A 53162-nucleotide genomic window follows, 5' to 3' on the forward strand; every position below is an offset into this window, starting at 1 on the left:
TGGCCTCCGGTCTGCTGGGCGTGGAGATCCGCGAAGAGATCATCGGTATCGCCGAGGTCCGCGACGTCTTCCGCAGCTCCAAGCTGGGTGCCGTCGCCGGCAGCATGGTCATCGAGGGCGTGGTCAAGCGCAACAAGCCGATCCGCGTCCTGCGCGACAGCGTGGTGATCTTCGAAGGCGAGCTGGAATCGCTGCGCCGCTTCAAGGAAAACGTCGAGGAAGTCCGCAACGGTACCGAATGCGGTATCGCGGTGAAGGCCTACAACGACGTCAAGCCGGGTGACCAGATCGAGTGCTTCGAGCGTATCGAAGTGCCGCGCACCCTGTAATGCTGTGCGGTGGCCCGACCAACGGTCGGGCCCTACCATGTACATGTAGCGCCCGACCGTTGGTCGGGCGACAACTCAATCAAGAGTCCCTCGTGCCCAAGACTTTCCATCGAACCGACCGTGTCTCCGCCCAGCTGCGCCGTGAACTCGGCACCCTGGTGCACAACGCCGTGCGTGAGCACGGGTTGCCCTCGGTGAGCGTGTCCGACGTGGAAATCACCCGCGACATGGCCCACGCCAAGGTGTTCGTCACCGCGCTGATGCCGGAACGTTCGGTTGAAGCCGTGAAGGGCCTGAAGGAACTGGCCTGGGGCCTGCGCATGGAACTGGCGCGCGCGATGAAGCTGCGGCATGTGCCGGAGCTGCATTTCCACTACGACGACTCGGTCGATCGTGGCGAGCGCATCGACAACCTGTTGCGCGACCTGCCCGATACCGTGGCCGCCGAAAAGCGTCGCGAAGGCGACGAAGAATAACCGCGCGACGCCGGGCATGCCCGGCGTTGTTGCATTCCGGCTGCGCGATGTCTGATGCAGACCGCGCTGCGCGCTCGCTGGGCATGGCCCGGCGCTACCCGTACCTGTCATGACCCGAATTCAGTTCCGCCGCCTGGATGGCATCCTGCTGCTCGACAAGCCGACCGGCATGAGCTCCAACGCCGCGCTGCAGGTCGCCCGTCGCCTGTTCCGTGCAGAGAAGGGCGGCCACACCGGCAGCCTCGACCCGCTGGCCACCGGCCTGTTGCCGCTGTGCTTTGGCGAGGCGACCAAGATTGCCGGCCTGCTGCTGGGCTCGGCCAAGGCCTACGACGCCGAGATCGTGCTGGGCCAGACCACCGATACCGACGACGCCGAGGGCCAGGTGCTGCTCGAACGGCCGGTGCCCGTGATCAGCGCCGAGGCCCTGCAGGCGGCGATCGCGCCGCTGCTTGGCGACATCCTGCAGCGTGCGCCGATCTATTCCGCGCTCAAGCAGGGCGGGGAGCCGCTGTATGTGAAGGCCCGCCGTGGCGACGCCATCGAGGCCCCCGAGCGCCAGGTCAAGGTCCACGCCATCGAGATTCTGGAGCAGCAGCCCGAGCGGCTGCGGCTGCGGGTCACCTGCGGCTCGGGCACCTATATCCGCAGTCTGGCCCGTGACCTAGGTGAAACGCTGGGCTGTGGCGCGCACATCAGCGCCCTGCGGCGCCTGTGGGTGGAACCGTTCCACGAACCGGCGATGGTCACCCTGGAGCAGCTGAGGGCTCTGGTGGAAGCGCAGGATGAGGCCGCCATGGACGCGCTGCTGCTGCCGCTGGCGGCGGGCCTGTCCGAATACCCCCGGGTTGACCTGGACGCCGAGCAGACCCAGCGCTTCTGCGTGGGCCAGCGCCAGCGCGACCTCTCCTGGCCGCGCGGCCTGGTGGCGGTGTTTGGCCCTGGATCGGTGGTGCAGGGCCTGGGCCAGGTCGACGACAGCGGTCTGCTGGCCCCGCAGCGCCGCTTCAACCTCTGAACGAGGAGGCCCGGTTCAGCCCCGGACCTTGTTCCAAAGCCCCCTGGCCGTTACAATTCCGCGGCCGTTTTACGGCAGCCTGCCGAAGGCGGGTTTCATCCATTGTTGGTTCACGGCGAGCCAGGCGGTGCGCGAAAGCGCGTTCCTGCCGGCCACGCATCACAGAGAAAAAAAGACATGTCGATCGACACCCAGAAGGTCATTGAAGACAACAAGCGCAGCTCGGCTGATACCGGCTCCCCGGAAGTCCAGGTTGCACTGCTGACCGCCCGCATCGAACTGCTGACCGGCCACTTCAAGACCCACAAGAAGGATCACCACAGCCGCCGTGGTCTGCTGCAGATGGTCAACCGCCGCCGCAGCCTGCTCGACTACCTGAAGAAGAAGGACGTCGAGCGTTACAAGGCCCTGATCGAGAAGCTTGGCCTGCGTCGCTAAGCAACGAATCCCCCGCGGCGCAGCGATGCGCCGCGGTTTTGTTTTGTAGCACCGCAATACCTTTTTCAGATCGGAACGACCGGTCATCCGTTGGCGGCAAGGGTCGCCCACGGTCCATTCGCAGACAGCATCCCCAAGGACACCCTCCGTGGCAAAAATCACCAAAACCTTCCAGTACGGCAAGCACACCGTCACGCTTGAGACCGGCGAAATCGCCCGCCAGGCCGGTGGCGCCGTCATCGTCAAGTTCGACGACACCGTGCTGCTGGTCTCCGCCGTTGCCGCCAAGAGCGCGCGTGAGGGCCAGGACTTCTTCCCCCTGACCTGTGACTACCAGGAGAAGTTCTACGCCGGTGGCCGTATCCCGGGTGGCTTCTTCAAGCGCGAAGGCCGCGCGACCGAGAAGGAAACCCTGATCTCGCGTCTGATCGATCGTCCGATCCGTCCGCTGTTCCCGGAAGACTACAAGAACGAAGTCCAGATCATCGCCACCGTGATGTCGCTGAACCCGGACATCGACGGTGACATCCCGGCCCTGATCGGTGCCTCGGCTGCGCTGTCGCTGGCCGGCACCCCGTTCAAGGGTCCGATCGCCGCCGCCAAGGTGGGTTACAAGAACGGTGAGTACATCCTCAACCCGACCGTGACCGAACTGAAGGATTCGGAGCTGGAGCTGGTCGTTGCCGGTACCGCCAACGCTGTGCTGATGGTGGAATCCGAAGCCGCGCTGCTGTCCGAAGACGTGATGCTGGGCGCCGTGACCTTCGGTCACCGCGAAATGCAGAAGGTCATCAACGCGATCAACGAACTGACCGTGGAAGCCGGCACCAAGCCGTCGACCTGGGTGGCCCCGGCCAAGAACGACGTGCTGATCAGCGCCCTGCAGGAAGCCATCGGCCCGCGTCTGGGCGAGGCCTTCCAGGTGCGCGACAAGCTGCAGCGCCGCGACGCCATCTCGGCGATCAAGAAGGACGTGGTCGAGTCGCTGGCCGGCCGCGTTGCCGCTGAAGGCTGGAACCCGGCCGAGCTGTCGAAGGAATTCGGCGAGCTGGAATACAGCACCATGCGCAACTCGGTGCTGGACACCAAGGTCCGCATCGACGGCCGTGCGCTGGACACCGTCCGCCCGATCGCAGTGAAGACCGGCATCCTGCCGCGTACCCACGGTTCCTCGCTGTTCACCCGCGGTGAAACGCAGGCCATCGTGACCATCACCCTGGGCACCGCCCGTGATGGCCAGGTCATCGATGCCGTCTCCGGTGAGTACAAAGAGAACTTCCTGTTCCATTACAACTTCCCCCCCTACTCGGTGGGTGAAACCGGCCGCATGATGGGCCCGAAGCGTCGCGAGATCGGCCACGGCCGTCTGGCCAAGCGCGGCGTGCTGGCAGTGATGCCGTCGCTGGAATCCTTCCCGTACACCATCCGCGTCGTCTCGGAAATCACCGAGTCGAACGGTTCCTCGTCGATGGCGTCGGTCTGCGGTTCGTCGCTGGCCCTGATGGACGCCGGCGTGCCGGTGAAGGCTCCGGTGGCCGGCATCGCCATGGGCCTGGTCAAGGAAGGCGATCGCTTCGTCGTCCTGTCCGACATCCTGGGTGACGAAGATCACCTGGGCGACATGGACTTCAAGGTTGCCGGTACCGCTGAGGGCATCTCCGCCCTGCAGATGGACATCAAGATCGAAGGCATCACCGAAGAGATCATGAAGCAGGCTCTGCAGCAGGCCAAGGCTGGCCGTCTGCACATCCTGGGCGAAATGGCCCACGGCCTGACCGCCCCGCGTGAGGAGCTGTCGGACTACGCGCCGCGCCTGCTGACCATCAAGATCCACCCGGACAAGATCCGCGAAGTGATCGGCAAGGGTGGTTCGACCATCCAGGCCATCACCAAGGAAACCGGCACCCAGATCGACATCCAGGATGACGGCACCATCGTCATCGCTTCGGTCAATGCCATCGCTGCTCAGGCCGCCAAGGCCCGCATCGAGCAGATCACCTCGGACGTCGAGCCGGGCCGCATCTACGAAGGCAAGGTCGCCAAGATCATGGACTTCGGTGCGTTCGTCACCATCCTGCCGGGCAAGGACGGCCTGGTCCACGTGTCGCAGATCTCCAGCGACCGCGTCGAGAAGGTCGGCGACGTGCTGAAGGAAGGCGATGTGGTCAAGGTCAAGGTGCTGGAAGTCGACAAGCAGGGCCGTATCCGCCTGTCGATGAAGGCCGTCGAGGAAGGCGAAGGCGCCACCGCCGAGTAATCGACCGCAGGTCGATGACGGTAGGTGTCAACCTTGGTTGACACGCCAGAATGAAAAAGCGGGCTTCGGCCCGCTTTTTCTTTGCCTGTCGTCCGGCGCTGCCGGCGTCGTACCGCGGCGCTATGCTTCACCCATGGACACCCTGCGCCTGCTTGACCTGCAGATCGACCGCCCCGCGCAGCGGGTCAGCCGCGACGGCGACGTGCTGCCGATCCAAGGGCTGAGTTGGCGCCTGTTCGACGTGCTGCTGGCACACGGCAACGACGTTGTCGACTTCGACACGCTGGCTGCACAGGTGTGGGCACCTGCAGTGGTTGGGGAGGATGCGATCAGCCAGCGGGTCAAGCTGTTGCGGCAGGCGCTGGGTGATGACAGCCGACGCCCGCGCTACATCCGTTCGGTACGCGGGCGCGGCTATCAGTTGTGTGCAGTGCCGACCATCGCACCGCCGGCAGCGGTGGTGCCCCCTACCGCGCACCGGAAGAAATGGCCATGGCTTGCAGCTGCCGGTGTCGTCGTTCTCGCCGCTGCCGCCTCGTTCTGGCCGCGCACGCCGGCGGCCGGTGGCCCGCTGCCGTTGCTGCAGCGCGCCGACTATTACGCCAGCATCGGCCAGGCCAGCAACAACGAGCGCGCCATCGCCCTGTACCGGCAGGCATTGCAGGTGGACCCTGATTCCAGTCCGGCGCGCCGCGGCCTGTCACGAGCGTTGTCCGCGCAGGGCTGTCTGTTCAATGGATCGCCCGAGCAGGTCCGGGAAGGGCTGGCGCTGGCCAACATCGAACGTGAACTCGCGCCGCAGGAGGGTGCGGTGTACGCGCTTCGAGGTTATGCCTACGACTGCCTCGGGCAGATGCCGCAGGCCATTTCCGAATACGAGCGGGCGATCGCGCTGGATCCGGGCGACGAGCGCACCCGTGCCTCGCTCGCCTACCTGCACCAGGAGCGCGGCCACCTTGCCCTGGCCCTGCGTGCCAATCTTGCATTGACGGCGCCCGAGCGCCTGCGCTTCCGTGATGTGCAGGTGGCGCGCGAACTGGAGCTGCTCGGTTTCACTCACGCGGCCGCGCAGCGCCACGCGCGTAATTTCCAGCTGTATCCGGACAACGTCTTCGCCAACATCGCCTGGCCGCGCAGTCTGTTCGCGGCAGGTGACCCGGGCCGGGCGAGGCAGGCGTTGACCGAGGCGCTGGCACGCGGCACGCCACATCCGCAGTTGCTGCGGCTGCAGGGCGAACTGGCGCTGCTGGCGGGCGATCACGCCGGTGCTGCCGATGCCTTCGAGCGCGGGCGGCAGCTGCGTCCACAGCAATCGCTCGGTCAATCGCTGGCGGCCTTGTACGCGCAGCCCGCGGCATCGCCGGAGTGGGTGGCTTCGCGTCTTGCAATGTTGCAGGCGCAGCGCGGCGACGGGTGGTCCGATGCCGCGCTTGAGCGGGCCCTGCTGCTGCAGGCGCAAGGCGACCCGGAGGCTGCCGTCACCGCGCTGCAACAGGCGGTCGATGATGGCTTCCGCGATGCGGCGTGGTTGCGCTCCACGCCGCTGTTTGCGTCCCTGCACGAAGCGCGCGGCTGGGCGCCGCTGCTGGCGCGCATCGATGCCGATATCGGCCGCCAGCGTGCGCAGGTGCTGGCGGCCGACTGGCGTCCCGCCGGGCTGGCCGACCTCAGCGCAGCGCCGGCAGCAGGAATTCGGTGAGAATGCGGCGCGACTGCGGGTGAGCGATGCTGCGGTTGTAGGCTTGGCTGGTCACCACCGCGACAGCGCGCTGTTGCGGCAGCAGGAACACGTAGTTGCCGCCGTTGCCGGACATCGCCCATACGGTCTGTGGCTGGCCACCGACAGTCAGTTTCAGGCCCCACCATTGATAGCCGTAATCGCTGCCGTCGCCGGCCGTTGCCTGCGGTGACAGCATCGCGGCGACGTAGTCGCGTGGAACCAGCTGGCGCCCCTGCCAACGACCGCCATCAAGCACGAGCTGGCCAAGGCGGGCCAGGTCCCGGCTGCGGTAGCGTGTGCCGCCTCCGCCCATGCCGATGCCCTCGGGGGAACGGTTCCACTGGCTGTGGGTGATGCCCAGTGGTCGTTCCAGTGCATGGGCTGCGTAATCGGCCAGCGGTTGTCCGGTCGCACGTTCCAGTACCGCGCCGAGCACGAACGAGTTGGCGGTGCAGTAGGCAAACGCGCGCCCGTGAGGACTGTCCTCCGGGCGCGCCATCCAGGGCGCGAAGCCCTTCACCGGCAGCGCCAGGGCGAAATCGAGCCAGCGCTCGCCGACGTACATGCGCTCCTCGTGGCCGGCCGAGAACGGGTTCTCGTCGTCGCACTCCCACAGCGTGCTCATCGCCAGCAGGTCCTCCACCGTGGTGCCACGCAGGCGGGGGTCCACGTCGTGGTGGGCGACGAAGGCCGGGAAGTAGTCGTACACCTTCGCGCGAACGCCCGGCAGCCGGCCGTCGCCGATCGCTGCGCCGACCAGCAGGGCGGTCACGCTTTTGCTGGCCGAGCGCACGTCGTGCAGGGTCTGCGCATCGGCACCGTTGAAATAGCCCTCGTACACGACCTGTCCATCAACCTGCAGCAGCACGCTGCGGATCTGTTTCAGCTCATCGCTGGCGATGGCCTGCTCCAGCGCGCGCATGCGGCCGGGATCAGGGTGGGCAGGGCCTGCGATGCAGGGGAGGGCGTACAGGCACAGCAGCAGGGTGGACACAGGCAGGGGCGAACGCATGATCGGACTCCATCGAAAGGAGTGCCGATTCGGCCAGAGGGCTGGCTGAAGTGCTGGAAGGACGCCTGAAGAATTCTGAAAGCCTTGTGCTGCAAGGCCTGCAGCGCCCTGCCGTCATGCGTCCGCTTGTTCGTGACCCAGCCACCACACCTGGCCCGGCTGCGGACCCTGCTGCGGGTGCTCACGGTGTTCGATCGCATCGAGCGTGCGCCCGGTGCCTGCCGCGGCCCAGGCCGACATCAGTTTTTCGACCGCAGCGCGGCCTTGTGCGGCAATACCGAGATTGCGCTCGCGCACCCAGCCGCCGTCATCCTCGTGGCTGTCGTCATCGTGCTGGTGAGGTGCCCCATAGCTGCAGCGCAGGCACAGGTGACGTACCGAATGGGTCCAGTCTTCGGCCAGGCCGATGCCGGGCAACGTCATTGCGCGCAGCGCGGCGATGTCGTCCTGCGAACCGCATTGCACGAACACGGCGTAGGTCGCCATGTCCGACTGCTGCAGGCGCTGCATGGCATTGAACACCGGTACTTCGCGCTCGCCGTAGGTCCGGCGCCCGGTGGAGGCGCCGTCGTGCAGCACGATGTCGCCGAAGCGGAACCCGCTCTCCGCAAGCGGCACGTTTTCCAGCCGCGCGCGTACCGGATCGAGCCGGCGCATGTACACGGTCTCGCCGCTGGACCACGGATTCAGGCGAACACAGGCAACGCCGAAATTGCCGTTGATCGGGCCTTCGCCCTCGGGGAGGGTGATGCCGCAGCGGGTCCATTGCCGGCGCGCCTCGGCCCAGTCGCCGGCGCCGGTGGCGGCAATTCCCGCATTCCACGCGGTCGCCTCATCGACTTCATCGCGCAGCTGCTCGGAGCGGAGATTGTCCTGCAGCGACAACGCCCACTCGCGCAGGTACTTGTGTGCCAGCCCGCGCATGTAGTGCAGGTGGGGGATGTCGGGTGTCCATTCGACGAGCTGGCCGAACAGCATTGCTGCGTCAGCCAGGTCGCCCGCATCAAAGGCCGCATAGGCGCGGGCCTCCAGCGCCTGCAGCTTTTCGAGGGTTTCGTCGTCCAGCAGTTCGCCGTCTGCGTCGTGGTCTGCGGTCATGTCCGTGTGCCAGTGAAGATCCAGCGCCACCTTAGCTCAGGCAGGTCGTGTGTTGTCCTGCAGCGAAGTGCTTTCGACGTTGTGCAGCCACGACCGTGTCAGCTTCCAGCGGCACGCCACTGTCCAGCGGACGACATGCACGGACATCCGCACCACGGGCCGATCTGTTTGCTAACGTGGCGGCGCCTTCGACCCGGGAGTTTCCATGTTCCGCCAGACCTTGGCTGTACTTGCAGTGCTGATCGCCGGCACCCTGCCCATTGCCGCGCAGGCGCAACCGGCGCAACCGCCGATCTTCGGTGCGTACTATCCCGGCGGTTCCGCCGAGCGCTATCCGGTATCGAGCATCCCGGCCGAACGACTCACCCATCTGTTCTATGCGTTTTCCACCATCGCGGACGGACGCTGTGCGATCGGTGCCGAGGCGCCAGCCAACTTCGCCGCGTTGGCCGAGCTCAAGCGCAGGCATCCGCATCTGCGCACGTTGATTTCGATCGGGGGCTGGGGCGCGGGCGGATTCTCCGATGCGGCGCTGACCGAGACCAGCCGCAGGCGCCTGGTCGATTCGTGCATGGCGTTGTTCTTCGAGCGCCATGCCGGCAGCTTCGATGGCGTGGACATCGACTGGGAGTTCCCCGTCAGCGGTGGCCCGAAGGAACTGGCGCACCGCCCGCAGGACCGTGCCAACCTGACCAAGCTTGCGCAGGCCTTCCGGCTGGCGCTGGATGCCCGCGGCAGAAAGGCGGGGCAGCCGATGCTGCTGACCGCCGCGCTGGCCGCTGGCCGTCTGCAGACCGATGGGCCATACGACCCCGCCGCCAGCTACGATCTGCCCGCGTTGGCCAAGGTGTTCGATTTCATCAACCTGATGAGCTACGACATGGGCACCGGCTTCTCGGCGGTGTCGACTTTCAATGCACCGCTGCATGAAGTGCCAGCCGACCCGCTGGCGCCGGAGCTGCGGCGCTGGAACAACGTGGCCGGTGCCGTGCAGTACTACCGCGAGCATGGCGTGCCGGCGGCCAAGCTGGTGCTGGGCGTGCCGTTCTACGGGCGCGGCTTCAAGGTCACCGGCGAGTCGGCGGACGGCCTGTACCAGGCCTACAGCGCGCCGGCCGATGCCGGTGACTGGCGGGTGATCAAGGCGCGCTATCTCGACCAGCCGGGTTGGACGAAGCATTGGCAGCCGCAGGCGCAGAGCCCGTGGCTGTACAACCCGGCGCAGAAGATCTTCATCAGTTACGAGGATCCGCGCTCCATCGGCCTGCGTGCGCAGTTCGCGCGCGAGCAGGGCCTGGCCGGTGTCTTCATGTGGGAGCTGACCGGTGACGACGAGCAGGCCAGCCTGCTCAACGCCATGCTCGCTCCGTGGCAGAAGGCCCGCGTCGGCGACTGACCGGTTCGACATCTCCGGACCGGGGCTGGTACGGCGGTGACGGGCAAATGCTGTGGCCTGAAACCGCACATCGGCGCCATGCACGCAGCGCTAAGCTGCGTGCATGATCATCATCGACCGCCTGGACCATCTGGTGCTTACCGTTGCCGACATCGAGCGCAGCTGCGACTTCTACCAGCGCGTGCTGGGCATGCAGGTCGTGCGCTTCGGCGCCGGCCGCGTCGCCCTGCAGTTCGGCCAGCAGAAGATCAACCTGCACCCGGCCAGCGCGCCGTTGCAGCCCCACGCGCTGCTGCCGACCCGTGGCAGCGCCGATCTGTGCCTGATCACCCCGCTGGGCGTACAGGCGGTGCTGGCCCACCTGCAGGCCCAGCAGGTGACGATTGAAGAAGGACCGGTGCCGCGTACCGGAGCGCTTGGGCCGATCGAGTCGGTGTACTTCCGTGATCCGGATGGAAACCTGATCGAGATCGGCCGCTACGCGGACGCCGCGTAACCGCGCTCGCTTCGAACTGGCCCGGTCAGTTCGCCCACACGCTGTTGGGGTCACCGTTGCGGGCCCGCCGCTGGCTCGCATACGCCAAGCGCGCAAAGCCAAACGCCATCGCCAGTGCCATCGCATCGATCCAGAACAACGGCCAGTGGCCGCGTGCGGCGGCCAGCCACAGCCAGTCACCGTTGAGGGCGCCGTGCGCCAGCGGCACCAGCGCGGTGCTGATCGCCGCAGCCCACAGCAGTTCGCGCGCCGCCTGTGCCGGGCGGCGCAGGGCTGCCCACAGCGCACACGCCGCCCAGGTCACGAAGCAGGCCCAGCGGATGCCGTGATCGACCTGGGCAGGCGCTGCCCGCTCCAGCACCAGCGCGGCCACGAAGGCCACCGAGATCGCCACGCACAGGCCGATGCAGACGCCCACCGTGGCCCGCGCCATGTTGACGGCCGCGCGCGACTGCTGCGGCTGACGGCGCTTGCGACGCGACTCGATCCACAGCAGGTTGCCCGAATAGAACAGGAAGGCGCCGCCGAGGCCCAGCAGGAAGTACAGCCAGACCACCACGCCGTTGCCGAACTCGCCGAAATGCAGGGCGTAGGCGGCACTGAGCGTGGCGTGATTGGCATCGCGCTGGCCAGGCAGCTGGCTGGCCAGCACGCGGCCGCTTTCGACATCCAGCGCGACAGCGCCGAGCGGGCCAAGCGTACCGCTGGCCTCGCCGGTGATTTCGATGGTCGCGTTGGCATCACCGCCATTGGCCAGTTTCAGGTAGGCCGGTTCGAAGTTGGCCACGCCCTGCGCGCGGGCCACTTCCAGCGCCCGCGCGTGCAGTTCGCGCAGGCTGCCCGGTGCGGCAGGGATGCCACTGGCTTCGCGCAGCGGCGCGGTATCCATCGCCGTCGGTACCGCCTGCAGCGCCTTGCCGTCGTAGATCAGGGGATCGAGTACCGCCATCTGCATGAACACCAGGCAGAGCAGGGCGCCGGTCACCGCGAACATCAGGTGGAACGGCAGGCTGAGCACGCCGATCACGTTGTGCGCGTCCTGCCACTGCTGCTTGAGATTGCGGCCCGGGCGCAGCGCGAACAGATCGCCCAGCAGCTTGGGCAGATGGATCACCAGCCCGCTGAGCAGGGCCATGCCGTACAGCAGGCTGACGATGCCCATCACGTAGATCCCGGCCACCGGCAGGCCCAGGCTGTAATGCAGTTCGTTGACCAGCTCGGCCAGCCCGGTCTGCGGTGGCGTCGGACTGCCGCCGGTCTGTCCTGGCCATGCATAGCGCCAGCTGCCATCTTCGGCCTGCCAGTAGGCCAGCGGCTGCGGATGATCGGCGCCCGGGAAGGTCATGCCGACGTGGCGACGCGCTTCCGCATGCGTGGCCAGCACGTCGTCGAGCAGGTACTGGGCGTCATCCAGGCCGGCCGGCAATGCGGTTGCCGCGCCAGGCGTCTGCCACAGCGGGAGGTCATGGTGGAACAGGGTCAGTGCGCCGGCATAGAACGCCACGAACAGCCCGAAGCCGGCGACCAGGCCGACCCAGGTGTGCAGGGTGGTGAACGTGCGCAGGGTCTGTGAACTGAATTTCATGCAGTCGATCTCATTGCACTGCGCCGGCCAGGCGCAGCAGGCCGAGTACGGCGAAGCCCAGGGCCGCGCAACCGGCCAGGGTCAGCCAGGCGCGCAACGGGCTGCGGAAACTGAAGGCCCACAGCGCGGCCAGCATCCACAACGGGACGAACGCGATCAGGCTCGGCACCAGGGCCTTCTGCCAGGGGCCCGGCGGCAGCCATGCGACCAGGCCGGTCGCCGCAGCGGCAAGGAAGAAGCCGGCGAAGATGCCGGCCAGTGCGCGCGACCACATCAGCGCGGCTCCACATCGGGGCGGTGCCACGCGGCCAGTGCCGGCAGCAGCATGGCGGCCAGCATCCAGGTGCACAGCATCGCCACCAGGCCGGCGGCAAAGCCCAGTTCGGCCATCCACAGCCACAGCGCAGCGACTGCAGCGACCAGGCCGATCTGCCGGCCCAGGCGCCCGGCACGGCGCAGGCGTGGCCAGCGGCAGTGCGGGGAGGCGGCATAGAAGGCCAGCGCGGAGAACATCGCCGACAGCATGCCGAGGCTGCAGAAGCCCAGGGTCGACAGGCCAACGGTGATCATCGGGGGCTCCGGGCCCGGCATATGGCCGGTGAACGCGGGGCACGGGCGGGACCGGCAGGCGCCGGTCGGGGCGGGTGGCGCATTGCAGGATCCTGGGGGGAAGCGGGCAGGCCGGCACGGGGCGGGCTGCGCGGACATGGTAATCATTGCGTTTTCACGCCGCCAGCCAGCGCCATTCAGGCACCGCTTGGGCTTTGTCCGCCGCTGGTTTAAGATCACGGGCAACCACATCCTGGAACCAAGGTGGCCCGCGCACTGCGCCGGCCGAGCGTGCGACATGAGCACTACCACCGCCCACTGTTGACCTGCCCCGAAGGCCCTGCATTCCAGGCGCCCTCGCGGCGCTTTTTTATTGCCCGGACGACAGCCCGGGAGCGCTTTCCAGCCCGCTACGGCGGGCCCCGCATGAAGCCATTGCAATGATCACGATTACCCTTCCCGACGGCAGCCGCCGCGAATTCGAAAACCCCGTCAGCGTCATGGACGTCGCCCAGTCGATCGGCGCCGGCCTGGCCAAGGCCACCATCGCCGGTTCGGTGGATGGCGTGCTGGTCGATGCCAGTGACGTCATCGACCACGATGCGTCCCTGCGCATCATCACCGCCAAGGACGAGGAGGGCGTGGAAATCATCCGCCACTCCAGCGCCCACCTGGTCGGACACGCGGTCAAGCAGCTCTATCCGGACGTGAAGATGGTGATCGGCCCGGTGATTGCCGAGGGCTTCTACTACGACATCTACTCCGAGCGCCCGTTCACCCCCGAAGACATGGCGGCGATCGAAAAGCGCATGGGCGAGCTGATCGCGCAGGACTACGACGTCATCAAGAAAGTGACGCCGCGCGCGGAAGTCATCGAGATCTTCAAGGCCCGTGGCGAGGACTACAAGCTGCGCCTGATCGAGGACATGTCGCCTGACATCCAGGCGATGGGCATGTACTACCACCAGGAATACGTGGACATGTGCCGTGGTCCGCATGTGCCGAACACGCGCTTCCTGAAGGCCTTCAAGCTGACCCGCATTTCCGGCGCCTATTGGCGCGGCGACGCGCAGAACGAGCAGCTGCAGCGCGTCTACGGCACCGCCTGGGCCGACAAGAAGCAGCTCGATGCGTACATCAAGCGCATCGAAGAAGCGGAGATGCGCGACCACCGTCGCATCGGCAAGCAGCAGGACCTGTTCCACCTGCAGGAAGAGGCCCCGGGCCTGGTGTTCTGGCACCCGAAGGGCTGGGCGCTGTGGCAGGTGGTCGAGCAGTACATGCGCAAGGTGTACCGCAGCACCGGCTACGGCGAAGTGCGCTGCCCGCAGATCCTGGACGTGTCGCTGTGGCAGAAATCGGGCCACTGGGACAACTACCAGGACGCGATGTTCTTCACCGAATCGGAGAAGCGTACCTACGCGCTCAAGCCGATGAACTGCCCGGGTCACGTGCAGGTGTTCAACCAGGGGCTGCACAGCTACCGCGATCTGCCGATCCGCTACGGTGAGTTTGGTGCCTGCCACCGCAACGAGCCCTCCGGCGCGCTGCACGGCATCCTGCGCGTGCGTGGCTTCACCCAGGACGACGGTCACGTGTTCTGCACCGAAGACCAGGTCGAGGCGGAAGTGACCGCGTTCCACCAGCAGGCGCTGGCGGTGTACCAGCATTTCGGCTTCGAGGAGATCCAGGTCAAGATCGCACTGCGCCCCGAATCGCGCCTGGGCGATGACGCCACCTGGGACAAGGCAGAGGGCGCGCTGCGCTCGGCGCTGTCCAGCTGCGGGGTGGAATGGCAGGAGCTGCCGGGCGAGGGCGCCTTCTATGGCCCGAAGATCGAGTACCACCTGAAGGACGCCATCGGCCGCACCTGGCAGCTGGGCACCATGCAGGTCGATTTCATGATGCCTGGCCGTCTGGGCGCTGAATACGTGGACGAAAACAGCCAGAAGAAGCATCCGGTCATGCTGCACCGGGCCATCGTCGGTTCGATGGAGCGTTTCCTGGGCATCCTGATCGAGCACCACGCCGGCCAGTTCCCGGCCTGGCTGGCGCCGACCCAGGTGGTGGTGGCCAATATCACCGATGCGCAGGCTGAATACGTCTCTGCGGTGACCAAAAGCCTTGCGGATCAAGGCTTCCGCGTCAGCGCCGATTTGCGTAACGAGAAGATCGGCTATAAGATTCGCGAGCACACGCTGCAGCGCGTGCCGTACCTGCTGGTCATTGGTGACCGCGAGAAGGAAAACGGCGCTGTGGCGGTGCGTACGCGTTCTGGCGAAGATCTCGGCAGCATGAGCCTCCAGGCTTTCACCGAGCGGCTCCAGGCCGAGGGCGCGTAAACAAAGGTCCGGCCCGTGCGCATTGGCGCCCGGGCCGGGTTCGACACCCTTGGGAGATCGCAATATCAGTACCCCTGACAACAAACAGAACCGCAAGAATCAGGAAATCCGTGTGCCGCGCGTCCGCGTGATCGGCAGTGACGGAGAAATGATCGGCGTGTTGACGCGAGACGAAGCGTTGTCCATGGCCGAAGATGAAGGCCTGGACCTGGTCGAGATCCAGCCGCAGGCCGACCCGCCGGTGTGCAAGATCATGGACTTCGGCAAGTTCAAGTTCGAAGCCCAGAAGAAGGCCAGCGAGGCCAAGAAGAAGACCAAGCAGGTCGAGATCAAGGAAGTGAAGTTCCGTCCGGTCACGGACGAGGGCGACTACCAGATCAAGCTGCGCAAGATGCGCGGTTTCCTTGAAGAAGGCGACAAGATCAAGGTCAACATCCGTTTCCGTGGCCGTGAAATGAGCCACCAGGAACTGGGCCGCGAGATGGCTGGCCGGATCGAAGCCGATCTGGGCGAAGACATCGTCATCGAATCCCGTCCGCGCCTGGAAGGGCGTCAGATGGTGATGATGATCGCGCCGAAGAAGAAGACCTGACGCCTGACGGGCTGCCTCGCGGGGCGCCTGGCGGCTGAATGGATGAAGGTGAAGGGACGCCGCTGGCGTCCTTTTGCTTTTCCGGGGCGGGCAGGGCCGGTCTCGGTGTGAAAACGGTGTGGGGGCTGGTTACAGGGCGGATTTGCCTGTATCATGCCCGGCTCGACCCACCCAGGACGGGTCGTACGCCGATCATGGCAGGACGGAAAGAGCGGCCCAGGCCGCCGCCAGATCAGTCAGAAACCAGGGTCATATCCCATCAAGGACATTGCAATGCCCAAGATCAAGACCAACCGGGCAGCGGCCAAGCGTTTCCGCAAGACCGCCTCGGGCAAGTACAAGTGCGGCCACGCCAACCGTAGCCACATCCTCACGAAGAAAGCGACCAAGCGTAAGCGTAACCTGCGTCAGACGAATCACGTCCGCGCAGAAGACGCAGGCCGTCTGGACCGCATGCTTCCCTACCTCTGAGGACTGATACATGGCACGAGTAAAGCGTGGCGTACAGGCGCGTCGCCGCCACAAGAAAATCCTTGATCTGGCGAAGGGCTACTACAACGCCCGTCGCAAGGTCTTCCGCGTCGCCAAGCAGGCGGTCATCAAGGCACAGCAGTACGCCTACATCGGCCGTAAGCAGAAGAAGCGCAACTTCCGTTCGCTGTGGATCACCCGCATCAACGCGGCTGCCCGCATCAACGGCCTGAGCTACAGCCGTTTCATGAACGGCCTGCTGAAGGCTGGCATCACCCTGGACCGCAAGGTTCTGGCTGACATCGCCGTGCACGACGCAGCTGGCTTTGCTGCACTGGCCGAAAAGGCCAAGGGCGCACTGGCGGCATAAGTCCTTCCCGATGCCGTTGCCGTTCACGGAGAACGGTGTCAGGTAGAGGCAATGCATGGGGAAGGGCGCAAGTCCTTCCCCATTCTTTTTTGTGCCGGGCGCAGCCGTGTAGATGGCGGGCGACCGGCAAGCGGTTGCGACGGCGCGGCCCTTCGCGCATCGCGATGGCAGACCGACTGGAGTTCCGGCTACCCATGAGCGACATCCAATCCCTCACTTCCCAGGCGCTGGCCGATGTGGCCGCCGCGCAGAGCCCGGACGCGCTGGAGCAGCTGCGCGTGGCCCTGCTTGGCAAGAGCGGCAGCATCACCTCGCAGCTCAAGCAGCTCGGTGCGCTGCCGGCCGACGAGCGCAAGGCGGCCGGTGAGGCCATCAACCAGGCCCGCGACGCGCTGAGCAGCGCGCTGGGCGAGCGCAAGGCGGTGCTGGAAGATGCTGCGCTCGATGCGCGGCTGGCTGCCGAGGCGATCGACATCACGCTGCCGGGCCGCAGTGGCGAACGCGCCGGCCTGCACCCGATCACACGCACCCTCGAGCGCATCACCGGCATCTTCGGCCGGCTGGGCTACGAGTTGTCCGAAGGGCCGGAGATCGAGGACGACTGGCACAACTTCGAGGCGCTGAACTTCCCGCCGCACCATCCGGCGCGCGCCATGCATGACACCTTCTACTTCGGTGACGGCCGGCTGCTGCGCACGCATACCTCCGGTGTGCAGGTGCGCTACATGGGCGAACACCAGCCGCCGCTGCGCATGATCGCCGCCGGCAAGGTCTACCGCAGCGACAGCGACCAGACCCATTCGCCGATGTTCCACCAGGTCGAAGGCCTGCTGGTTGACGAGCATTCGACCTTCGCCGACCTGAAGGGCACGTTGTCCGAGTTCGTGCGCGCGTTCTTCGAGCGTGATTTCGAGATGCGCTTCCGCCCCAGCTACTTCCCGTTTGTTGAACCCGGCGCGGAAGTGGACATCGCCTGGCAGCAGCCCGATGGCAGCACCCGCTGGCTGGAAGTGCTCGGCTGCGGCATGGTGCATCCGAACGTGCTGCGCAACGTCGGCATCGATCCGGAACGCTACACCGGCTTTGCCTTCGGCATGGGCGTGGAGCGTTTCGCGATGCTGCGCTACGGCGTCAACGACCTGCGCGCGTTCTTCGAAAATGACGTGCGCTTCCTCAAGCAGTTCGCGTAACGCATCAGGTAGCGCCGGGCCATGCCCGGCGGACTCAACAACGCAGGCCCAGGCGCATGCGCCGGGCCCACCAGGGTGAACCCATGAAATTCTCCGAAAACTGGCTGCGCAGCCACGTCCCGACCACTGCCTCGCGCGATGAGCTCAGCGCGGTGCTGACCGCCATCGGCCTGGAAGTGGAAGACGTGACCGCGCTTGGCGATGGCCTGCAGCACGTGGTCGTCGCGCGTATCGTCGAAGCCGAGCGCCATCCCGAAGCCGACCGCCTGCAGGTGTGCAAGGTTGATGCGGGGCAGGCTGAGCTGCTGCAGATCGTCTGTGGTGCGCCGAATGCACGACCGGGCCTGGTCGCGCCGCTGGCGATGGTCGGTGCGCAGATCGGTGAGTTGAAGATCAAGCCGGCCAAGCTGCGCGGCGTCGAATCCAACGGCATGCTGTGTTCGGCCAAGGAGCTGGGCCTGGACAACGATGCCTCCGGTTTGCTGGAACTGCCGGACGACGCGCCGGTCGGCCAGTCCCTGGTGGAGTACCTCGGCCTGCCGGATGCCAGCATCGAGATCAAGCTGACCCCCAACCGCGCCGACTGCTTCAGCATCCGCGGCATCGCCTATGACGTCGCCGCAGCGACGCGCAGCGAGGTACTGGATTTCATCGCAGCGCCGATCGCTGCCCAGAGCAGCCGCGAGCTGGCAATCCAGCTCGATGCAGGTGCCGAAGCGCCGCGCTATCTGGGTCGTGTCATCGAAGGTGTCAACGCCGCGGCGAAGACCCCGTTGTGGATGGCCGAGCGCCTGCGCCGCAGTGGCGTGCGCCCGGTATCGCTGCTGGTCGACATCACCCAGTACGTCATGCTCGAGCTGGGCCAGCCGATGCATGCCTACGATCTCGGCACCCTCCAGGGCACGATCGGTGTGCGCCGTTCGCGCGCAGGCGAAAGCCTGAAGCTGCTGGATGGCCGTGATGCTGCGCTGGACGACAGCTTCCTGGTGGTCACCGACGCTGATCGCGCGGTCGGCCTGGCCGGCCTGATGGGCGGCTTCGATACGCGCGTCACCGATGCCACCACCGCCGTGTTCCTGGAAGCGGCGCACTTCGCGCCGGCCGCGATCATGGGCCGCGGCCGCAAGCTGGGCCTGCACACCGATGCTGGCCACCGCTTCGAGCGTGGCGTCGACCCGGCGCTGCCGCGTACTGCCATCGAATACGCCACCCGCCTGGTGCTGGACCTGGCCGGCGGTACCCCCGCACCGGTTACCGAAGCGGTACGGGAGGCCGACCTGCCGCAGCCGGCGACGATCCTGCTGCGCCGCGCGCGCATCACCCGCGTGCTGGGCATCACCATCGAAGACGCCGAAGTCGAGCGCATCCTGCGCGCGCTGGGCATGCAGGTGGTGGACGCTGGCGAAGGCTGGCAGGTCACCGCGCCGAGCCGCCGCTTCGACATCGCCATCGAAGAAGACCTGATCGAGGAGCTGGCCCGGATCCACGGTTATGAGCAGATCCCGACCACGCTGCCGGGTGGCGCATCGCGTGTCGCGATGCCGTCCGAGACCCAGCTGGACGCGCTGAGCGTGCGCCGCCAGCTGATCGCACGCGATCTGCAGGAAACCGTCAATTTCGCCTTCGTCGACGATGGCCTGCTGGGCCAGTGGCAGCTGCGCGAGGATCTGGTGCCGCTGGCCAACCCGCTGTCGGCCGAACTGGCGGTGATGCGCCCGTCGCTGCTGCCGGGCCTGGTCGCCACGCTGGGCCGCAACGCCGCCCGCCAGCTCGGCCGGGTGCGCCTGTTCGAGCTTGGCCGGGTGTTCGCGCAGCAGGCCGGAGATGGCCAGCCGGCGCCGCTGGAAACCCCGCGCGTGGCCGCTGCGGTCTGCGGTGAAGCGCAGGCGGTGCAGTGGGGCCTGCCGACCCGCAAGGTTGATTTCCATGACCTGAAGGGCGACCTGGAATCGCTGGCCGCGGCCAGTGGCGCGGTCCTGGAGTTCCGCCCATCCTCGCGTGCCTACGGCCATCCGGTGCGTTCGGCTGAGGTGTTCCGCGACGGCCTGGCCATCGGCTGGATCGGCCAGATCCACCCGCGCCTGGCCAAGGCGATGGATATCGACGTGGACGTGTACGCCTTCGAGCTGGATCTGGAAGCGCTGTCGGCCCGTGCGCTGCCGCGCGCCGGTGAACTGTCGCGCTACCCGGCAGTGCGCCGCGACCTGGCCTTCCTGGTGCCTGAACAGGTGGCCTGGAGTGACCTGGCCGCGACCATCCGTCAGGCTGCCGGTCCGCTGCTGCGCGAGCTGAACCTGTTCGATCGCTATGTCGGCCAGGGCGTCGAGCCGGGATTCAAGAGTCTCGCTATGGGCTTGATTTTGCAGGACAAGTCGCGCACTCTGACGGACCGCGACGTGGAAGCGGTAGTGGCCGAGGCGGTCACTGCCATCGAGCGTGAACACCACGCCCGGATCCGCGGCTGAGCGGGCAGCACTCGGGGGTAGCAGGCAATGGCATTGACCAAGGCGGAGATGGCGGAAAAGCTGTTCGACGAAGTCGGTCTGAACAAGCGGGAAGCCAAGGAATTCGTCGACGCGTTCTTCGATGTGCTGCGTGAAGCATTGGAACAGGGACGTCAGGTGAAGCTGTCGGGCTTTGGCAATTTCGACCTGCGGCGCAAGAACCAGCGCCCGGGTCGCAACCCCAAGACCGGCGAGGAAATTCCGATTTCCGCCCGTACGGTGGTTACCTTCCGTCCGGGCCAGAAGCTCAAGGAGAGGGTGGAAGCTTATGCTGGATCCGGGCAGTAACCGCGAACTTCCGCCGATTCCGGCCAAGCGCTACTTCACCATTGGTGAAGTCAGCGAACTGTGCGACGTCAAGCCGCACGTGCTGCGCTACTGGGAAACCGAGTTTCCCAGTCTCGAGCCGGCCAAGCGCCGTGGCAACCGTCGTTACTACCAGCGCCACGACGTGCTGATGGTGCGGCAGATCCGCAGCCTGCTGTACGAACAGGGCTACACCATCGGTGGCGCGCGCCTGCGCCTGGATGGTCCGGATGCGCGCGAGGAATCGGCCTTGAGCAACCAGATCATCAAGCAGGTGCGGATGGAACTGGAAGAAGTGCTGCAACTGCTGCGTCGCTGACCCATTTCCGCCGTAATCCGCTATACTTCACGGCCCGCCGCACTGGCGGGCACATCGCAGCATCAGTCGGGGCGTAGCGCAGCCTGGTAGCGCATCTGCCTGGGGGGCAGAGGGTCGTCGGTTCGAATCCGGCCGTCCCGACCACTGTGATGTAACAGACAAGCCTGCGCAGCGATGCGTGGGCTTTTTTGTTACGGCGTTGTATCCTGCGCGCACTCGTACTACCGCGGCTGCTGAACCCGGTACTCACGAGAACACGATCATGGAAACGCAAAGGAACCGCGCCTGGAGGCGCTCGCAGTCGCGCCATCACGCTGGCGACCACACGGCAGCACCGTCGATCTTCAAGCCGGAAAAGAACTGGAAGCTGATGTACACGCGCGGCGACAAGCTGCTGCGGGCGCGCCAGCTGGGTTTCACCTATCCAGTCCTCAGCCCGCGGCAACTGCTGGACCAGGAATGTTGAACCTGTTGTTTGTCTGCAGTCGCAACCAGCTGCGCAGCCCCACCGCTGAAGCGATGTGGCAGCGCCGGCCAGGTATCAGTGCGCGCTCGGCAGGCACCAGCCCGCATGCGCGCCGGCCCATCAGCCCAGCGGACATCCGCTGGGCTGATGTCATCTTCGTGATGGAGCCCAAGCACCAGCATCGGCTGCAGGCGAATTTTGCCCGCCTGCTTGAACACACGCCGCTGCACTGCCTGGATATCCCCGACGACTATCGCTGCATGGATCCGGCGCTGATGGCGCTGCTGGAAGCGAAGGTCGCGCCTTACCTCACATCGTCAGCAGCGAAGCGGTAGATCAACTCCGGATCGCCTTCGTCGAGGCCGTGCACGATGCCGCACTGCTGGAAACCAGCGGCTGCCAGCAGCCGCTGCATGTTGGCGTTGGATTGGTTGGTGGAGGTGAAAAGCCTGGCACCTGCGCTGCACGACGTGGCATGCAGAAGCAGCGCGCTGCCGACGCCGTGTCCGCGCAGTGGCGCGGCGACCATCAGCATCTCGATGAAGGCTTCACCGAAGAAGTGCCGGTGCTGGACCCGGTAGCCGGCCAGCGTGTCGTCGAGTTCGGCGACGTGCATGTGGCCATCCGTCAGCCATTGGCCGATCTGCACGGCACGCCGTGGGTCATCGGCCGCAACGCTGTCCAGGGCGATCAGTGCCGGAAGATCCGTGCACACCGCCGCGCGTATCCGAACTGCTGGAGCCCGCACGTTCATCGCCGACGGATGCGCAGCAGCAAACCGCTGCCGCTGACCAGGCAGGCCAGAAGCGTGAGCAGCGACAGGGGCAGGTGGAATTCATCGCGACCGGCCGCAGCGAAGCCTGCATGGATGAGGGCTGTGCCGATACCCAGCGCGCCGCACAGCAGTGCGTAGCGGCGCGCAGAGCCCAGGCCGAGCACGACCTGACGGTAACCGTGCAGCAGTACGCCGATGGCAAGCAGATTGAAAAGCAGGAATCCCTGGATGCCGCCGGGCACCTGGAACATCCGCCACTCCTGCCAGAACGCGGCATCGATCTGATGCAGCAGCAAGGACATCATCGTTGCCAGGTACCAGCGTTCCATGCGGTGTTTCCTGCTGCGGGAGCTTCATTCTAGCGATGATGGGCCCGCAGCCATCGCACTCAGTAGACGCGGAATTCGGCGCGGCAGCCGTCGCTGACCCATACACCGCGTCGGTCCCAGCCCCAGTTGCGGTCCTCGGTGCAGGTGGTGACCGATTTCTGCTTGACCAGCCGCACGTCATGACGGACGCGGATGCGGCACTGTTTCTCCTTGTTTTCGTAGGATTCGCAGACCAGGCGCTCGCCATCGCGATCACGGTCACGCCCACGCCCACGCCCACGCCCGGGCCAGCGGCCACGCCCGCGTTCTTCGGCGACAAATTCGGCGCGGCAGCCGTCGGTAACCCACAGCATGCCGCGGCGCTGTCCCCAGTTGTCATCTTCAACGCATCGCGTCACCGACAGCTGCCGCGCCAGTCGCGCGCGTCCTTCGAACGGGCACTGCTGGGTCTTGTTGAAGTGCGATTCGCAGGTCGTGCGCGGTGACGATTCGCTGTCGTAATCCTGTGCCGAGACGGTCGTTGCGGCCAGCAGCAGGGCAAGTGCAGAGCCGCCCAAGGGCAGTAGCAGGCGAAGGCTCATTGAAACCTCGGTTTGGGGATGGGACGCAAGAATGGCGCACGTATGGCGCTCTGCGACGACTGCGGGCTGCGCTGGCTCAGGACGGATTTATAAGTGTGCGACGGCGCATGCAGGGCGTTACATCCCGTATCATCCCGGGCACATCCGATTGCATCGGTTTACAGTTTTTTACACGTTCCAGCGCTTTCGGACGCGGCCTTCGGGCATCGCCCGTGGCCGCTGGCGCGGGTGCGGACAAGGATGTGCGGACCACGACGACCACAGGGGGTTGCGTTGATCAGCAGTATCGTCATTCATCGGTCGGCCGGCACAGGCGCGGCCGACGTGCAGGTCCTGGACACGACGTTCAAGGGCAAGCGTGTTTTTGTTGCGTGGGGCCTGCGTGGCCTGGAACTGACCCGCGAAGCCGAGCCGGAAGATACGGTTGCGGCCCGCGATGCCTTGCGGCGGGTTTCCCGCCAGGCCGACGGGCCGCGCAGCAGCGAGATTTTCATTGCCAGCCAATCGGGCGTGGCCATCAGTGTCTACCGGATGCTGACCGAAGCCCGCAGCGGCGACGCCGTGTTCTTCCTGTGCGATTCGCCACCGGTGGTGGAATGGCTGGTCACTTCGCTGGAAGTGCAACCCGAATCGCCTGCGTGACCGGACGCCTGACCGTGCAGTCGAGCCTGCTCGACTGCACCCCGCCGTGGGTTACGCCAACGCTGCGTCCACTGCCGCGCGCGCATGCAGGGTCGTGGTGTCGAACAGCGGCACCGGGCTGTCTTCGGCGCGTACCAGCAGCATGATCTCGGTACAGCCGAGGATGATCGCCTGGGCACCGCGGGCAACGAGGCGTTCAATCACTTCGACGTACACCTGCCGTGATCGCTCGTTGACCACCCCGGCGATCAGCTCCTCGTAGATGATCGCGTGCACCTCGCGGCGGTCATCGGCCTCCGGAACCAGTACGTCCAGGCCGAAGCGCTCGCTCAGGCGGCCACGGTAGAAGTCTTCCTCCATGGTGAAGGCGGTGCCGAGCAGGCCGACACGCTGCAGACCGGCCTGCACGATCGCCGTGGCAGTCGGGTCGGCGATATGCAGCAAGGGCAGCGGGCAGGCCGCCTCGATCTCAGCAACGAGCTTGTGCATGGTGTTGGTGCAGATCAGCAGCAGGTCGGCGCCACCGGCCTGCAGCCGCTGTGCGGCATCGACCATCTCGTTGCCCAGGGCATCCCAGTCGCCGTCGTGCTGCAGCTGCTTGATGCGGGCGAAATCCAGCGACCACATCAGCAGCTGCGCCGAATGCGCGCCGCCCAGCCGCGCGCGTACCTCTTCGTTGATGAGGCGGTAGTACTGCGCCGAACTCTCCCAGCTCATGCCACCGATCAGGCCAAGCGTCTTCATGCGTGTCTCCGTGCCGGGGAAGCGCCATTGCAGCACAACAGGGGCCAGGACGTGCAATTGTGGGTGGACCCGTCGCAGCAGCTGCCGACGGGCCTGATCGGCGTGATAATGGGGTACGACAGGCAGAGGGCAGGGCGATGGGCGAATGCTGTGGCTGCGGCAAGACGCTGGATGTGGCAGCCATGCAGGCGCGCCACCGGCGCGTGCTGTGGATCGTCCTGCTGATCAACCTGGCGACCTTCCTGATGATGGTCGGCGCGTCCTGGTACAGCCATTCGTCCTCGTTGCTCTCCGGTGCGCTGGACAACCTGGGCGATGCGGCCACATACCTGCTGAGCCTGCTGGTGGTGGGGGCCGGCGTGGCGGCCAAGGCGCGGGTTGCGTTGTTCAAGGGCGTGCTGATCCTGGCTGCGGCCGTGGCAGTGGCCGTACAGATCGGATGGCGGCTGGCGCATCCGCAGGTCCCCCTGTTCGAAAGCATGGGCCTGGCCGCGCTGTTGAACCTTGCTGCCAACGGTTTCTGCCTGTGGCTGCTGACGCCGTATCGCAATGATGACGTGAACCTGGCATCGGCCTGGGAATGCGCACGCAACGATATCTTCGAGGGCGTTTCGGTGGTGCTGGCGGCGGGGCTGGTGGCGCTGTTCGGTGCCGGTTGGCCGGACCTGCTGGTCGCCATCGCGCTGCTGGTCGTGTTCCTGCGCTCGGCGCTGCGGGTACTGCGCATCGCGATGACCGAGCTGCGCGCATCGCGCATTGCCACCGGCTGAGCCGCAGCAGCTGTAACCGTCGAATCGACCCCGGACTGTACATGGTGGTGACAGCCGCTGCGCACTATCCTTGCAGGGATTATTACGGTGGATGAAGTGATGGCCCTGCATACCTGGTGGTGGTTCCTGGCGACAGTCTTCGTGCTGTGTGGCACGCCGGGCCCGAACATGCTGCACATCCTGGGGCGCAGCGTCGGCCTGGGCTTTCGTCGCAGCGTGCCGGCCATGGCCGGTTGCCTGCTGGCGATGCTGCTGGTGCTTGCGGCGTCCGCGGCCGGCCTGAGCGCGGTGCTGCGATCATCGCCAATGCTGTTCGATGTGCTGCGTTACCTGGGTGTGGCCTACCTGGCCTGGCTGGGCATCAAGGCGTGGCGGGACAGCTACCGGCAGGCGCCGGTGGCGACAGACGTCGATGCAGCAGCGCTGGCGCCGGTGCACGGTGCCTGGGCAGTGTTCCGTGGTGGCCTGCTGGTGGGGTTGAGCAATCCCAAGCTGCTGCTGTTCGCCGCCGCGTTCCTGCCGCAGTTCGTCGACCCCGCGCGTGGCCAGGCCGTGCAGTACACGGTGCTGGTGGCGACCTTCGCCACCTGCGAACTGTTCTGGTACGTGATGTATGCCGCAGGCGGACATGGGCTGCGCCGTTGGCTGGCAAAGCCATTTGCGCAACGCTGGTTCGAACGCCTGGTCGGCAGCGTGTTCCTCGCTTTCGCAGTGGCGCTGCTGCGCTTCCGGCCGCGCTGAGCGGGTTCGTTTCACGCCGCGCCTGCGACCTGTTCACGCGTGTGGCATCGCGGCGTACCTAACCTGATCCCACCTTCAGCATTCCCGCCAGGGAGAGGATCGACATGATCAAGTGGGCCATCATTTTCGCCATCATCGGCCTGATCGCCGGTGCGCTGGGTTTCGGCGGCGTCGCCGGCGCTGCCGTGGGCATCGCCAAGTTCCTGTTCTGGGCCGGCATCATCATTGCCGTTGTGCTGTTCGTGCTTGGCATGACCGTCGCCAAGAAGGTCGCCTAGCCCGGGTGTTCGTGCAGCAGCGCGTTCAATGCGCGCTGCTGTGCGAGAACAGGTTGATGACCAGCACGCCGGCACAGATCAGGCCGATGCCGATCAGCGCCGGAGCATCCAGGCGCTGCTTGAACACCAGCAGTCCGATCAGCGAAATCAGCACGATGCCGACGCCGGACCAGATCGCATAGGCGATGCCGGTGGGGATCGACTTCATCGTCAGCGACAGCAGGTAGAAGCACACGCCGTAACCGGCAAGCGCGCCCAGCGTGGGACCGAGCCGGGTCATGCCTTCGGATGCCTTGAGCAGGGACGTGGCGATCACCTCCAGCACGATCGCACCGGCCAGGTAGAGATATGGGTTCATCGAATCCTCCTGCTCATGCCGGTTCGCACAGCTTCAGTGCCTCCAGGGCCATGGCCTGGGCATTCTGGCGCTCGTTTTCGTCCAGCGGCCGCCCATAGGCGGTGGCCCAGTAACCATCGGCAACGCAACGCGCGGCGTACAGGCGCGGATCGCTGGCTTCATCCGGGAACTCGGCGAGCATGCCGCGCAGCCACGTGCGCCAGTAGACCAGAAGCGCCGGCTCCAGCATGTTGCCCATGGTGAGCCCGATGTCGTTGATCTGCTCCTGCTGCAGCAGATGTTCGAAATTCACCTGCACATAGGCACGGCTGAAGCCGCCATGGCGGCGCGGGGACTGTCGCAGCACCGCACGCACTCTGTCCTCGAAGTCGGCGATGAGCGAGGTCAGCGTCGCCTCGACCAGGTCCTGCTTGCTGCTGAAGTGATGGAACAGCGCGCCCTTGCTGACACCGGCGGCGTCGGCGACGTCCTGCACGGTGAGGGCCGCCAGCCCATTCTTGCCAAGGGTATGGGCGGTCGCGTGCAGCAGTGCCTGGCGCACGCTGTCGGGCGCTTTGCGGCGGGAGCGGGGAGGGGATTCTGTCATGGGGGAACGAAACCGACTGGACGGTATGATTGTAGCGCGGGGGCGATGCGCCCGGCGCGCACGATCAGGTCTTGAGCTCACTGCAGATAGAACGCGATGCCGGTGCCGAGCTGCAGGTCGGGGCTGTTGCGATTGAGGCCCAGGTCGAACGAGGCGTCCAGCTGCACGTTCGGCCGCAGCATCCAGGTCAGGCCTGCGCCGGCGATGGCCTGGTCGGGTTGCTGGTTGGCGTGGGTGAAACCGGCTTCGAGATAGGTGCCCAGCCGCTCGGTCACGCTCAACGAGAGGCTGGGCGACCAGGTGGTGCTGCGCTGGCCGGCGCCACGCTGATGACTGCCATACAGCGCGCCGCTCCAGCGGTCGTTGAAGCTGTGCTCGACGCTGGCGGCCAGCGCGTACTGGCGGCCGTCGCTGAAGGCTGCATCGCCACGCGCGATCACCCCGCTGGCCAGCAGCGCCCACGCCGTGCGTTCGGTACTGCCGGGACCTGCCCATTTCACTCCGACGGTGCTGTCGCCGGCGCCGCGCTGCTGCGTGCGCGGAATGTCGGGGCCACGTTCTCGCTGACGCTGCCATGGCGTGGACGCCAACTGCAGTTCCCAGCCCGGCGCCAGGCCCGTGCGCAGCAGCAGGTCGCTGGACAGCGTCGTCGTGCGCAGGCCGTCGCGATCACGCTCACGTTGATAGCTGGGCAGGCCCAGTTCGACGGCAAGGCCGCCACGCGGCACCGTGTCGGTGCCGAAGCCGATGCCGGGACGATCGAAGCTGGGAGGTTCCGCGCCCAGCACCGGGGTGCTGGCCAGCGACAGGGCGATCAACAGGGTGTGGCGCATGCGGGTTCCGTCTCGCAGGGGGTCTTCAGCATGCCCGGCGGTACCGTGCGCGCGGCGTGAGCCGCACCGCTCAGTCGCTGATGCGGGCGAAACGCGCCTGCGGGCCGTGCTCGCCGGGCACCTGCTCAATGAACATCGCATAGGGCCGCACCCACAGGCCGCCCTCGCCATACAGAGCGCGGTAGAGAACCATCGGCTGCAGCGTCTCACTGCTGCGGACGATGTCGATCACTTCGTACTCGCCACCCTTGAAGTGGCGGTAGCGGCCAGGTGCCAGCGCGGGCAGCGGGGTCAGGTCGGTCATTGGTGGGCCCGTTACCTGCGTGCCGGCGACGCCGGGGTGGCGCAGTAGGCATCGATGGCTTCGGCGGTGTTGGCCAGGCCCTGCGCCTGTGCCAGTTCCCACGGGCGCTCGCAGCGCTGGCTGCGTTCGCACCACTGATAGCCGGCCGAACCGATGCAACCGTGCGCATCGCGATCGCCACCAACCACGGGTGTGGCGGCGTCATGGGTGACTGGTTTTTCCGGGCTGGCACACGCGGCCAGAGCCAGCAGCGGGATCAGCATCAGGACTTTCATGGGCGCGGCTCCGTGCCGTAAACCGACAGTCTGTTCGGTCCCGGCAGCAGCGGCAAGCATCGCTGGCCGATCCTCAACTCAGCGATGCGCGGACCAGTTCCTCGATCAATACCACGTAGCTGGCGGCGAAATAGAACTTCAGCAGCGTCGAACGCTGCAGTGGAAGCGAGGTGCGCATGTGGAAGGGGCCCCTGTTGATGACGATAGTGTGAAGCGCGGCTGACTTCGTGACAAGGGTCACGGAATGGGTTTCCTAAATGGCCTCAGGGATGTGATGGGGGGCGCTTTCTGAGGCGATGGTGGGGAGTTTTCGGATAAATCCGATAGGTCTTCTCCGGGGCGCTGGCTAGGCTGGTCGGGCATCGGAGATCGGCCTTGCGCCGGTCCCCGATTTCCCAGAACCGCAGGAGCCCATCATGGTCATCACTGTCCAATGCACCGCCCAGCGCTGGTCCGTCCTGGATCCGCAGACACGCGCGACCGAAGTGTTCAGCACCGGTGCGGCCGCCTTCGATGCCGCTGCCTCGCGTGCCAGCGAGCATCACTGCCGTACCGGCCAGCACAGCACCGTGCGCGTGGAAGCGCTGGGCACCGCGGTCGACGCGCTGCACTTCGGCCGCTGAGCCACCGCAGCCGCAGTCAGTTGCGGTTGGGTTGGTTGAATGGGGGAAAAACCGCCGTCGCGGCTCCCTCTGTGCGCCACGCCGGGAATCCCTGATGCTTGCCTCCACCGTATTCACCTGGAGACAAGGGATGGGCAAGGGACTCACTTGGCGCACCGTGGCGTGCGCCGTGTTGCCGATGATGGCTGCCGCTGGCGGCGTGCAGGCGCAGAACTATGGCTACGACGATCGCTACGATGATCGTGGTGGCAATGGCATCGTGCGCTGCGAATCGATCAAGAACCGCAGCAACGAGTGCCGGCTGGAAGGGCGTGCGCGCATGATCCGCCAGTTGTCCGGCTCCCCCTGTGTGGAAGGTGAGACCTGGGGCCAGTCCCGTTACGGTGTCTGGGTTACCCAGGGCTGCCGTGCCGAATTCGTCGGTGAATACCGGCGGCCGGGCGGTGGCGGCGGTGGTTGGGGTGGCGGTGGTGGCAACGGCTGGGGCGGAAGCCAGTGGGGTGGTGGGGGCCAGGTGATTGCCTGCCATTCCAATGACCGGCGCCAGCAGTACTGCGATGCGCAGGTTCGTCGCGGCGTGCGTCTGGTACGACAGGAATCGCGCAGTGCCTGCATCGAAGGCCAGACCTGGGGCTGGGACCGCCGTGGCATCTGGGTCAGCAATGGCTGCAGGGCCCAGTTCCAGGTGAATTGAGCGGTTGTCGCAATCGGCTCAAGATCAGAAAAATCTGATAGCGATCACACTTCTTTCCTCGTATTGTCGACTCCCGGGACGCCTTGCGCGTCCCGGTTCGCACTGGCCATTCCTGTCGCGCCTGGTGCGGTCATTCTCTCGTCGTCGATACGCTGTTCAAGGAGTGAGCAACGCATGTTGATCCGACTGCAATGTGAGCAGCGCCAATGGCGCGTGCTGCACCCGGACAAGCCGGAGCCGATCGAGTTCCGCGATGGCGTCCGTGCCTTCGATTTCGCCGAAACCCTGGCCCGCCTGCATTTCACCGATACCGGCCAGCGCGCCTCGGTGCGGGTGGAGTCCAGCGGTGCGTTTGTCGAGGCGATCAGCTACGGCTGAGCACGCCGCGTGTCGGCACGGTCCGCGCCATCCACGCATGGCGTGGATCTGCTTTTGCGCCACCAGCAATCTGGTAGATCCACGCCATGCGTGGATGAGGAACCTGGGGAGCCACGCATGGCCTGGCCCCACCAGACCCCTGCAACGCTCTCAGCCCGCCGCGCTCAACGGCGGGTTGCCGGCGGCCAGCTGCGGCCAGCGCTTGAGCAGGGCCGCACGGATGCCGGCCGCATCGATGCCGGCCTCGGCCAGCAGGTCCTCGCGGCTGGCGTGATGCTGGAAGGCATCGGGCAGGCCCAGGTGCAGGATCGGACGCAGCACGTCCTCGGCATTGAGCAGTTCGGCCACGGCCGAACCTGCGCCGCCCGCCACCACGTTGTCTTCGATCGTTACCAGGGCGTCGTGCTGGTTGGCCATGGCAAGTACCAGTTCGCGATCGAGTGGCTTGATGAAACGCATGTTGACCACGCTCAAACCCAGTTCGCGACCCACCTGTTCGGCGGCGGCGACGGTGCTGCCGAACGCGAGCAGGGCGACGCGGTTGCCTTGCAGGCGCAGCTCGCCCTTGCCGATCGGCAGGGTCGACAGATCGCTGCCGGCATCCACGCCGGTACCGCTGCCGCGCGGGTAGCGCACCGCAGCCGGGCCGGGGTGCTGCAGGCCGGTGCTGAGCATCTGCCGGCACTCGGCTTCGTTGGAGGGTGCCATCACCACCATGTTCGGCACGCAGCGCAGGAAGCTGAGGTCGAGGTTGCCGGCGTGGGTTGCACCATCCGGGCCGACGACGCCGGCGCGATCGATCGCGAACAGCACATCCAGGTCCTGGATGGCCACGTCATGCACCAACTGGTCGTACGCGCGCTGCAGGAAGGTGGAATAGATCGCCACCACCGGCTTGCCGCCCTGGGTGGCCATGCCTGCGGCCAGGGTCACCGCGTGCTGCTCTGCGATGGCTACGTCGAAGTAGCGCTGCGGATATTCCCTGCTGAAGCGCACCAGGCCCGAACCTTCGCGCATTGCCGGAGTGATGCCATACAGACGCGGCTCGGCCGCGGCGGCGTCACACAACCAGTCGCCAAACACATCGGTATAGGTGGGCTTCTTCGCGCCGGTCTTGGCCACCAAGCCCTTGTCCGGATCGAACGGGCCCACCGCGTGGTAACCGATCTGGTCGCCTTCGGCCGGCTCGTAACCCTTGCCCTTGGTGGTCATCACATGCAGCAGCTTCGGGCCCTTGGAGGCACGCAGCGTCTTCAGCGCGGACAGCAGCGCCGGCAGGTCATGGCCATCGATCGGGCCGGTGTAATGGAAGCCCATTTCCTCGAACATCGTGGACGGCACGAACATGCCCTTCCAGTGTTCTTCCCAGCGCTTCACGAAACGCGCGGGATTGTTCTTCTTGTCGCCCAGGATCTTCTTGCCGCCTTCGCGCAGCGCATTGAGCGTGCGGCTGCCGGTGGCGCGGCCGAGCATCTTGGTCAGCCCGCCCACTGCCTCGGAGATCGACATGTTGTTGTCGTTGAGGATCACCAGCAGGTTCGGTTCCGGTTCCATGCCGCCGGCGTGCATCAGCGCTTCGAAGGCCATGCCGGCGGTCATTGCACCGTCGCCGATCACGGCCACGACCTTGCGATCATCACCTTCGGTCTGGCGCGCGATGGCCATGCCCAGTGCCGCCGAGATCGAGGTCGAGGAGTGGCCGACACCGAAGGTGTCGTACTCGCTTTCCTCGCGCTTGGGGAACGGCGCGACGCCATCCTTCTGCTTGACGGTATGGATCTCGTCGCGGCGACCGGTGAGGATCTTGTGTGGATAGGTCTGGTGGCCGACGTCCCAGACCAGCTGGTCGACCGGGGTCTGGTACAGGTAGTGCAGGGCCACGGTGAGCTCGATCACGCCCAGGCCGGCGGCGAAATGGCCACCGCTTTTGCCGACCGATTCGATCAGGTAGGCACGCAGTTCATCGGCGACCGCCGTCAGTTCGGATTCGTCGAACGTGCGCAGGTCATCCGGTGTCTGGATGCGCGCGAGGCGGGGATAGCGGGCAGAGTCGATCATCATGTTCGCACTTGTTCTGAACGCCCATTTTCGCCCTCAAACGGGGGTGGGGCAAGCAAACGCCGCCGCCCGTGACAGGACGGTGAGGGTTGCATTCCCGGATGTTCAGGTGCAGAGCTTGGAACGCTTGGGCAGCTGGGCCCTCAGGAACGCCATCTGGTCGGCCAGGATGTTGCGGTTGGACAGGATCAGGTGCTCGATCCAGCTCGGCCGGTACGGCACCGCCAGCAGCGGCATGCCGGCCTGTTGCGGGGTGCGGTCGCTCTTGCGCGAATTGCAGTGGAAGCAGGCGGTGACTACGTTTTCCCAGGTATCCAGGCCGCCTTTGGACAAGGGCATGACGTGGTCGCGGGTCAGGGTCGGGCGTCCGAACTGCTGTCCACAGTAAAGACAGAGATGGGCATCGCGGGCGAACAGGGCCGGGTTGGTCAGGTTCGGTGTCGGGTCCAGTGCACGCGAGCGGGCATGGCCGCGCGCGGCGATGATCGGGTGCAGGTCCATTCCGCTCTGCATGCCACTGCGACGATTGGTCCCACCGTGGATGTGCAGGCAGGGATCGCCGAGGGTCCAGGCGACGGCATCGCGGGCGTAGAGGCAGGCGGCGTCCTGCCAGGTGATCCAGTCCAGGACCCGGCCATGACCATCCAGTGAGAGCAACCGGACCGTGCCGGGGCGATGCAGCGTCGTGGCGTTGGGCGATGCTTCGGCGCCCGGAGCAGAAAACGGAGCTCCGGCTTCGATCAGACCCAAGCGTGTAGTGTCTGTCTCCATCGGGAAAACAGCTTATACCTGAATCATTGCGATTTGGGTATCGCCCGGAGGGCGAAACCCAAATCGCAAGATTCAGGTCCGCGCATTCTTCCTATTCCCCGCGCCTGTCGGCGCGCCCCCTTTAACAACCCGGCCCGCCGTCGGCGCGCTGGGTTGCCCGCGCATTCTTCCTATTCCCCGCGCCTGCCGGCGCGCCCCCTTTAACAAAAGGGGGCTTTTCTCCAGAGGCATTACGGGTGGTTTCCATCCACGCTTGGTGTGGATCTACCGGGAAATTGTCGAAGGCGGGGTGGGGCCGGTTGCGGGGGCGTGAGCCGCATGGATGCGGCGACCGAGCTGACATGGACGTACTTGCAGCGTCCCCCGCAATTGGACCCACCCCGCCATCCCGCAGGAAACCAGCTGTTGCTGTTGCTCCAGCTGTTGCGGTTGCCGGCCAGCGGCCGGCACTCCCGTGGGTGCCGACCGCGGCCCGGCTCAGGCGCCGAAGCGTTCGTCGTCCATTGCCATCAGCGGTGCGGCGCCCGCCTGGATGGCGGCGGCGTGGCTGAGGGTGCGCGGCAGTACGCGGGCGAAGTAGAAACGTGCGGTCTCGCGCTTGCCCTGGGCGAATGCTGCGCCGTGTGCGCTGGCATCGGCGGCGGCAACGCTGCGGGCCCACCAGTAGGCCAGCACCACATAACCCGAATAGAACAGGTAGTCGTAGCTCGCTGCGCCCAGTTCGTCCGGATTGGCGGCCGAACGCTGCAGCACGTCCATCGTCAGCTTGCCCCATTCGGCTGCCTTGGCGCGCAGCGGGCCGATGAACTCGGCCAGGCTCTCGTTGCCTTCATTCGCCTTGGCGAACGCCTCGATCTCGGCCAGCATCAGTTTCAGGCCAGCGCCCTGGCTGGACGCGGTCTTGCGGCCGATCAGGTCCAGCGCCTGGATGCCGGTGGTGCCTTCATACAAGGTGGTGATGCGGGCATCGCGGGCCAGCTGTTCCATGCCGTGTTCGCGGATGTAGCCGTGGCCGCCGAAGCACTGCAGGGCGTTGTAGGTGTTCTCGATGCCCCATTCGGTCTGGCAGGCCTTCGAGATCGGTGTCAGGAAGCTCACCAGGGTGTCGGCGCGCTCGCGTTCACCGGCATCGTCTGCATGGTGGGCGACGTCGATCAGGGTGGCCGCATGCAGGGCCAGCAGGCGGCTGCCTTCCACCAGCGACTTGATGGTCAGCAGCATGCGACGCACGTCCGGATGCACCAGGATCGGGTCGGCTGGCTTGTCCGGGAACTTGGCGCCGCTGAGCGAACGCGACTGCAGGCGCTCGCGGCTGTACTTCAGCGCGTTCTGGTAGGCGCGCTCGGACAGGCCGATGCCCTGCAGGCCGACACCCAGGCGAGCAGTGTTCATCATGGTGAACATCGCCTGCAGGCCCTTGTGCGGCTGGCCGACCAGGTAGCCCTGGGCGCCATCGAAATTCATCACGCAGGTGACCGAGCCCTTGATGCCCATCTTGTGCTCGATCGAGCCGCAGCGCAGCGCGTTGCGCTCACCGACGTTGCCGTCGCGGTCGACCTTGAACTTCGGGGTGACGAACAGCGAGATGCCCTTGGCGCCCGGGGGAGCATCGGGCAGCTTGGCCAGCACCAGGTGCACGATGTTGCCGGTCAGGTCGTGCTCGCCGGCGGTGATGAAGATCTTGGTGCCGGTGATCGAATAGCTGCCATCGGCGTTCGGCTCGGCCTTGGTCTTGAGCAGGCCCAGGTCGGTGCCGCAATGCGGTTCGGTCAGGCACATGGTGCCGGTCCAGCGGCCCTCGATCAGCGGCTTCAGGAAGGCCTCGTGCTGCCAGGCTTCGCCGTGCTGCTTCAGCGCTTCGATGGCGCCGTGCGACAGCAGCGGGAAGTTGCCCCAGGCCAGGTTGGCGGCGTTGATCATTTCATTGAGCGGCACGCCCAGCGTGTGCGGCAGGCCCTGGCCGCCCAGTTCCGGCGACGCGGTCAGGCCGGTCCAGCCGCCGTCGACGAACTGGTCGTAGGCCTGCTTGAAGCCGGGTGGCGTGGTCACTTCGCCGCTGGCCTGGTCGAGCACGCAGCCGATCTCGTCGCCCACGCTGTTGAGCGGGGCCAGTACGCTGGCGCTGAAGCGGCCGGCTTCTTCCAGCACGGCATCGACGACATCGGCGGTGGCGTCGGTGAAGCCAAGACGGGCGAACAGCGGCTCGACCTTCAGCACATCGTGCAGGCCGAAACGAAGGTCGGAAAGCGGGGCGGTGTAGCTGCTCATCGGTGCGTCTCGATTTGATCAGTAACAGGGGGAGCGGCGCGATGCGTCGCGGCGGAAAGCGGAAATCAGCGCAGCACGCCGGGCAGGCCCGGGGCCTGGTTGAGCGTGCTGCGGCTGTTGATATCGAAGGTGCGCTGCTTCTTTTCCTGCGGCGTGGCCGACACCGTGCCCTTCAGGCTGTAGGCGAGGGTGCGATTGCTGGCCAGTGCGTCGGCGATCACCAGGCGTGCGGCCGGGCTGGGCTTGAAGTTGACGTTGATGACATCGGCAGAGACGCCGCCGATGGAGATGCCCGGCTTGGCCGACAGCGGGCCGGCCTCGGTGTCGCCGATGGTCAGGGCCAGTGCGACGTCGTCGAAACTCATCGGCATCGAACTGTAGTTCTGCAGGCGCAGGGCGACAGTCCAGTCGCCATTGGCCTGCACGGTCAGCTGCTGCAGGCTCGCGGCCGGTTCCGAAACGCGCTTGACGATGCCATCGCCGCAAGCGACCAAGGCCAGGGTGCACAGGACGATCAAGACGGTACGGAAGCGGTGGAACATGGGCGCAGGTCCTCTGAAGGCGGTGCGTGGGATAAGCATACTACGGCGTATGGTGGAAAAGGTCGCCCGCGGCGACCGGCCACAGAGGGTAGCGCGTGAAGATGCACGCGAGGCGTGCGCGATGCTGGATTGCAGACGTTGCGTGCGCCGGTCGGGCGGCGCCTCAGTCGGCGGGCGCGTCGCGCACGGGCGCGTCGTGCACGGGCGCCATCAAACGCAGCGGCGCCAGGTCGTAACCCATCGCTTGCGCCTTCGCCTTGAGCTGGTCGAACAGGGCGCGGTCCATCTCCGGCAGGCGCGCGAGGATCCACAGATACCTGCGGCCGGGTTCACCGACCATCGCCCACTGGTAGTCCGGGTCCAGCGCGATCACCCAGTAGTCGGCCCAGACCAGGGGCACCCAGCTCAGCCAGTCGGGAACGAAGCGTACCTGCAGTTGGCCGGGCTGCCCGGCAACGGGCCGCGCCACACCCTCGGCGACAATCCGCTCGCCATCGGCCTTGCGGCAGGCGTTGGTGACGCTGATCCGGCCATCGCGGCGCAGCCCGTAGTTGGCAGTGATCTCGCCCACGCATTGCTTCTGGAACGACACCGGTAGATGGGCGATCTCGTGCCACTGGCCGGCATAGCGATCGATGTCCAGTTCGCTGACCGCGCGCACGGGCTCGGCAGCGAGTGCCGGTGCGGCGAAAAGCAGCAGGCAGGCGAGCAGGGCAGGGTGCAAGCGCATTGGTCGGCTCCGGGCAGGAGTCTGGAGCGTAGGTTGCGAAGCACGCGGAGGTGTGAATGTTTCGTCAACCCACGTGCCGCATCCGCGCAGGATCGATGCGGCGCGATCCATGTCGTGCGTGGACGGAACGTCACGGACAAAAAAAAGACCTGCATTTCTGCAGGTCTTTGAACATGGTGGCCGAGGACGGAATCGAACCGCCGACACGGGGATTTTCAATCCCCTGCTCTACCAACTGAGCTACTCGGCCATGTAGAAAAAAAAGACCCGCATTTCTGCAGGTCTTCGAAAGTGGTGGCCGAGGACGGAATCGAACCGCCGACACGGGGATTTTCAATCCCCTGCTCTACCAACTGAGCTACTCGGCCACTTGTTTCGTTGCAGCGATGTCGCTGCCGAGGACGCGCATATTACGGACGTAGGACAGGTTCGGCAAGCGTTTTGGAAAAAAACCTTCACATTGGTGTCTGCGGCCAGCGGAAGTACCTGCAAGTGGTTGATCCTGCGTAGAGCCGGCCTGACCGGGAATGCCGGACGCGGAAAACAGCGGCCCGTCGCTGGCGCCAAAGGTGACGGGGCAAGCGATGCAGCGGCGGAGTGGGGAAGGCACCGATGGAACGCTGTTTTCATGGCACCCACGAGGGCAGGGCGCGGCGTACTGTCGCGGTTCCTCTCCCGACGCTGCCCGCAGCAGAGCCATTGGACATGTCCGATTCAACTACCCGCATTGTGCTTGCCTCGCGCCCGCAAGGTGCGCCGGTCGCCGCCAATTTCCGCCTCGAACAGGTGCCGCTGCCGGCATTGGGCCCGGGCCAGGTGCTGCTGCGCAACCGCTACCTGTCGTTGGATCCGTACATGCGCGGACGCATGGACGATGGCCCGTCGTACGCACCGCCGGTGGCAGTGGATGCGGTGATGGAGGGCCAGACCGTGGCCGAGGTGCTGCAGTCGCAGGCGCCTGGCCTGGCGGTGGGCGAGCTGGTGCTGGCCCCCGGCGGCTGGCAGACGCATGCCGTGGTGGCGGGTGATGCGATCAGCCGGCGCCTGGATCCGGCCGGGCTGCCGCTGAGCACAGCGTTGGGCGTGTACGGCATGCCGGGGTTCACCGCGTACTCCAGCCTGATCGAAATCGGCAAGCTGCAACCCGGCGAGACCCTGGTGGTAGCCGCTGCCAGTGGACCGGTCGGCGCCACCGTGGCCCAGTTGGCAAAGCTGCAAGGCGCGCGCGTAGTTGCCATCGCCGGCGGTGAGGCCAAGCGTGCGTATCTGGAAACACTGGGCGTGGACGTGGCGCTGGACCATCGCGCCTCTGGTTTTGCCGAACAGCTGCGCGCTGCCGTGCCGGATGGCATCGACGTGTACTTCGAGAACGTGGGTGGGCATGTGCTCGATGCCGTGCTGCCGCTGCTCAATGATTTCGCGCGCATTCCGGTGTGCGGCACCATCGCCACCTACAACGCCCGCGGCGTCGCGCAGCCCGGACCGGATCGGCTGCCCGCGCTGTTCAGCCAGGTCCTGCGCCAGCGCCTGACCGTGCGTGGCTTCATCGTGCATGACTTCAAGCATCTGTGGCCGGATTTCGAGCGCGACATGCCGCAGTGGCTGCGCGATGGACGCATCCAGTATCGCGAGGACGTCGTGCAGGGCCTGGAAAATGCACCCGAAGCCTTCTTCGGCCTGCTGCAGGGGCGCAACTTCGGCAAGCTGGTGGTGAAGCTGGATTGAGCGATCGCGTCAGCGACGGGTCATCTTTTCCCGCCGCAGCAGTTCGCGCTTGCGTTCCACGCCCCAGGCATAGCCGGACAGATCTCCGTCGCGCCGCACCACGCGGTGGCAGGGCACCGCCACTGCGAGAGGATTGCTGGCACAGGCGCGGGCTACCGCACGACTGGCACGCGGCGCGCCGATCCGCGCTGCGATGTCGGCGTAGGACGCAGTCTGTCCGTGCGGAATGCGCTGCAGTGCCTGCCATACCCGCTGCTGGAAGGCGGTGCCACGGATATCCAGCGGCAGCGCGGTGCCGCGCGCGGGCTCTTCGACCAGGCCGATGACCTGGGCGATGAGGTGTTCGTAGCCCCGATCGGCACCCACCAGTTCAGCTTGCCGAAAGCGCTGCTGCAGGGAGTACAGCAACGCTTCTGGATCATCGCCCAGCAGGATCGCGACCACGCCGGTGCTGCTGCTTGCCACCAGTACGCTGCCCAGCGTGCTCTGTGCAATCGCGAATCGGATGACCTCGCCGCCGCCACCCGCGCGCCAGCGCTTGGGTGTCATCCCCAACAGGCGGGGTGCATTTTCGTAGAAGCGTCCGCTGGAACCGAATCCCGCCTCGTGGAAGGCATCGGTGATCCGGTCCTGGCGTTGCAGCCCTTCGCGCAGGCGGTCGGCGCGCAGGGCAGTGGCGTACTGCTTCGGGGTCACGCCGGTGGCTTGCTTGAACAGGCGATGCAGGCGGGACGGGCTGCAGCCGGCGATGTCGGCCAGTTCCTGCAGCGACGGTTCGTCAACGCTGGTCTGCAGATGACGGCAGACCCGTTCAATACGGGCATCCAGATCGATATCGGCGGTGCTGTCCATGTCGTGATTCTGGCATGCACCAGGGCAGTGGAAACTCCGTTTCCTGCACCCGCCGGCCGGGTCTGGAAACGGAGTGTCGGCGTGGCCGTGCAGGCGCATGGTTGCGGGCATATCCCAACCCGGAGCACATCCATGCGGCTGCACGACAAGATCATCCTCATCACCGGCGCCAGCGCCGGCATTGGCCGCGCCAGCGCGCTGCGTTTCGCTGCTGAGGGCGCGCGACTGGTCCTCAATGCGCGGCGCCCACAGCCGCTTCATGAACTGGCTGCGCAGATCCGCGCAAGCGGCGGCGAAGTGGCCGTGCATGCGGGTGACGTGGCCGATGCTGCCACCGCGCAGGTGCTGGTCGATCTGGCCCAACAGTCATTTGGCGGATTGGATGCCGCCATCAACAACGCCGGCATGCTCGGCCCCAGCCTGCCCACCGCAGAGCTCCCTGCCGATGCCTGGCGCGAGGTGGTGGCCACCAACCTGGATGCCGCTTTCCATGCGGCGCGCGCGCAGTTGCCGGCATTGCTGGCACGCGGCGGTGGCTCGCTGGTGTTCGTCGGCACGTTCGTCGGCCACACCGTGGGATTCCCGGGCATGGCGGCCTATGCAGCGAGCAAGGCCGGGCTGATCGGCCTGAGTCAGGTGATCGCCGCCGAGTACGGTGCGCGCGGCGTACGCAGCAACGTGCTGCTGCCCGGTGGCACCGACACCGAAATGGGCCGGCAGGCCGCGCCCACGGGCGATGCGCGTGATTTCGTGCGCTCGCTGCACGCCCTCAAGCGCATGGCTGAGCCGGAAGAGATCGCCAACGCGGCGTTGTTCCTGGCCAGCGATGAAAGCAGTTTCGTCACTGGCAGCGCGATGCGTGTCGAGGGAGGAGTGTCGATTACCCGCACCTGAGCATGCTCACCGGAGTGGCCGGTAGCGGATGCCGCTGCTGGCCATGAACCCCTTCGGATCGAAACCGGCCCAGGCCTCGCCCCAGTCGAAGCGGGCGTGCCCACCTGCCAGCGTCCGCCCCAGTGCCGCGCCGAGCGTGCGCTTCATGAAGGCGACCTCGGCGTCGATGGTCGCCTGGGTCGGCCAGCCCTCCTGCAGCTCTGCACCAGGCAGTTCGACGCCCATCGTCACCATGTCCAGTTGCTGGCCGCGGAAGCACAGGCTGATGCCTGCGCGGGCGCCGCCCAGGCTCAGCCCCTGTAGGCTCAGCCACAGATAGCCTGTGCCGACGTTGCGTTCGCCTTGGATCCACGCGGCAAACGCGATGCGCGCCTGGTCCAGTGACAGCGCGGGGCCGATCCGGGTCGGCAGGTTGCCGATCTGGATGCGTCCATCGGCGGCGTCGATGGTCATTGGCGCTGCTGGCGAAGCGGACTGCGCACGAGAGGGCATGGCATATTCCGATAAACATGATGCTTTCTGATTCTGGGGGTGAGCCGAGTGCGGTCGCAAGGCCGAGGCTGCACACGGTGTTGGCGCCGGACTGACCTGCGGCTCACGCCCCACGCTCTAGCGTAGCCGGGAGCATCGGTCCCCCGCCGATGACGGAGCTTTCGATGAGCGAGCGCGACAAGGACCAGGCTGACCCCAAGCAGGGCGTGCAGGAGAGTCAGCAGGATCGGCAGCAGGATGAAGTGGCCAAGCAGCGTCCCGGCCAGCAGGACCAGAAGGTGCGCGATGCACATTCGCGTGCACCGGTGCGCAAGGACGGCGGGCAGGACCCGGCCTGAGCGGCTGGCCAGAACAGAAAGCCCCGGCAGTGCCGGGGCTTTCTGTTTTTCATATGGTGGAGCCAAGGAGGATCGAACTCCTGACCTCGTCATTGCGAACGACGCGCTCTCCCAGCTGAGCTATGGCCCCATGGGGGTGTTGCATCCCGTGGGCAGCGGAGCTGGCGCCACGTGACGGCCCTAGCATAGCGCTGGCCGGTGCCGGCTGCAAAGGGGCGGGCCGGACACAGCGGCGCAGGTGCTCTGCGCCGCTGCAGGCCTGGCGCAGGGCAGCAGGGCCGCCGCGCGCTGGATCGCGATGTCGGTCGCCGCCGACACACCATGCAGGTGGATGCAGGCGTGGATCATCCCCGGCAGGCGCTCCAGCGTGCAGTCCACACCCGCTTCCCGCAGGTTGGCGGCGTACTGTTCAGCTTCGTCGCGCAGCGGATCGAGCTCACAGCTCAGCACCGTGGCCGTCGGCAGGCCACGCAGATCGCGGGCGTGCAGTGGCGAAGCCAGCGCCTGTCGGCGGTCACTGTCGCCCAGGTAGGCCTGCCAGCAGCGCTGCATCAGTTCAGCGCTGAGGTAGTAGCCGTCGGCGAACTCGCGGTAGGAGCCGCTGGCCATGGTGGCATCCAGTGCCGGGTACAGCAGCAGTTGATGCGATGGCAACGGCAGTCCCTGATCGCGCAGCAGCAGGCAGCACGCGGCGGCGAGATTGCCGCCGGCGCTGTCGCCGCCGATGACCAGCCGTGCCGGATCAAGACCCAGCGCGGCGGCATGGGCCTGCAGCCACAGCCAGGCATCGGCGACGTCGTGCAGCGGCGTCGGGAACGGATGCTCCGGCGCCAGGCGATAGCCGACGGCAGCGACGACATGGCCGCTGGCATTGGCCAGGGCCCGGCAGGGGCCGTCATAGACCGCCAGCGAGCACTGGAACCAACCACCGCCGTGGGCGAACAACAGGGCAGGGCGCAGCTCGGTGCCGTTGGCTGCGGGCGTATACAGGCGCACGACGAGCGCATGGCCGTCGCGCGCGCTGATGACGTGCTCCACGACATGCGATACCACCTCGGTGGCACCCTGCAGCGTGGGCAGCGCCTGCTCGCTCAGTGCGCGCAGTTCGAGCAGATCGTCTGGCAGTGGTTGCGCCGCCACCGCATCCACGAACGATTGCAACGCAGGTTCAAGCGGCATGGTCAGCCTCCTGCAGGAACGGCAGCAGCTGGGCGAGGAAGGCGTCCGGTGCTTCTTCCATGATGAAGTGGCCACAGCCCGGCACGACGCTGCCGCGCAGGTCATCGGCGTGCGGCTGCAGGGTCAGCATCGGCGCGTTGCCGGTGGCGTGCTCGGCGCCGATGGCCAGCACCGGCATCGTCAGCCGGCGTTGTGCGCGGAGCTGGTTCTGGCGGATGGTTTCCGGAATCGCGCGGTACCAGGCAAACCCTGCACGCAACGCGCCGGGGCGGCTGTAGGCGGCGATGTAGGTTTCGCTGGCCACCGCGTCGCGCCGGTACGACCAGCGGTCGAACATGAAATCCAGGTAGGCACGTTCGCGACCGGTGATGAGGGCCTCGGGCAGATCGGCCACCTGGTTGAACATGAAGTGCCACAGGAAGATGTTATCGGCCGGCGCGGCGAAGATGCCCGGCTCAGGCGCCAACCCGGGAATCACCGCCTCGGTCACGGCCAGGCGCTGCACCGCCTGCGGCTGGTCGCTGGCCAATGCATAGGCGATCCACATGCCGATGTCATGGCCGACCACCTGATAGCGCTCGTGGCCCAGCGCCTGCATGGTCTGGTGCAGTACTGCGGCGGCGCTGCCGGTGTCGTAGCCGTGCGCGGGACGATCGGATTCGCCGATGCCGGGCGGATCGACCGCGATCGCTTCGAAGCCGGCCTCGGCCAGCGCATGCAGCACGTGGCGCCAGGCGTACCAGGTCTGCGGCCAGCCGGGAATCAACAGCACCGGTTGACCGCTGCCGGCGGAGACGCAATGCACGCGCTGGCCGTCGATGCGCAGGTAGTGGTGGCGCAGGGTGTCGTCGCCGGGGGTACCAGCGGTGGAAAAATTCGTCATCGGGATGTTCCTGTGGGGGCTCAGGCGATGCCGAGCATGTGCTGCATCTGGGCGCTGCTGATCGGCGCGCCGGCGAAGTCGTCGAAGATCTTGTCGGTGACCGGGATGATGTGGTCGCGGATGAAGGCGGCACCTTCGCGCGCACCGGCTTCCTGGTCCTTCAGGCAGCACTCCCATTCCAGCGTTGCCCAGCCGGCGTAGTCGTACTGCGCCAACTTGGAGAAGATCGACTTGAAATCGACCTGGCCGTCGCCCAGCGAGCGGAAGCGGCCCGCGCGTTCGGTCCAGTCGGCGTAGCCACCGTAGATGCCCTGGCGACCATTGGGACGGAACTCCGCATCCTTGACGTGGAACATGCGGATCAGCGGATGGTAGATGTCCAGGAACTGCAGGTAATCCAGCTGCTGCAGCACGAAGTGGCTGGGATCGAACAGGATGCGGCAGCGCTCGTGCTGGCCCACACGCTCGAAGAAGCGTTCGAAGCTGGTGCCATCGTGCAGGTCTTCGCTGGGATGGATTTCGTAGCAGAGGTTGATACCGTTGTCCCCGCAGGTATCGAGGATCGGCCGCCAGCGGCGTGCCAGCTCATCGAATGCGGCATCGATCAGGCCCGGCGGACGCTGCGGGAAGGGGAACAGGTAGGGCCAGGCGAACGAGCCGGAGAAGGTGCCCATGTCCTGCAGCCCGAGCCGGCGCGAGGCGCGGGCGGCCAGATGCAGCTGCTGCTGTGCCCATTCGCTGCGTGCCTGCGGATTGCCGCGCAGTGCTTCCGGTGCGAAACCATCGCACAGCTCATCGTAGGCCGGATGCACCGCCACCAGCTGGCCCAGGATGTGGGTGGTCAACTCGCTGACCTGCAGGCCGTGCTCGGCCAGGGTGCCACGCAGGTCATCGCAGTAGTCCTGGCTGTCGGCGGCGGTGGCCAGGTCGAACAGGCGCGCGTCCCATGCCGGAATCTGCAGGGCCTTGAAACCATGACCGGCTGCCCAGGCGGCGATGCCGGACAGGCTGTCGAACGGCGCCTGGTCGCCAGCGAACTGCGCCAGATGCAGGCTGGGGCCTTTGAGGGTTTGCATGTGTTGCTCCAATTGTTTGTCAGTCGGCAAAGAATAGGCGCGTGCATCGGGATGGTCAACACCCGCGTTACACTGCGCGCCTCAGAACGGCAGGCAGGCAGATGGCAGGGCGACCGCGCGAATTCGACAGGGACCAGGCATTGCGCAAGGCGATGCTGCTGTTCTGGCAGCACGGCTATGAGGGCACCTCGATGTCGGCCCTGGTCGAAGCGCTTGGCATTGCCTCGGCGCGCATCTACGCCGCGTTCGGCAGCAAGGAGCAGCTGTTCCGCGAAGCGGTGGCGCTGTACGAGGAAGGCGAGGGCGGCTTCGCGCCGCGCGCGCTGGAGCAGGCGTCACTGCGCGATGCGATCGGCAGCATGCTGCGGGATGCCGTGTTGACCTACACCCGTCGCGGTCGTCCGCATGGCTGCCTGGTAGTGTCCTCGGCCAGCAGCGTGTCACCGGATGGCGAGGGCGTGCGCGACTGGCTGGCCAGCCACCGCCGCCAGCGCACGGCGGCGATCATCGCGCGGCTGCAGCAGGCGCAGGCGGCTGGCGAGCTGGCGGCCGATCTATCCGTGCAGGCGCTGGGCGATCATTTCGCCACGGTGCTGCATGGCATCTCGGTGCAGGCGCGAGACGGCATCAGCCGCGAACGCCTGCTGGCGATGGTCGAGGTCGCGCTGGCGCCGTTACCGCAGCACGGCTGAGGCGGGGACTGTGCCGAAAACGGCCTGATCCCCCTGCTGTCTGCCGGCGCAACGAAATTGTAACAATTTGGAGGATAATGGCCGCTTGCGCAGTTTTCCTCCTATTTGCCGCCCGGCCAGCGCAGGCCGCACGGACGCCTCCTCAGAGCTTTCGATGCCTTCCCATTCCGATTCCCGCCGTTCGTCGGGCATGTCGTCCTCCTTCGTTTCCTTCCGTCGCCATCCGCTGGCCCTGGCCTGTGCAGGCCTGGCGCTGGCTGCCAGCTTCGGTGCTGCCGCGCAGGACAGTGCACCGACCCCGACCGGGCTGGACACCATCACCGTGACCGCCGAGCACCGCGAGCAGAACCTGCAGGAAGTGCCGGTGTCGGTAGGCGTGGTGCAGGGCGAGCGCATGCGCGACTTCACCGCCGGCGGCGACGACACCCTGCTGGCGCTGTCCGGCCGCGTGCCGAGCCTGTATGCGGAAACCACCACCGGCCGCATCTTCCCGCGCTTCTACATCCGCGGCCTGGGCAACATCGATTTCTACCTCGGTGCCTCGCAGCCGGTGTCGATCATCCAGGACGACGTCGTGCTGGAGCACGTGGTGCTGAAGTCCAACCCGGTCTATGACGTGGACCAGGTTGAAGTGCTGCGCGGTCCGCAGGGCTCGCTGTTCGGTCGCAACACCACCGCCGGCATCGTCAAGTTCGACACCCTCAAGCCGACCCAGGACTATAGCGGTCGCGTCAGCGCCAGCTATGCCTCCTACAACAGCGTGTCGATCGACGGTGGCTTCGGCGGCCCGATCAACGACATCGCATCGTTCCGCGTGTCGGCGCTGTACCAGCACCGCGACGACTACGTCGACAACACCTACACCGGCCCCAGCGCCGATGGCACGGTCAGCCCGAAGAAGAACGCCATGGGCGGCTTCGACGACCGCAACGTGCGCGCGCAGCTGCTGCTGACCCCGAGCGACCAGTTCTCGATCCTTGCTTCGGCCCACGCCCGCGACTACGAAGGCACCTCGACCCTGTTCCTGCGCAACGCACTGACCAAGGGCTCGAACAAGACCGACGTGCCGCGTGACCAGGTCGCCTACGACGAGGCCGACAACAACCCGCAGGCGTACAAGACCTACGGCGGTTCGGTGAAGGCGCGTTATGACTTCGGCGCGATCGACTTCACCTCGATCACCGCTTACGAGACCACTTCCGGCTACAGCCGCGGTGACACCGACGGCGGCGCTGCGGTCAACTTCCCGGTCAATGGCGTGCCGAACGGCTACGGCCAGTCGATGGGCCAGATCCGTGACCTGGACCAGTGGACCCAGGAGTTCCGCCTGGCCAGCCATGACGACAGCGCCCTGCAGTGGCAGGCCGGTGCGTTCTACTTCAACGGCAGCGACACCACCGACTTCTACCAGCGCGCCTGGTTCCTGAAGGGCGCTGCGCGCAACCCGAACAACTGGGTGCGCCTGCGCAACAAGAACACCTCCTGGGCCGGTTTCGGCCAGCTGAGCTACGCCTTCACCGACAAGTTCACCGTCACCGCCGGCCTGCGCCAGACCCGCGATGAGAAGCACACCCGCCTGCTGAAGACGGCCGATACCGCTGCCGGCCTGGTCACTTACAAGGGCCGCACCGACGTCAAGATGACCGACACCACCCCGAGCTGGGATCTGAGCGCGATGTATCAGATCACCCCGGACGTGAGCGTCTATGCGAAGGTCGCCCGCGGCTTCCGTGGCCCGACCATCCAGGGCCGTTCGGCGGTGTTCAATGCCGACTTCACCACCGCCGATTCGGAAACGATCCTGTCGTGGGAAGCGGGCGTGAAGAGCAGCCTGTGGGACAACCGCCTGCGCCTGAACGCCACCGCGTTCACCTACACCGTCAACGACATCCAGCTCAACGGCAACGATTCGGACGGCAACGGCGTGCTGTTCAATGCAGACAAGGCCAAGGCCTACGGCTTCGAAGCGGACATGGAGCTGCGCCCGATCCAGAACCTGACCCTGAGCGCCGGCCTGAGCCTGCTGCACAGCGAGATCAAGGACAAGCGCGTCTACGCGCAGGTCTGCGGCCTGAACGGCCAGGTGGTGTGCACGGTGAACGATCCGACCATCAAGGTCGGTGCCAACACCTTCGCGCAGATCGATGGCAACCCGCTGCCGAACGCACCGAAGTACAACATCAACCTGGCAGCGCGCTACGACTTCCCGGTCAGCGACGCGGCCACGATGTTCGTGTCCACCGACTGGAACAAGCAGGGCTACACCAGCTTCGTGCTGTACGACAGCAAGGAGTTCAACTCCAAGGGTGATTTCGAGGGTGGCCTGAAGATCGGCTATTCGGGCAACTACGGTGCCTACGAAGTGGCGCTGTTCGCGCGCAACATCACCAACGAGAAGAACCTCAAGGGTGTGATCGAGAACTACATGGCCGCGGTCTACAACGAACCGCGCACCGTGGGTGTTTCGTTGAACATGAACTGGTAAGCACTACCGGTTGGAGTATCGAAAACGGCGCTCATCGAGCGCCGTTTTTCGTTGTCCGCCCGGTTCCTCAGACTGCGGGCAACAACGCCTGCAACCGCGGCTCCAGTTCCTGCTGGCGCCAGCCGGCCAGTGCAGCCGGCCACTGCTGATGCTCCAGATAGCTTTCCAGATGCTTGCGTGAGGCCAGCACGCCGTCGGCAAGGCCGAGCTCGCGGCTGCGTTCGGCCACCGCATCCTGCAGCTTCTTCAGCAGCTGCTTGCTGGCATCGCTGGCCTGCATCGCCAACGGCGCATCGGCTTCGTCGGCCAGCGGCGTGTCCAGCGCCTGCCATACCGCAGCGGCCAGCTTGCGCGGCGCCTTCGGGAACTGTTCGAACAGCTTGCTCACTGCAGCGGCATCGGCTGGCGGGGTGCGTGCCAGGGTGGCGGCCAGTTCGTTGTCCAGGATCCAGCTGCGCGGGCGGTCGCTGGCGCGCGCCTGCACGTCGCGCCAACGCAGCAGGCGCAGCAGGCGGCGCTGCGCGGGCGCGTCCAGGAACTGCGCCGAGCGCATGCCCAGGTGGGGCCAGCGGTCTTCGTCATTTGCCACGCTGGCCAGCAGGCGCTCGCCATCGTCGTGCAGCCACTGCTGGCGCCCCAGCGTTTCCAGCTTGGCGGAGATGGCGTCGTGCATCGCGAACAGATGCTCGACGTCGTCGGCGGCGTACTTCAGCTGGGAGTCCGACAACGGCCTGCGCATCCAGTCAGAGCGGGTTTCGCCCTTTTCCAGTGCCACGCCGATGATCTCCTGCACCAGCTTCTGGTAGCCCATGCCAGCACCGATGCCAGCCAGCGCGGCGCCGATCTGGGTGTCGAACAACGGACGCGGCAGCACGCCACAGGTCCACTTGAACGCCACCAGGTCTTCGCTGGCACTGTGCATGACCTTGGTGATGGATTCATCGGCCAGCCACGGCGCCAACGCCTCGGGCATGCCGGGAATCAGCGGGTCGATCAGCAGGATGTCCTCGCCGACGGCCATCTGCACCAGCGCCAGCTGTGGCCAGAAGGTGCGTTCACGGATGAATTCGGTATCCAGGCCGATGCGGGTCGGCCGCTGCTGGCGGTATGTGTCCAGCTCGGCGGGGGTGGTGATCCAGGTTGCCACGTGTCAGGGCCTACTACTCGGGTTTGCTCAGGCAGGGGAGAATAGCCTAACGTCGGTCCGCATCCGTGCCGAAGGAGGCCCTGCTTGCGTTTTCTGCTGTCGCCCGCGCTGTTTACCGCCTTGGCCGTGAGCCTGGCCGGTTGCACGCCGTCGCCCCCTGCGCAGACCGCCGGTGCCACCGCAGCCCAGCCGGCCGATCCCGCACCAGAGGCCGGTCCGGCGCGTGGTACCGGGCGGGGCACGGTGACCATTGCCGGTGACGACGCGGCCGAGGACATCCAGCAGTGGACGCCGCCGCGGGTCGATCGCCAGGGACGTACGCTGACACAGCTGCGCCGGGCTGCCGACCAGGCATTCGCGCGGGGGCATCTGTATGAAGATGGCGATGCGGCCGTGCCCCTGTGGCTGGCAGTGCAGGAGGAGGAACCCGACGATCGGCAGGCGCGCCTGGGCCTGCAACGCGCGAAACAGAAGCTGCAGCAGCAGGCCGATGCGTTGCTGCAGCGGCCATTGCAGCAGCGTGAGGCGCTGGCCGAAGCCGGGCGCCAGGCGCTGGTGCTGCTGACCCTGGCGCCGAAGGACGAGAAGGTGCGCGCGCTGCAGGGGCGGGTCGAGACCGCGCAGCGTGTGGTCGCCTACAACCGCGCGGGCGAAGACGATCTGCGTGCCGACCGTATCGGCGAAGCGGGGGATGGTGCGATTGGCAACTTCCGTGAGGCACTTGCGCTGGACCCGGCGAATCGTCGCGCGCGGCAGGGCCTGGCAGCTGCTGAAAGTGGGCTGATCCGGCGTGCCGAGGATGCCGCGCGTATCCGCGATTTCGCCAGTGCCGGCGCGTGGTTGGCAGAAGCCAGCAAGGTGCGGGACTCGTCACCGACCATCGCCGATGCGTTCGAGCGCATCGAGCAGATCCGTGCAGCGGCACTGGTCCAGCTGCGCGATGGCGGCCTGCATGATCTGACCACCCCGCAGGGGCTGAAGCCTGCGCGCGAGAAGTTGGCCGAAGCGCTGCGCATTGCGTTGCCGGGCGACGCGGTGGTGGCGCAGTTGCGCGAACGCATCGAACTGGCCACCCATTACGGCAGCTTCCGGCCGGGGCAGGTGTTCAGCGATGCGCTGCGTGATGGCGGCCGTGGACCGCAGATGATCGTGGTGCCGCATGGCGGGTTCCAGATGGGCGCCAGTGATACCGAACCGGGCGCAACCGACGCAGAGCGGCCATCGCACTATGTGCGTTTCGAGCGTGGGTACGCGATGGCGATCACCGAGATCACCGTGGGTGACTTCGAGCGCTATGTGAAGGCGACCAATGCCCGCCCACGTGCGACCCGGCGTGGACATTCGGTGGTCTATGACGAGCGCAGCGGCAATTTCATCCGTCGCAGCGGCGTGGACTGGCGGTCCGACTATGACGGCGGGCGGGCACTGGGCAATTCGCCGGTGATGCACGTGAGCGTTCGTGATGCCGAGAACTACGCGAACTGGCTCTCCGAGCAGACCGGCCGCAGCTACCGCCTGCCCAGCGAGGCCGAGTTCGAGTACGCGATGCGTGCCGGCAGCAGTGGCCGCTACCCGTGGGGCGATGCCGGTCTGCCACCGGAAGGCAGTGGCAATTACACCGGCAGCAAGGATGTTTCGCCTTCGGGCAGGCATTGGCACAACGCCTTCGTCGGCTATGGCGATGGTTGGTGGGGACCGGCCCCGGTCGCCAGTTTCCAGGCCAACGCCTTCGGGCTGCATGACATGGGCGGCAATCTGAGCGAGTGGGTGGCCGATTGCTGGCATGCCAGCTATCGGCGCGCGCCGGCTGATGGTGTGGCGTGGTTCAACCCGGGCTGCCGTTCACGGGTGATCCGGGGTGGCAACTGGGCCAATGCGCCGGAGCAGACCCGGGCGGCGTGGCGGCAATCGCAGGATTCGGATACCACCAACGCGCGCATCGGCTTCCGACTGGTGCGAGGGATCTGACGGGCACGACTGGATCGGCGCCGGTTTCACCCGCCGCAGGCAGCGCCGCACTAAGATTGCGCCGTACCCGCCGGCCGGCGGGGTCAGCCGGAAGACCAGCCGATGCGCAACGATCCTTTTTCCCGCTCGCCGCAGCAGCGGCGTGGCCTGTTCGGCAACATCCGCTGGTGGGTGCTGCTGCTGGCCGCCGGCTACGCGGCGTTCTACTGGTTCTCCAACCGTGCGGTCGACCCCTATACCGGCGAGAAGGTGCTGATCGACAGCAGCCTGGACGCCAGCCAGGAGAAGGCGCTGGGCCTGCAGGCCTACCAGCAGATCCTGTCGCAGGAGCGCCCTTTGGGCCCGAATGAACAGGTCTCGCGGGATGTCCGGGCGATTGCTGAGCGACTGATCGCCAAGGTGGACGTGGTCGAAACCGCGCTGGCGCAGGAACACGGGCTGCAGCCGGCACACTTCGCACGCGATTTCGAGTGGGAAGTGAACGTGATTCCGTCCGAGCAGGCCAATGCTTTCTGCCTGCCCGGTGGCAAGATGGCGGTCTACACGGGGCTGATTCCGGTGGCGCGTACCCGCGATGCGATGGCGGTGGTGATGGGCCATGAGATCGCCCACGCATTGCTGCGCCATGGTGCACAGCGCATGGCCCAGCAGAAGCTGACCCAGATCGGCCAGGTAGCCGGCGCCGCCAGTGGCATGGATGCGCAGCAGCAGATGATGATGTCGGCGATGGGCTATGGGTATCTGTTGCCGTACGCGCGCAGCCACGAGACGCAGGCCGATGAAGTGGGCCTGATGCTGGCGGCCGCGGCGTGCTTCGACCCGCGCGAGGCGGTGCCGCTGTGGCAGCGCATGGGCCAGGCCGGTGGTGGCCAGTCACCGCCGGAGTTCGCCTCGACCCACCCCAATCCGGGTACCCGTATCCAGAACCTGCAGGCGTTGATGCCAAAGGCACTGGAGTATCGGCAGAAGTTCTGCGAGCAGGCCAGGTAAAGGGTGGTTTGGCAGGGCTGCGCCCTGCACCTGCCGAAGCGGTAGTGCCGGCCGCTGGCCGGCAACCTCAACAGCAAAAGCTGGCTTCCTGTGGGATGGCGGGGTGGGTCCGGTTGCGGGGGACGCCGTGAACCCGTCCATGGGGGCTTGGCAGCCGCATCCATGCGGCTGACACCCCCGCAACCGGACCCACCCCGCCTTCGACAGATTTCGCGATCTGTCGGAACGGCATGGCCTGCCCTTGGTGGGTGTCGACCTTGGTCGACACGGTAGATCTACGCCATGCGTGGATGCATTTCGATCAATTGTCGAAATATTCGATCTCGATCTCGATGGAGATTCATTCACGCATGGCATGGATGTACCAACCGCCACCGGGAAACTCTCGAAGGCGGGGTGGGTCCGGTTGCGGGGGCGTGAGCGCCATGGATGGCGCGACCGAGCTTACATGGACGTACTTGCAGCGTCCCCCGCAACCGGGCCCACCCCGCCATCCCTCAGGAAACCCGCTTCTGCCGTTGCTTCGGCTGTTGCCGTTGCTTCTGCGGGTGCAGGGCGCAGCCCTGCCGAACACCCCTTACTTGACCGCAGTCACCTGTACGTCGATCACGCCGTCGCCGACCCGGGCCTGCAGTGCGTCACCCGGTTGCACCTGCTCGATCCGGCGCACCAACGCGCCATCCTCTGCACGGGTCACGATGCTGTAGCCACGCGCGACGGTCGCCAGCGGACTGACCGCTTCCAGCGAACGTGCAAGGCCACGCAGGCGCAGCGCATCACGCTGCATCAGGCGCTGCAGCGCCGCTTGTGGGCGCCCGCCCAACGCGGCAAGGCGACGTCGCAGCGCCTCCATCTGCCGCTGCGGATGATGGCCCCGCAACACTGCGGCAGCGTGGCGCAAACGGGCCGCGCGACGCTCCTGCTGCTGGTTGTGCGCCGCATGCAAGCGACGTCCGAGGTCCAGCTGACGACGGCGCAGCAGATCCAGTCGTGCCTGCGGACTCTGTGCGTTCAAGCGCAGCAGGGCGCGATCAGCGCGCTGCATGGCCTGCTGCATGGCGTGGCGTTGCAGCTGCACCATGCGAGCCGCGTTGCGGCGCAGGCGCAGGGCCAGGTCGCGCTGATCGGGTACCAGCAGTTCCGCGGCCACCGATGGCGTAGGCGCGCGCAGGTCAGCAGCGAAATCGCTGAGACTGAAGTCGGTTTCGTGACCCACCGCCGAGACCACCGGCGTGCTGCTGGCGGCGATTGCGCGGGCCAGCACTTCATCGTTGAACGCCCACAGGTCTTCCAGCGAGCCACCACCACGGGTCAGCAGGATCACGTCGTAGCGGCCGCTGGCATCGGCGGCCTGCAGCAGGCGGGTGATCTGCGCGGCAGCGGTTGCGCCCTGCACCAGGGTCGGCAGCAGATCCACTTCCAGCAACGGGAAGCGGCGGCCGAGCACGCTGAGCACATCGCGCACGGCGGCACCGGTGGGCGAGGTGATCACCGCCAGGCGCTGCACGTGGGCCGGCATCTGCCGCTTGCGGGCCGGGTCGAACAGTCCCTCGGCCTCCAGCCGCGCCTTCAGTTCCTCGAACGCGCGACGCAGCGCGCCTTCGCCGGCTTCCTCCATGTGGTCCAGCACCATCTGGTACTCGCCACGGGCGTCGTACAGGGTCACCTTGCCGCGCACCAGCACGCGCATGCCCTCGCGCGGAACGAACTTCAGGTACTGCGCCTTCATTCTGAACATCGCAGCGCGCAACTGTGCACGCGCGTCCTTCAGGGTGAAATACAGATGGCCGGACGCCGGCCGCGCCACGCTGCCCAGTTCGGCTTCCACCCAGATCGCCGGGAAGCTGCCTTCCAGCAGGTCGCGCGCCAGGGTGTTGAGCTGGCTGGGGGTGAAGACGTCGTTGTTGCGTGGCTGCATGGTTACGGCGTGGGGCAGATGGAGCAGGGGGCTCAGGATCGCACGTCAGCGCTGGCCGTGCTGGGCCAGTGCCCATTGCACGTGTTCGCGGACTACGGGTGAAGCAGCCTCGGCGCGCGTCTGCAGCGCCGACAGCGTCTCAGCCGTGGTTGGCGCATTGCCCAGTGCCACGGCGATGTTGCGCAGCCAGCGCTCATGGCCACTGCGGCGGATCGGGCTGCCTTCGGTACGGCGCAGGAATTCAGCTTCGTCCCAGGCGAACAACTGGTCCAGGCGTGCGGTGTCCAGGTTGTTGCGGGCGCGGAAGTC

59 protein-coding genes and 4 tRNA genes (2 of these 63 cut by a window edge) are annotated in these 53162 nt (G+C 66.3%); 33 read left to right on the forward strand and 30 right to left on the reverse strand.

All coding sequences use genetic code 11. From position 1 onward, the window contains the following. The 6 genes from infB to ABIA73_RS07520 all read left to right on the forward strand — a co-directional run. On the forward strand, nucleotides 1-329 hold the 3' end of the coding sequence (gene infB, locus ABIA73_RS07495; protein WP_025876227.1) for a translation initiation factor IF-2. Its footprint begins 2314 nt before the window's first position; 329 of the gene's 2643 nt are visible here — the last part of the coding sequence; the start codon falls outside the window, past its left edge; it ends in the stop codon at nucleotides 327-329. Nucleotides 330-421: 92 nt separating this feature from the next. Beyond that, a complete protein-coding gene (gene rbfA / locus ABIA73_RS07500) occupies nucleotides 422-805 on the forward strand; it encodes a 30S ribosome-binding factor RbfA (protein ID WP_025876229.1) in 384 nt (127 codons plus the stop codon). Between the two features lie 109 nt (nucleotides 806-914). After that, nucleotides 915-1823: a tRNA pseudouridine(55) synthase TruB gene (gene truB / locus ABIA73_RS07505; protein ID WP_248149282.1), complete on the forward strand. Its 909-nt coding sequence runs from the start codon at nucleotides 915-917 to the stop codon at nucleotides 1821-1823. Between the two features lie 177 nt (nucleotides 1824-2000). Next, nucleotides 2001-2261: a 30S ribosomal protein S15 gene (gene rpsO / locus ABIA73_RS07510; protein WP_005410445.1), complete on the forward strand. Its 261-nt coding sequence runs from the start codon at nucleotides 2001-2003 to the stop codon at nucleotides 2259-2261. Between the two features lie 148 nt (nucleotides 2262-2409). Continuing rightward, entirely contained in the window at nucleotides 2410-4518 is a 2109-nt protein-coding gene (gene pnp, locus ABIA73_RS07515; RefSeq protein WP_025876239.1) for a polyribonucleotide nucleotidyltransferase, read from the forward strand. Between the two features lie 133 nt (nucleotides 4519-4651). Further along, nucleotides 4652-6217, forward strand: a complete 1566-nt coding sequence (locus ABIA73_RS07520; protein ID WP_354275601.1) for a tetratricopeptide repeat protein — start codon at nucleotides 4652-4654, stop codon at nucleotides 6215-6217. Here the strand turns inward: ABIA73_RS07520 and ABIA73_RS07525 are convergent. Both ABIA73_RS07525 and ABIA73_RS07530 read right to left on the reverse strand, forming a co-directional pair. Then, nucleotides 6186-7250: a serine hydrolase domain-containing protein gene (locus ABIA73_RS07525; RefSeq protein WP_025876243.1), complete on the reverse strand. Its 1065-nt coding sequence runs from the start codon at nucleotides 7248-7250 to the stop codon at nucleotides 6186-6188. The two genes, ABIA73_RS07520 and ABIA73_RS07525, sit on opposite strands and share 32 nt — an antisense overlap. A gap of 114 nt (nucleotides 7251-7364) precedes the next feature. Beyond that, nucleotides 7365-8348, reverse strand: coding sequence for a tetratricopeptide repeat protein (locus ABIA73_RS07530; protein ID WP_263929150.1), 984 nt, complete (start codon nucleotides 8346-8348; stop codon nucleotides 7365-7367). A 205-nt stretch (nucleotides 8349-8553) separates the two neighbouring features. Here ABIA73_RS07530 and ABIA73_RS07535 point away from each other — a divergent pair, with 205 nt between their 5' ends. Further along, a complete protein-coding gene (locus ABIA73_RS07535) occupies nucleotides 8554-9744 on the forward strand; it encodes a glycoside hydrolase family 18 protein (protein ID WP_263929149.1) in 1191 nt (396 codons plus the stop codon). A 103-nt stretch (nucleotides 9745-9847) separates the two neighbouring features. Then, a complete protein-coding gene (locus tag ABIA73_RS07540; RefSeq protein WP_033831632.1) occupies nucleotides 9848-10240 on the forward strand; it encodes a VOC family protein in 393 nt (130 codons plus the stop codon). Between the two features lie 25 nt (nucleotides 10241-10265). On the opposite strand, the gene ABIA73_RS07545 is transcribed toward ABIA73_RS07540, so the two are convergent. The 3 genes from ABIA73_RS07545 to ABIA73_RS07555 are packed head-to-tail and all read right to left on the reverse strand — an operon-like array spanning nucleotide 10266 to nucleotide 12395. Further along, entirely contained in the window at nucleotides 10266-11825 is a 1560-nt protein-coding gene (locus ABIA73_RS07545) for a PepSY-associated TM helix domain-containing protein (RefSeq protein WP_218787777.1), read from the reverse strand. A gap of 10 nt (nucleotides 11826-11835) precedes the next feature. Further along, nucleotides 11836-12099 carry a hypothetical protein gene (locus tag ABIA73_RS07550; RefSeq protein WP_025876252.1) on the reverse strand — a complete coding sequence of 88 codons (264 nt, stop codon included), beginning with the start codon at nucleotides 12097-12099 and terminating at the stop codon, nucleotides 11836-11838. Then, nucleotides 12099-12395 (reverse strand): hypothetical protein, encoded by a 297-nt coding sequence (locus ABIA73_RS07555; RefSeq protein WP_025876254.1) that lies wholly within the window; start codon nucleotides 12393-12395, stop codon nucleotides 12099-12101. Before ABIA73_RS07555 ends, ABIA73_RS07550 begins: the two co-directional genes overlap by 1 nt. Nucleotides 12396-12814: 419 nt before the next feature. Here ABIA73_RS07555 and thrS point away from each other — a divergent pair, with 419 nt between their 5' ends. From thrS to ABIA73_RS07610, 11 genes are all read left to right on the forward strand, one after another. Next, the gene (gene thrS, locus ABIA73_RS07560; RefSeq protein ID WP_025876257.1) at nucleotides 12815-14716 is read left to right on the forward strand and encodes a threonine--tRNA ligase; all 1902 of its coding nucleotides are present in this window, start codon (nucleotides 12815-12817) and stop codon (nucleotides 14714-14716) included. 49 nt (nucleotides 14717-14765) lie between these two features. Continuing rightward, the gene (gene infC / locus ABIA73_RS07565; protein WP_025876259.1) at nucleotides 14766-15308 is read left to right on the forward strand and encodes a translation initiation factor IF-3; all 543 of its coding nucleotides are present in this window, start codon (nucleotides 14766-14768) and stop codon (nucleotides 15306-15308) included. Nucleotides 15309-15581: 273 nt separating this feature from the next. Then, complete coding sequence (gene rpmI, locus ABIA73_RS07570; protein ID WP_002811096.1) at nucleotides 15582-15779, forward strand: 50S ribosomal protein L35; 198 nt, start codon at nucleotides 15582-15584, stop codon at nucleotides 15777-15779. Nucleotides 15780-15789: 10 nt separating this feature from the next. Beyond that, a complete protein-coding gene (gene rplT / locus ABIA73_RS07575) occupies nucleotides 15790-16149 on the forward strand; it encodes a 50S ribosomal protein L20 (RefSeq protein ID WP_005410435.1) in 360 nt (119 codons plus the stop codon). A 194-nt stretch (nucleotides 16150-16343) separates the two neighbouring features. Further along, the gene (gene pheS, locus ABIA73_RS07580; RefSeq protein ID WP_032978609.1) at nucleotides 16344-17339 is read left to right on the forward strand and encodes a phenylalanine--tRNA ligase subunit alpha; all 996 of its coding nucleotides are present in this window, start codon (nucleotides 16344-16346) and stop codon (nucleotides 17337-17339) included. Between the two features lie 83 nt (nucleotides 17340-17422). Further along, the gene (pheT, locus tag ABIA73_RS07585; RefSeq protein ID WP_354275602.1) at nucleotides 17423-19804 is read left to right on the forward strand and encodes a phenylalanine--tRNA ligase subunit beta; all 2382 of its coding nucleotides are present in this window, start codon (nucleotides 17423-17425) and stop codon (nucleotides 19802-19804) included. Nucleotides 19805-19831: 27 nt separating this feature from the next. Beyond that, a complete protein-coding gene (locus tag ABIA73_RS07590) occupies nucleotides 19832-20131 on the forward strand; it encodes an integration host factor subunit alpha (protein ID WP_005410432.1) in 300 nt (99 codons plus the stop codon). Beyond that, nucleotides 20112-20468 (forward strand): MerR family transcriptional regulator, encoded by a 357-nt coding sequence (locus ABIA73_RS07595; protein ID WP_005410431.1) that lies wholly within the window; start codon nucleotides 20112-20114, stop codon nucleotides 20466-20468. Before ABIA73_RS07590 ends, ABIA73_RS07595 begins: the two co-directional genes overlap by 20 nt. Before the next feature lie 67 nt (nucleotides 20469-20535). After that, nucleotides 20536-20612 (forward strand) — tRNA-Pro (locus tag ABIA73_RS07600). Nucleotides 20613-20730: 118 nt separating this feature from the next. After that, on the forward strand, nucleotides 20731-20934 hold the full coding sequence (locus ABIA73_RS07605; protein WP_025876303.1) for a hypothetical protein: 204 nt from the start codon (nucleotides 20731-20733) through the stop codon (nucleotides 20932-20934). Continuing rightward, entirely contained in the window at nucleotides 20928-21269 is a 342-nt protein-coding gene (locus ABIA73_RS07610) for a low molecular weight protein tyrosine phosphatase family protein (protein WP_093820570.1), read from the forward strand. The genes ABIA73_RS07605 and ABIA73_RS07610 overlap by 7 nt, the downstream gene beginning before the upstream one ends. Here ABIA73_RS07610 and ABIA73_RS07615 read toward each other — a convergent pair. From ABIA73_RS07615 to ABIA73_RS07625, 3 genes are all read right to left on the reverse strand, one after another. Next, nucleotides 21239-21583 carry a GNAT family N-acetyltransferase gene (locus ABIA73_RS07615; RefSeq protein ID WP_354275603.1) on the reverse strand — a complete coding sequence of 115 codons (345 nt, stop codon included), beginning with the start codon at nucleotides 21581-21583 and terminating at the stop codon, nucleotides 21239-21241. The genes ABIA73_RS07610 and ABIA73_RS07615 overlap by 31 nt on opposite strands. 101 nt (nucleotides 21584-21684) lie before the next feature. Further along, nucleotides 21685-22038 carry a DUF6713 family protein gene (locus ABIA73_RS07620; protein ID WP_105164416.1) on the reverse strand — a complete coding sequence of 118 codons (354 nt, stop codon included), beginning with the start codon at nucleotides 22036-22038 and terminating at the stop codon, nucleotides 21685-21687. 59 nt (nucleotides 22039-22097) lie between these two features. After that, nucleotides 22098-22619 (reverse strand): DUF3011 domain-containing protein, encoded by a 522-nt coding sequence (locus ABIA73_RS07625; protein WP_218787773.1) that lies wholly within the window; start codon nucleotides 22617-22619, stop codon nucleotides 22098-22100. Nucleotides 22620-22892: 273 nt separating this feature from the next. Between ABIA73_RS07625 and ABIA73_RS07630 the strand changes: the two genes are divergently transcribed. Then, nucleotides 22893-23261 carry a hypothetical protein gene (locus ABIA73_RS07630; RefSeq protein ID WP_025876311.1) on the forward strand — a complete coding sequence of 123 codons (369 nt, stop codon included), beginning with the start codon at nucleotides 22893-22895 and terminating at the stop codon, nucleotides 23259-23261. Between the two features lie 51 nt (nucleotides 23262-23312). Here ABIA73_RS07630 and ABIA73_RS07635 read toward each other — a convergent pair whose 3' ends face one another. Beyond that, entirely contained in the window at nucleotides 23313-24005 is a 693-nt protein-coding gene (locus tag ABIA73_RS07635) for an aspartate/glutamate racemase family protein (protein WP_059064694.1), read from the reverse strand. A gap of 137 nt (nucleotides 24006-24142) precedes the next feature. On the opposite strand from ABIA73_RS07635, the gene ABIA73_RS07640 reads away from it, so the two are divergent. The 3 genes from ABIA73_RS07640 to ABIA73_RS07650 all read left to right on the forward strand — a co-directional run bounded on the left by ABIA73_RS07640 (nucleotide 24143) and on the right by ABIA73_RS07650 (nucleotide 25794). Further along, entirely contained in the window at nucleotides 24143-24775 is a 633-nt protein-coding gene (locus tag ABIA73_RS07640; RefSeq protein WP_059064693.1) for a cation efflux transmembrane domain-containing protein, read from the forward strand. A 99-nt stretch (nucleotides 24776-24874) separates the two neighbouring features. Further along, complete coding sequence (locus ABIA73_RS07645) at nucleotides 24875-25516, forward strand: LysE family translocator (protein WP_032978625.1); 642 nt, start codon at nucleotides 24875-24877, stop codon at nucleotides 25514-25516. Between the two features lie 104 nt (nucleotides 25517-25620). Further along, nucleotides 25621-25794, forward strand: a complete 174-nt coding sequence (locus tag ABIA73_RS07650) for a DUF1328 domain-containing protein (protein ID WP_099843146.1) — start codon at nucleotides 25621-25623, stop codon at nucleotides 25792-25794. A gap of 25 nt (nucleotides 25795-25819) precedes the next feature. On the opposite strand, the gene ABIA73_RS07655 is transcribed toward ABIA73_RS07650, so the two are convergent. From ABIA73_RS07655 to ABIA73_RS07675, 5 genes are all read right to left on the reverse strand, one after another. Next, the gene (locus ABIA73_RS07655; protein WP_032978627.1) at nucleotides 25820-26152 is read right to left on the reverse strand and encodes an SMR family transporter; all 333 of its coding nucleotides are present in this window, start codon (nucleotides 26150-26152) and stop codon (nucleotides 25820-25822) included. 13 nt (nucleotides 26153-26165) lie between these two features. Continuing rightward, entirely contained in the window at nucleotides 26166-26738 is a 573-nt protein-coding gene (locus tag ABIA73_RS07660; protein WP_032978629.1) for a TetR/AcrR family transcriptional regulator, read from the reverse strand. 77 nt (nucleotides 26739-26815) lie between these two features. Further along, nucleotides 26816-27571, reverse strand: coding sequence for a transporter (locus tag ABIA73_RS07665; RefSeq protein WP_354275604.1), 756 nt, complete (start codon nucleotides 27569-27571; stop codon nucleotides 26816-26818). 70 nt (nucleotides 27572-27641) lie between these two features. Then, on the reverse strand, nucleotides 27642-27875 hold the full coding sequence (locus tag ABIA73_RS07670) for a DUF1653 domain-containing protein (protein WP_025876328.1): 234 nt from the start codon (nucleotides 27873-27875) through the stop codon (nucleotides 27642-27644). Between the two features lie 11 nt (nucleotides 27876-27886). Then, on the reverse strand, nucleotides 27887-28150 hold the full coding sequence (locus tag ABIA73_RS07675; RefSeq protein WP_033831612.1) for a hypothetical protein: 264 nt from the start codon (nucleotides 28148-28150) through the stop codon (nucleotides 27887-27889). A gap of 416 nt (nucleotides 28151-28566) precedes the next feature. Between ABIA73_RS07675 and ABIA73_RS07680 the strand changes: the two genes are divergently transcribed. The 3 genes from ABIA73_RS07680 to ABIA73_RS07690 all read left to right on the forward strand — a co-directional run bounded on the left by ABIA73_RS07680 (nucleotide 28567) and on the right by ABIA73_RS07690 (nucleotide 29845). Continuing rightward, nucleotides 28567-28773, forward strand: a complete 207-nt coding sequence (locus tag ABIA73_RS07680; RefSeq protein WP_025876332.1) for a hypothetical protein — start codon at nucleotides 28567-28569, stop codon at nucleotides 28771-28773. A 130-nt stretch (nucleotides 28774-28903) separates the two neighbouring features. Next, on the forward strand, nucleotides 28904-29467 hold the full coding sequence (locus ABIA73_RS07685) for a DUF3011 domain-containing protein (protein ID WP_025876334.1): 564 nt from the start codon (nucleotides 28904-28906) through the stop codon (nucleotides 29465-29467). Nucleotides 29468-29641: 174 nt separating this feature from the next. After that, nucleotides 29642-29845, forward strand: a complete 204-nt coding sequence (locus ABIA73_RS07690) for a hypothetical protein (RefSeq protein ID WP_032978640.1) — start codon at nucleotides 29642-29644, stop codon at nucleotides 29843-29845. Between the two features lie 150 nt (nucleotides 29846-29995). Here ABIA73_RS07690 and dxs read toward each other — a convergent pair whose 3' ends face one another. The 7 genes from dxs to ABIA73_RS07725 form a co-directional block, all read right to left on the reverse strand. Beyond that, nucleotides 29996-31903 (reverse strand): 1-deoxy-D-xylulose-5-phosphate synthase, encoded by a 1908-nt coding sequence (gene dxs / locus ABIA73_RS07695; protein ID WP_032951912.1) that lies wholly within the window; start codon nucleotides 31901-31903, stop codon nucleotides 29996-29998. A gap of 105 nt (nucleotides 31904-32008) precedes the next feature. Continuing rightward, a complete protein-coding gene (locus ABIA73_RS07700; protein ID WP_025876340.1) occupies nucleotides 32009-32674 on the reverse strand; it encodes an HNH endonuclease in 666 nt (221 codons plus the stop codon). A gap of 477 nt (nucleotides 32675-33151) precedes the next feature. Continuing rightward, the gene (locus ABIA73_RS07705) at nucleotides 33152-34942 is read right to left on the reverse strand and encodes an acyl-CoA dehydrogenase C-terminal domain-containing protein (protein WP_105164407.1); all 1791 of its coding nucleotides are present in this window, start codon (nucleotides 34940-34942) and stop codon (nucleotides 33152-33154) included. Between the two features lie 65 nt (nucleotides 34943-35007). Next, nucleotides 35008-35484 carry an LEA/WHy family protein gene (locus ABIA73_RS07710; protein WP_025876342.1) on the reverse strand — a complete coding sequence of 159 codons (477 nt, stop codon included), beginning with the start codon at nucleotides 35482-35484 and terminating at the stop codon, nucleotides 35008-35010. Nucleotides 35485-35647: 163 nt separating this feature from the next. Beyond that, complete coding sequence (locus tag ABIA73_RS07715) at nucleotides 35648-36214, reverse strand: lipocalin family protein (protein ID WP_025876343.1); 567 nt, start codon at nucleotides 36212-36214, stop codon at nucleotides 35648-35650. Nucleotides 36215-36388: 174 nt separating this feature from the next. Further along, a tRNA-Phe gene (locus tag ABIA73_RS07720) sits at nucleotides 36389-36464 on the reverse strand. A gap of 42 nt (nucleotides 36465-36506) precedes the next feature. Next, nucleotides 36507-36582, reverse strand: a tRNA-Phe gene (locus tag ABIA73_RS07725). Nucleotides 36583-36919: 337 nt separating this feature from the next. Here ABIA73_RS07725 and curA point away from each other — a divergent pair. Then, nucleotides 36920-37939, forward strand: coding sequence for an NADPH-dependent curcumin/dihydrocurcumin reductase (curA, locus tag ABIA73_RS07730; protein ID WP_354275605.1), 1020 nt, complete (start codon nucleotides 36920-36922; stop codon nucleotides 37937-37939). A 9-nt stretch (nucleotides 37940-37948) separates the two neighbouring features. Here curA and ABIA73_RS07735 read toward each other — a convergent pair whose 3' ends face one another. Next, nucleotides 37949-38791, reverse strand: a complete 843-nt coding sequence (locus ABIA73_RS07735; RefSeq protein ID WP_059064687.1) for a bifunctional transcriptional activator/DNA repair enzyme AdaA — start codon at nucleotides 38789-38791, stop codon at nucleotides 37949-37951. A gap of 132 nt (nucleotides 38792-38923) precedes the next feature. On the opposite strand from ABIA73_RS07735, the gene ABIA73_RS07740 reads away from it, so the two are divergent. Further along, nucleotides 38924-39685 (forward strand): SDR family oxidoreductase, encoded by a 762-nt coding sequence (locus ABIA73_RS07740; RefSeq protein WP_025876348.1) that lies wholly within the window; start codon nucleotides 38924-38926, stop codon nucleotides 39683-39685. Nucleotides 39686-39691: 6 nt separating this feature from the next. Here ABIA73_RS07740 and ABIA73_RS07745 read toward each other — a convergent pair whose 3' ends face one another. After that, nucleotides 39692-40177 carry a hypothetical protein gene (locus tag ABIA73_RS07745; RefSeq protein WP_354275606.1) on the reverse strand — a complete coding sequence of 162 codons (486 nt, stop codon included), beginning with the start codon at nucleotides 40175-40177 and terminating at the stop codon, nucleotides 39692-39694. A 164-nt stretch (nucleotides 40178-40341) separates the two neighbouring features. Here ABIA73_RS07745 and ABIA73_RS07750 point away from each other — a divergent pair, with 164 nt between their 5' ends. Next, nucleotides 40342-40515 (forward strand): hypothetical protein, encoded by a 174-nt coding sequence (locus ABIA73_RS07750; protein ID WP_354275607.1) that lies wholly within the window; start codon nucleotides 40342-40344, stop codon nucleotides 40513-40515. A gap of 54 nt (nucleotides 40516-40569) precedes the next feature. Here ABIA73_RS07750 and ABIA73_RS07755 read toward each other — a convergent pair. The 4 genes from ABIA73_RS07755 to ABIA73_RS07770 all read right to left on the reverse strand — a co-directional run bounded on the left by ABIA73_RS07755 (nucleotide 40570) and on the right by ABIA73_RS07770 (nucleotide 43653). Then, nucleotides 40570-40645, reverse strand: a tRNA-Ala gene (locus ABIA73_RS07755). Between the two features lie 50 nt (nucleotides 40646-40695). Then, entirely contained in the window at nucleotides 40696-41694 is a 999-nt protein-coding gene (locus tag ABIA73_RS07760) for an alpha/beta hydrolase (protein WP_354275608.1), read from the reverse strand. Further along, nucleotides 41684-42577 (reverse strand): alpha/beta fold hydrolase, encoded by an 894-nt coding sequence (locus ABIA73_RS07765; protein WP_301864054.1) that lies wholly within the window; start codon nucleotides 42575-42577, stop codon nucleotides 41684-41686. The genes ABIA73_RS07760 and ABIA73_RS07765 overlap by 11 nt, the downstream gene beginning before the upstream one ends. A gap of 20 nt (nucleotides 42578-42597) precedes the next feature. Then, complete coding sequence (locus ABIA73_RS07770; protein ID WP_025876355.1) at nucleotides 42598-43653, reverse strand: sugar phosphate isomerase/epimerase family protein; 1056 nt, start codon at nucleotides 43651-43653, stop codon at nucleotides 42598-42600. Nucleotides 43654-43754: 101 nt separating this feature from the next. On the opposite strand from ABIA73_RS07770, the gene ABIA73_RS07775 reads away from it, so the two are divergent. Both ABIA73_RS07775 and ABIA73_RS07780 read left to right on the forward strand, forming a co-directional pair. Beyond that, entirely contained in the window at nucleotides 43755-44345 is a 591-nt protein-coding gene (locus ABIA73_RS07775; RefSeq protein ID WP_025876357.1) for a TetR/AcrR family transcriptional regulator, read from the forward strand. Between the two features lie 154 nt (nucleotides 44346-44499). After that, nucleotides 44500-46830, forward strand: coding sequence for a TonB-dependent receptor (locus ABIA73_RS07780; RefSeq protein WP_025876358.1), 2331 nt, complete (start codon nucleotides 44500-44502; stop codon nucleotides 46828-46830). Between the two features lie 67 nt (nucleotides 46831-46897). On the opposite strand, the gene rnd is transcribed toward ABIA73_RS07780, so the two are convergent. Then, the gene (gene rnd / locus ABIA73_RS07785; RefSeq protein ID WP_263929118.1) at nucleotides 46898-47977 is read right to left on the reverse strand and encodes a ribonuclease D; all 1080 of its coding nucleotides are present in this window, start codon (nucleotides 47975-47977) and stop codon (nucleotides 46898-46900) included. A gap of 84 nt (nucleotides 47978-48061) precedes the next feature. Between rnd and ABIA73_RS07790 the strand changes: the two genes are divergently transcribed. Together ABIA73_RS07790 and ABIA73_RS07795 are read left to right on the forward strand one after the other, a co-directional pair. Next, nucleotides 48062-49945 (forward strand): formylglycine-generating enzyme family protein, encoded by a 1884-nt coding sequence (locus tag ABIA73_RS07790; protein WP_059064681.1) that lies wholly within the window; start codon nucleotides 48062-48064, stop codon nucleotides 49943-49945. Nucleotides 49946-50047: 102 nt separating this feature from the next. Continuing rightward, nucleotides 50048-50935 (forward strand): M48 family metallopeptidase, encoded by an 888-nt coding sequence (locus ABIA73_RS07795; protein WP_354275609.1) that lies wholly within the window; start codon nucleotides 50048-50050, stop codon nucleotides 50933-50935. 577 nt (nucleotides 50936-51512) lie between these two features. Here the strand turns inward: ABIA73_RS07795 and xseA are convergent. Continuing rightward, a complete protein-coding gene (xseA, locus tag ABIA73_RS07800) occupies nucleotides 51513-52853 on the reverse strand; it encodes an exodeoxyribonuclease VII large subunit (protein WP_354275610.1) in 1341 nt (446 codons plus the stop codon). 45 nt (nucleotides 52854-52898) lie between these two features. Next, a protein-coding gene (gene queG, locus ABIA73_RS07805) for a tRNA epoxyqueuosine(34) reductase QueG (protein WP_354275611.1) crosses the window boundary here: on the reverse strand, nucleotides 52899-53162 show its 3' portion. 807 nt of this gene lie beyond the right edge of the window; 264 of the gene's 1071 nt are visible here — the last part of the coding sequence; its start codon lies off the right edge, out of view; the stop codon is at nucleotides 52899-52901.

This window comes from Stenotrophomonas sp. 2694 (assembly GCF_040548715.1).
Taxonomy (GTDB): domain Bacteria; phylum Pseudomonadota; class Gammaproteobacteria; order Xanthomonadales; family Xanthomonadaceae; genus Stenotrophomonas; species Stenotrophomonas indicatrix.

Excerpts from the sequence above, each read along its gene's own strand:
- truB (WP_248149282.1), top strand. The coding sequence starts at position 915 with ATGACCCGAATTCAGTTCCGCCGCCTGGATGGCATCCTGCTGCTCGAC.
- rpsO (WP_005410445.1), top strand. The coding sequence starts at position 2,001 with ATGTCGATCGACACCCAGAAGGTCATTGAAGACAACAAGCGCAGCTCG.
- ABIA73_RS07520 (WP_354275601.1), top strand. The coding sequence starts at position 4,652 with ATGGACACCCTGCGCCTGCTTGACCTGCAGATCGACCGCCCCGCGCAG.
- ABIA73_RS07525 (WP_025876243.1), bottom strand. The coding sequence starts at position 7,250 with ATGCGTTCGCCCCTGCCTGTGTCCACCCTGCTGCTGTGCCTGTACGCC.
- ABIA73_RS07530 (WP_263929150.1), bottom strand. The coding sequence starts at position 8,348 with ATGACCGCAGACCACGACGCAGACGGCGAACTGCTGGACGACGAAACC.
- ABIA73_RS07535 (WP_263929149.1), top strand. The coding sequence starts at position 8,554 with ATGTTCCGCCAGACCTTGGCTGTACTTGCAGTGCTGATCGCCGGCACC.
- ABIA73_RS07540 (WP_033831632.1), top strand. The coding sequence starts at position 9,848 with ATGATCATCATCGACCGCCTGGACCATCTGGTGCTTACCGTTGCCGAC.
- ABIA73_RS07545 (WP_218787777.1), bottom strand. The coding sequence starts at position 11,825 with ATGAAATTCAGTTCACAGACCCTGCGCACGTTCACCACCCTGCACACC.
- ABIA73_RS07550 (WP_025876252.1), bottom strand. The coding sequence starts at position 12,099 with ATGTGGTCGCGCGCACTGGCCGGCATCTTCGCCGGCTTCTTCCTTGCC.
- ABIA73_RS07555 (WP_025876254.1), bottom strand. The coding sequence starts at position 12,395 with ATGATCACCGTTGGCCTGTCGACCCTGGGCTTCTGCAGCCTCGGCATG.
- thrS (WP_025876257.1), top strand. The coding sequence starts at position 12,815 with ATGATCACGATTACCCTTCCCGACGGCAGCCGCCGCGAATTCGAAAAC.
- rpmI (WP_002811096.1), top strand. The coding sequence starts at position 15,582 with ATGCCCAAGATCAAGACCAACCGGGCAGCGGCCAAGCGTTTCCGCAAG.
- rplT (WP_005410435.1), top strand. The coding sequence starts at position 15,790 with ATGGCACGAGTAAAGCGTGGCGTACAGGCGCGTCGCCGCCACAAGAAA.
- pheS (WP_032978609.1), top strand. The coding sequence starts at position 16,344 with ATGAGCGACATCCAATCCCTCACTTCCCAGGCGCTGGCCGATGTGGCC.
- pheT (WP_354275602.1), top strand. The coding sequence starts at position 17,423 with ATGAAATTCTCCGAAAACTGGCTGCGCAGCCACGTCCCGACCACTGCC.
- ABIA73_RS07590 (WP_005410432.1), top strand. The coding sequence starts at position 19,832 with ATGGCATTGACCAAGGCGGAGATGGCGGAAAAGCTGTTCGACGAAGTC.
- ABIA73_RS07595 (WP_005410431.1), top strand. The coding sequence starts at position 20,112 with ATGCTGGATCCGGGCAGTAACCGCGAACTTCCGCCGATTCCGGCCAAG.
- ABIA73_RS07605 (WP_025876303.1), top strand. The coding sequence starts at position 20,731 with ATGGAAACGCAAAGGAACCGCGCCTGGAGGCGCTCGCAGTCGCGCCAT.
- ABIA73_RS07610 (WP_093820570.1), top strand. The coding sequence starts at position 20,928 with ATGTTGAACCTGTTGTTTGTCTGCAGTCGCAACCAGCTGCGCAGCCCC.
- ABIA73_RS07620 (WP_105164416.1), bottom strand. The coding sequence starts at position 22,038 with ATGGAACGCTGGTACCTGGCAACGATGATGTCCTTGCTGCTGCATCAG.
- ABIA73_RS07625 (WP_218787773.1), bottom strand. The coding sequence starts at position 22,619 with ATGAGCCTTCGCCTGCTACTGCCCTTGGGCGGCTCTGCACTTGCCCTG.
- ABIA73_RS07635 (WP_059064694.1), bottom strand. The coding sequence starts at position 24,005 with ATGAAGACGCTTGGCCTGATCGGTGGCATGAGCTGGGAGAGTTCGGCG.
- ABIA73_RS07640 (WP_059064693.1), top strand. The coding sequence starts at position 24,143 with ATGGGCGAATGCTGTGGCTGCGGCAAGACGCTGGATGTGGCAGCCATG.
- ABIA73_RS07645 (WP_032978625.1), top strand. The coding sequence starts at position 24,875 with ATGGCCCTGCATACCTGGTGGTGGTTCCTGGCGACAGTCTTCGTGCTG.
- ABIA73_RS07650 (WP_099843146.1), top strand. The coding sequence starts at position 25,621 with ATGATCAAGTGGGCCATCATTTTCGCCATCATCGGCCTGATCGCCGGT.
- ABIA73_RS07655 (WP_032978627.1), bottom strand. The coding sequence starts at position 26,152 with ATGAACCCATATCTCTACCTGGCCGGTGCGATCGTGCTGGAGGTGATC.
- ABIA73_RS07660 (WP_032978629.1), bottom strand. The coding sequence starts at position 26,738 with ATGACAGAATCCCCTCCCCGCTCCCGCCGCAAAGCGCCCGACAGCGTG.
- ABIA73_RS07665 (WP_354275604.1), bottom strand. The coding sequence starts at position 27,571 with ATGCGCCACACCCTGTTGATCGCCCTGTCGCTGGCCAGCACCCCGGTG.
- ABIA73_RS07670 (WP_025876328.1), bottom strand. The coding sequence starts at position 27,875 with ATGACCGACCTGACCCCGCTGCCCGCGCTGGCACCTGGCCGCTACCGC.
- ABIA73_RS07675 (WP_033831612.1), bottom strand. The coding sequence starts at position 28,150 with ATGAAAGTCCTGATGCTGATCCCGCTGCTGGCTCTGGCCGCGTGTGCC.
- ABIA73_RS07680 (WP_025876332.1), top strand. The coding sequence starts at position 28,567 with ATGGTCATCACTGTCCAATGCACCGCCCAGCGCTGGTCCGTCCTGGAT.
- ABIA73_RS07685 (WP_025876334.1), top strand. The coding sequence starts at position 28,904 with ATGGGCAAGGGACTCACTTGGCGCACCGTGGCGTGCGCCGTGTTGCCG.
- ABIA73_RS07690 (WP_032978640.1), top strand. The coding sequence starts at position 29,642 with ATGTTGATCCGACTGCAATGTGAGCAGCGCCAATGGCGCGTGCTGCAC.
- dxs (WP_032951912.1), bottom strand. The coding sequence starts at position 31,903 with ATGATCGACTCTGCCCGCTATCCCCGCCTCGCGCGCATCCAGACACCG.
- ABIA73_RS07700 (WP_025876340.1), bottom strand. The coding sequence starts at position 32,674 with ATGGAGACAGACACTACACGCTTGGGTCTGATCGAAGCCGGAGCTCCG.
- ABIA73_RS07705 (WP_105164407.1), bottom strand. The coding sequence starts at position 34,942 with ATGAGCAGCTACACCGCCCCGCTTTCCGACCTTCGTTTCGGCCTGCAC.
- ABIA73_RS07710 (WP_025876342.1), bottom strand. The coding sequence starts at position 35,484 with ATGTTCCACCGCTTCCGTACCGTCTTGATCGTCCTGTGCACCCTGGCC.
- ABIA73_RS07715 (WP_025876343.1), bottom strand. The coding sequence starts at position 36,214 with ATGCGCTTGCACCCTGCCCTGCTCGCCTGCCTGCTGCTTTTCGCCGCA.
- curA (WP_354275605.1), top strand. The coding sequence starts at position 36,920 with ATGTCCGATTCAACTACCCGCATTGTGCTTGCCTCGCGCCCGCAAGGT.
- ABIA73_RS07735 (WP_059064687.1), bottom strand. The coding sequence starts at position 38,791 with ATGGACAGCACCGCCGATATCGATCTGGATGCCCGTATTGAACGGGTC.
- ABIA73_RS07740 (WP_025876348.1), top strand. The coding sequence starts at position 38,924 with ATGCGGCTGCACGACAAGATCATCCTCATCACCGGCGCCAGCGCCGGC.
- ABIA73_RS07745 (WP_354275606.1), bottom strand. The coding sequence starts at position 40,177 with ATGCCCTCTCGTGCGCAGTCCGCTTCGCCAGCAGCGCCAATGACCATC.
- ABIA73_RS07750 (WP_354275607.1), top strand. The coding sequence starts at position 40,342 with ATGAGCGAGCGCGACAAGGACCAGGCTGACCCCAAGCAGGGCGTGCAG.
- ABIA73_RS07760 (WP_354275608.1), bottom strand. The coding sequence starts at position 41,694 with ATGCCGCTTGAACCTGCGTTGCAATCGTTCGTGGATGCGGTGGCGGCG.
- ABIA73_RS07765 (WP_301864054.1), bottom strand. The coding sequence starts at position 42,577 with ATGACGAATTTTTCCACCGCTGGTACCCCCGGCGACGACACCCTGCGC.
- ABIA73_RS07770 (WP_025876355.1), bottom strand. The coding sequence starts at position 43,653 with ATGCAAACCCTCAAAGGCCCCAGCCTGCATCTGGCGCAGTTCGCTGGC.
- ABIA73_RS07775 (WP_025876357.1), top strand. The coding sequence starts at position 43,755 with ATGGCAGGGCGACCGCGCGAATTCGACAGGGACCAGGCATTGCGCAAG.
- ABIA73_RS07780 (WP_025876358.1), top strand. The coding sequence starts at position 44,500 with ATGCCTTCCCATTCCGATTCCCGCCGTTCGTCGGGCATGTCGTCCTCC.
- ABIA73_RS07795 (WP_354275609.1), top strand. The coding sequence starts at position 50,048 with ATGCGCAACGATCCTTTTTCCCGCTCGCCGCAGCAGCGGCGTGGCCTG.
- xseA (WP_354275610.1), bottom strand. The coding sequence starts at position 52,853 with ATGCAGCCACGCAACAACGACGTCTTCACCCCCAGCCAGCTCAACACC.